Below are 57671 nucleotides of genomic sequence, written 5' to 3'. Positions count from 1 at the left end.
TGGCATCATTGCTAATTTTCCTTCCCTTTTCCCTACCGCGATTTCGTTTAAGAATTTCCATTTAAAGCACCATGCTTTTCAAGGAGTACATGAATTAGACGCTGATTTGCCTGATTATTGGGAAGCGAAACTGATTAACAATTTCTTTATAGGAAAAATAATTTGGTTAATGCTCTTTCCTTTCTTTCAAGGCATCAGAACAATGCGCTGCATTGAGTTAGCCGTTTTTGATCGTCCAGTCATATTTAATATTTTAGCTCAAATTACTTTTAATGTTGTAATTGTGTATTTCTGGGGTTGGTCAGCCTTAGCCTACATGGGATTAAGTTTCATTTTTTCTGTGGGTCTGCATCCTTTAGGTGCCCGCTGGATTCAAGAGCATTTTTTAGTGTTAGATAAGAATCAAGAAACCTATTCGTACTATGGTAATTTGAATGGCATTAATATGAATGTAGGTTATCATAATGAGCACCATGATATGCCATCTGTGCCTTGGAACAATTTGCCCAAATTAAAAGCAGCTGCTCCTGAGTTTTATGATAATTTAAAATACCATACCTCTTTTGTGAAGTTATTCTTTACGTTTATCTTTTCACAAGAACTTGGCTTGTACTCACGAATTGCTCGTAAAGAACGGGGTGGTGTTCCGTTGACTGATAAGTCGATGCCGGATGTGGAGCTATTAAATAAAGTATAGAGCACAGAGCACAAAGAATAAATTTCGTATTAAAAAAGGGATCAATATTTGATCCCTTTTTTAATTAATTCGTGAAATACATTTCAAATACTCATCGCCTAAGGCGATACAAACTTTATTCTTTATGCTTTGTGCTTTATTCTTTCTGTAAAGCTTTATGCTTTAGTAAGCACCCGCGCTTCACCATGCACAAACACTGTCAAAGACGGTCCAGCCAAGTTAGTAATCTCTACTCCCGACTTTTTTACTGCAATATTTAATTGATTTGCTCGGAAATTGATTTTGAAGGAGTATTCGTTCCATTGTTTTGGCAAGAATGAATCAAAATGTAAGGTATGGTCTTTCAGACGCATTCCTCCAAAGCCTTTAATGATAGACATCCAAGTGCCCGCCATGCTGGTGATATGGCAACCGTCTTCTGTATCGTTATTGTAATCATCTAAGTCTAAACGAGCGGCGCGCGTATAGAATTCGTAGGATTTGTCCTCTTTTCCCAGCCTAGCAGCTAAAATACTGTGAACACAAGGGCTTAAGGAGGATTCATGAACAGTGATGGGTTCGTAGAAATTGTAATTACGTTCTAATTCATCTTTACTAAAATCGTCTTCAAAGAAGTAAATACCTTGTAAAACGTCCGCTTGCTTGATGTAGCATGAGCGTAGGATGCGATCCCAAGACCATTTTTGATTAATGGGCCTTTCGGATGCGATTGCATCTACTGGCGCAATTGCTTTATCTAAGAAGCCATCCTGCTGTAAATAGATTCCTTGTGACTCATCACGAGGAAAATACATAGTAGCTATAATGTGCTTGAATTGATCAATTTCATCTTTCTGGAAAGCAGTTGAGGTAATTTTAGCAGCAGCTTCTGCAGGATATGACTTTTGAATTTCTTCGTAAACTTCTAACGTATACTTTAAGCACCAGGTAGCGATGTAATTCGTATACCAGTTGTTGTTAACGTTGTTTTCATATTCGTTTGGTCCAGTTACGCCTAACATGACGTATTTCTGCTTGTCTTGTGACCAGTTCACTCGCTGAGCCCAAAAACGAGCTATTCCCACTAATACTTCCCAACCATATTCCACTAAATGCTTACGGTCGTCCGTATAATTGACATAGTCCATGATGGCATAGGCGATGGCTCCGTTACGGTGAATTTCCTCAAAGGTGATTTCCCACTCATTGTGACATTCTTCTCCGTTCATGGTGACCATGGGGTAAAGAGCGGCTCCTTTAGAGAAACCTAATTTACCGGCGTTTTCAATGGCGCGGTCTAATTGCTTCCAACGATAAATCAATAAGTTTTTAGATACATTAGCGGGTGCTGTTCCTAAATAGAAAGGAATGCAATAGGCTTCTGTGTCCCAATAGGTGGATCCGCCGTATTTTTCACCCGTAAAACCTTTAGGTCCAATATTTAAGCGATTGTCCTCCCCTGTATAGGTTTGGTTCATTTGGAAAATATTGAAACGAATACCTTGTTGAGCTGAAACATCACCGGAAATGATGATATCGTTGATGGACCATTTTTTATCCCAAGCTGCTGCTTGTTCGGCTAGCATTTGGTCAAATCCTTTGGAAGAAATACGCCCTAAATAATCGGATGCAATCTTTTCAAAAGACTCCGTAGGGTGATTTTCTGAGCTGATATTAACCGCATACTTGATGATAGTTAATCTCTCGCCTTGTTTTGCGGCAAGCGTGAAGGCAAGTTCGCTGTATTTTTCTCGAGTGTTCGAAATAGATTCCGCGTCTACTTTTGCCCCGTTCGATAGAATCGCAATTTGTTGAGCCGTAATTACTTCGAATCCTGTTTTCTTCGTTTTAGACCAAACAAAATGAGAACCGACCTTCACCTCATCCCAGAATTTCTCATCGTAATTAGAGTCCTTATTTTTAATATCTCCATCAATGAACGCCTTTACTTGAATTTCTTCTGTGAAATTTAGGGGAGTAATGGAATAGGAAATAGCACCTGATTCATCATCAGCCATGCTATTAAAACGAATGGATTCAATGGATAGGCGTTTACCATTTGTAAGTGAAACGTCGCATGTTCGAAGGATATAACCCTTCTTCATGTTTAATTCACGATAAAATGAATGAATGGTGCTGGTGTGTAAATCTACTTCTTCTCCTCCTATTTGGATGGAAAGACCGTTCCAATTAGCGGCATTTAATACTTTAGCAAAATATTCTGGATAGCCGTTCTTCCACCAACCTACGCGAGTTTTATCTGGATAATAGATTCCCGCTACATAATTACCTTGTAATGTTTTACCAGTATACGTTTCTTCAAACGATCCTCTTTGTCCCATACAACCATTGCCGAGGGAGAAAATGCTTTCGGTTATTTCATTGTAGGCGGGATGGAACTGGTCTTCAATGACCTTCCACTCATCCATTTTTAAGTATTGCTTCATTCAGTTTAATAAGGTAATTCAAACAATCTCACAAAGTAATAAAATTGTAAAAATTGGACATTTCTGTGCTAGGCTGTTTCTTTAAAAAATAAGTAAACCAGCCGATTTTATACCTTTAAAACTAGAAATTACCTTATCCGCCTCCCCTAGAACGGTGGCTTCGCCTATTCCAACTACCTTCATCCCTCCTGCTTTTGCTGCTTCCACCCCAGCTTGTGCATCCTCGAATACGATACATTCAGAGGGTAATAGTCCTAAACCTTTTGCTCCTTTTAAGAATACTTCGGGATTTGGCTTGCTTTTACTTACTTTGTTTCCGTCAATAATTAAGTCAAACCAAGACGTTAGATTTGTTTTTTCTAATATGATTTCAGCGTTCTTGCTGGCAGACCCTAAGGCGATTTTATATCCGTCTGCTTTTATTTGGGCTAAAAAATCCACTACCCCAGGAAGAATTTCAGATGGGTTCATATGCATGATTAACTGTAAATAGTTATCATTTTTCTCTTTTAGCCATATTTCCTTTTGTTCTTCCGTAGCTGTGTAGGAAGCCCAATTTAGAATTCTATTTAAGGATTCTACTCGGGAAACACCTTTAAGTTGCTCGTTTTGTTCTTCGGTTAATTGGTAGTTAAAATTTTCCCCTAACATTTTCCAAGCTTGAAAGTGGTAAATGGCGGTATCGACTAAAACTCCATCGAGATCAAAAAGGCAGGCTTTGTAAGACATATTTAGGTAGGGATTGTTTTAAAGATTAGCAAAATTATTACATTTACATCTGCCAAAAAACCTTTTTCTGCTGTGCTAGACAGTTTATTTTTAATAATATGCGTAAATTTTACTTAGTTCTACTAACCGCCGCCCTATTCCATCCTCTTATGGCTCAAAAAGCAATGAAAACAGATAAGCTTGTTGTTTACCAAATGATGTTTCATCTTTGGGGGAATCAACAGACGGAGGTAAAGAGAAATGGATCTGCTGCTGAAAATGGAGTCACTAAATTCAAAGATGTTTCACTGAAAGGGTTAAAGGCTTTAAAAAAGAAAGGATATTCCCACTTATATACAACAGGTATTTTAGAGCATGCGACCATGGAAGATTTTTCTTCTCATGGATCCCCTTTAGATCATCCACAAGTTGTTAAAGGTCGGGCGGGTTCGCCCTTTGCTATAAAGGATTATTATGATGTAAATCCCTTTTTAGCGGATAATCCTGCTGAGAGGCTATTAGAATTTTCTGATATGTTAGATCGTATCCATGCTTCAGATTTAAAATTAGTTTTAGATTTTGTGCCAAATCACTTAGCAAGAGCGTATTCTTCAGATCAAAAGCCAGCTGGAGTTGTCGATTTTGGGCAAAATGATAATAAAGATATTTCCTTCTCTCCTGCCAATAACTTCTATTATCTACCGGGTACACAGTTTACTATTCCTATAGGTGTAAATCCACCTATTCCGGTTACGCTACCTTACATTGAAATTCCGGCTAAAGTGAGTGGGAATAATGTTTTCTCCGCTCAACCCTCTATTAATGACTGGTTTGAAACGGTTAAATTGAATTATGGAGTTGATATTCAACAGGGTAACGTAAATCATTTTGATCCTATCCCTGATACGTGGTTAAAAATGACGGATGTATTACTCTACTGGACCCAAAAAGGAGTAGATGGTTTCCGTTGCGATATGGCGGAGATGGTTCCAGTGGAGTTTTGGGCTTATGCCATACCTAAAGTTAAGGCGATTAATCCAGAGGTTGTATTTATCGCCGAGATTTATAACCCGGCCGAATATCGTAATTATATAGTTAAGGGAGGTTTTGATTATTTATATGACAAAGTGGGTCTATATGATGGTATTCGTCATATAATGGAGAAAAAAGACGGAGCTACTACGGCTGATATTACCCGTGTTTGGCAACAAGAATCGGGGGAATTTGCTAATCATATGCTTCGGTTTTTAGAGAACCACGATGAAACTCGATTAAACTCCCCAGCCTTTGCAGCGAATAATTTTTGGTCCACTATTCCAGGTATGGTATTAACTGCTAGTAAGCATGATGGACCAGTTATGATTTATTTTGGTCAAGAGTTTGGTGAAAAAGCGCAAGAAATTGAAGGGTTTAATGTAGCGGATGATCGCACTTCCATGTTTGATTTCTATCGAGTGGATACGCATCAGCGCTGGTTTAATGAGGGTAAATTTGATGGAGGAAAACTATCTGCTGAGGAAAAGGAAATTGATTCATTCTATACGTCCTTATTAGCCTGGATTAATTCTAGCCCTGTTATTCAGAAAGGGAAGTTTTTTGATTTACAATATGCCCAAAATACCTCCTATCCAAAAAAAAAGGTATATGCTTATTTACGATATACAGAGACAGATCGTAATTTGATTATTTGTAATTTTGATTCGGAAAATCATGATTTTTCTATTGAAATTCCAACATTAGCTTTAAATATGATGGGAATTCAATCCTATTCTCTAAAGACTTTACATTCGTTCGTGCCTCCAACCAGTTCAACAGCACCCGTAGACGGTAATCGTATTCAGATTCCGGCTAATGCTGCCCTCGTTTTTAAACTAACAAAACCATGAAGACATTTATTAAACCACGATTAAGTCTAGGGCAAATATTCAATATGAGTGTGGGCTTTTTAGGTATTCAGTTTGGCTTTGCGTTGCAAAACGGAAATGCCTCCCGGATATTACAGAATTTTGGTGCGGATGTAGAACAATTATCTTGGTTTTGGTTAGCTGCACCTTTAACAGGCATGCTTATTCAACCAATTATTGGTTTTTATTCTGATCGCACTTGGAATGGTTTAGGTCGTAGAAAACCTTTCTTTTTAACGGGTGCTATATTAGCGGCCACTGCTTTGTTCTTTTTCCCACATGCGGGTGCATTAGCTAATTTTATCCCACCCATGATTGTAGGTGCTGGTATTTTAATGATGATGGACGCGTCCTTTAATGTGGCTATGGAGCCCTTTAGAGCTTTGGTAGCTGATAATTTGCCAGAAGAGCAGAATACTTTAGGCTTTTCTATTCAAACTTTTTTAATCGGTATTGGTGCGGTCGTAGGTTCGTGGTTGCCTTATATGCTAGGTAATTGGTTTGGAATATCTAAAGTAGCAGCAGCTGGTCAAATACCTGACAACGTATTATATAGCTTTTATGTAGGTGCTGCGGTATTTATTACGGCTATTGTTTGGACGATTGCAACGACGAAGGAGTATTCGCCAGTTGAGCGTGAGGCTATGGGTTTTCAGGAAGAAGGAACGAAAGACACGATTTGGTCGGTTTTTCGCTATATCAAAGAAATGCCTTTTACCATGCGTCAATTAGGTGTTGTTCAGTTTTTCTCTTGGTTTGCGTTATTCTCGATGTGGGTATTCTCCACTCCTGCCATCGCTCACCACGTATATGGATTACCAATGGATGATCATAGTTCACTAGAATTTCAGAATGCGGCGAACTGGGTGGGTGTTATTTTTGGAGTATATAGTGCGGTTTCTGCTATTTATGCTATCTTTTTATCACGTATTGCTCGATCTATTGGAAATAAAGCCACGCATGCGGTTTCGCTTATTGCCGGTGGTTTGGGATTAATTTCTATCTATTTTATTTCAGATCCACAGATGCTGATTTTCAGTATGGTAGGTGTAGGAATGGCTTGGGCTTCTATATTAGCAATGCCATACGCCATTTTAGCGGGTTCTATTCCTATGTCAAAAATGGGTGTTTATATGGGAATCTTTAATTTCTTCATCACACTACCCCAAATTGTCAGTGGCATAATCGGTGGTTCCCTAGTGAAGCATGTGTATGGAGGTAATGCCATTTATGCTATTGTTGTGGCTGGCTTCTTCTTTATTGCAGGTTCGATTAGTGTCTTATGGATTAAGGACAAGGCCTAATATGAAGTTTTGGATACTAGTTCTTTTTCCTTTCCTGAGTCTAGCACAGGTTATTCCATCTACTTTACAGAAGAAAGTGCAGGAGGCGAATAGTCTTCACGATCCTTTGTCTATAGCTAAGCAATTTTATGGATTGCCTTATGCCTCACATGCTTTATCAAAAGAAAATCCAGAGAAATTCGTTGTAGATTTTGGTGGATTTGATTGCGTGACATTTGTAGAGAATGTATGGAGTTTATATCGTTCCAAAGGTATTGATTCTGTATTCTTGCAGGAATTAGAGCAAATTCGTTATGTCAGAAAGCCAATTTCCTACGAAACTAGAAACCATTATTTGAGTTCAACTTTTTCTCTAATGGAAGACAGAGGCTTGTTTAAACAGGTTATTCCTTCGGATTTTCGCGTTTTGGCGGTAAAAAAAGTAGAGTTTTTGTCCCATTATTTGGCCCCTAAAAATCTCCTGATTACGATTCCTACTATTCAACTAATGGAAAAGAATCTGGCACCCATTATATATGTACCTAGTTCACATTATTCCCCAATTACCTCTTACCTAAAAACGGGGGACATTATTGCCTTTGTTTCCAAGCGTAAAGATCTTGATTATCAACATGTAGGTTTCTTGCGTGAAAATAAGGGTATTTTTTATCTAGTACATGCCTCGCAAGATCGCAAGCGGGTGTGTCAATCAGCTGAATCTATTTCCGTATATTTAAAGAATCATCCTAACATGATAGGATTTAATGTCTTTAGGCCGAAATATGAGCAGTAAAGTTTACGATTTTGATCAAGTAACTGATCGCAAAAATACACACAGTTTTAAGTGGGATAATGTCACCTACCCTCCTAATCTAGACGTGCTGCCTATGCCAGTGGCAGACATGGATTTTGTTGTGGCTGATGAAATTTTAGCAGCTATTGATAAAATAACCTCACACGGTATTTTAGGTTACTCTATTGTTCCTGATTCGCTTAAATTATTAGCTCAAAAAAAAATTGAACGAGATTATTCTTGGTCAACTTCTATAGATTCGCAAGTTTGGATTCCGGGTATTGTTCCAGGCATTACCGCAGCTTGTGCAGCTTTAACGAATGAAAACGAAGGTATTATTACGGCTGTTCCTGTATACCACCCATTCCATTTAGTAGCGGGTTGGGTGAATTGTCCTTTGATTACTTTTGAAATGATCAAAGAAGGTGATCGTTGGACTTTTGATTTTGCTGATTTTGAAAGAGGCTTACAGAAAGGACCCAAAGTATTTCTCCTTTGCAATCCACATAATCCGGGTGGAACTGTTTTCAATGAAACGGAGATTTTTCGTATTGTTGATCTATGTGCTAAATATAACGTTACCATCGTTTCTGACGAAATTCATGCCGATTTACGTTTGCATGCTCAATCAAAACATATTTCGATAGGCCGATTCGAAAAACAATCTATTATAAGTTTTTTCGCGACTTCTAAAGCATTTAATACAGCCGGATTAGGCGGAGCTGTGGCTGTCATTCTAGATGCTGCACTCCGAGATAAATTCACCAAAGCTTCTGCTGGCTTTTTCTCTATGTTGTCTAGGCATAGTATTGAAGTGATGTTAGCAACTTATGCCTATGGGGAAGAATGGTTAGCGCAGCTTCTACCCTATTTAAAGACAAATCACGATTTACTCTTAGAATACGTGCGCGCTACTCCAGGTTTAACTATGCAGCCTTTAGAGGCTACCTATTTAGCTTGGATAGAGTATGATGAAGTATTGTTAGGAGATTTTCAAAAAAAATGCTGGGATGCCGGACTTCATGTACTTCGTGGAGAACAATTTAAGGGACGAAATTTTATTCGTCTAAATTTTGCCTGCCCTAAGTCCTTAATGGAAGAAGCAATTAAACGGATGAAATCGATAACGAATGGTTAAACTGTTGAATTTTTTCTTATTGTTAATTCTGCTGGGTTTTTTGGCTTATATTTTTGTCTATATTTCTGATTTAGACGATCAACCAGAGACGACAGAAATGACGGATATAGATGTGGTGAAAGCTTATGGTGATTCCTTGTCCCGTATAGCGGTGGATGATACGGTTTCAATGTCAAGTGCCACTGGTCTTACCTCCGCTTTTGAAGATTTTACGATCGTCGTTGAGGACGGTATCATTCGAATAGAAAAAAGTCATTCGAAACTAATTGAAAAGAAAATTGATAATTTTAGACCTAATTCTGTTTTTGCTACAGATTTAAATGGAAATCAATTACCTGAGTTTTGGGTGGCAGGATTAGAGGGTAAAAACTATCGAATTTTTGCTTTTGAATATGTAGCTGGTAAAGTGAAATCGATTCGGTTCCCTGCTATTATGGGACGTCAACGTTTTGGCTTTGCCGGTGGAGATAGTTTGTATTTAGAAAAATCGGCTATAGTCCACTCGTTTAATTTTGAAAATGATTCTTATTCGGATATTACATCTGGTATCCGAGCTTGTTATTATAAATATGGAGCGGACGGTAGTTTTGTCCTCTCTAAAACCTTAGACCTAGAAAAAGACGATGAGTAAAGTTGATTTACGTTCTCAGCAGTGGTTTGGAAAAACCGGAAAAGATGGATTTATCTACCGTGCGTGGATGAAAAATCAAGGTATTCCAGATGATTATTTTCAAGGCAAGCCTGTTATTGGTATTTGCAATACGTGGTCAGAATTAACACCATGTAATGCTCATTTCAGAGAATTAGCGGAGTTTGTGAAGAAAGGCATTATCGAGGCAGGCGGATTTCCAGTGGAGTTTCCGGTGATGTCTTTGGGAGAAACTCTAATTAAACCTACGGCGATGCTATACCGTAATTTAGCGAGTATGGATGTGGAGGAATCTATTCGGGCAAATCCGATTGATGGTGTTGTTTTAATGTGCGGTTGTGATAAAACGACTCCTTCCTTAGTGATGGGAGCCTGTAGCGTAGATTTACCTACTTTGGTTCTTTCGGGAGGCCCTATGATGAAAGGTAAATTTAAAGGAAAGGAAATTGGAACATCTGATGTATGGCGTTTTGCAGAAGCCTATAAACTAGGTGAATTAACTCAAAAGGAATTTATTGAAGCTGAGGCTTGCATGGCAAGAACCCCGGGACACTGTGCCGTAATGGGTACGGCGTCTACTATGGCTACGATGGTGGAAGCGTTGGGTTTAAGTTTACCTCAAAATGCTGCTATTCCTGCGGCCGATGTGCGTAGAAAGGTGTTAGCACAGCATTCAGGTCGTCGCATCGTGGAGATGGTGAATGAAGATTTGAAAATGTCCAAAGTCTTAACGCGTCCTGCGTTCGAAAATGCGATTCGTGTGAATGCAGCAACTGGAGGGTCTACGAATTTTGTTATACACTTGACTGCTATTGCGGGTCGTTTAGGAGTGGATCTAAAGCTAGATGACTTTGATGAATTTTCCCGTAATATTCCGCTTTTAGCGAATATTCAGCCATCAGGGGAGCATTTTATGGAAGATCTATATTATGCGGGTGGTTTACCTGCTTTGATGAATCAAATGAAGGAACATTTGCATACTTCAATAATAACAGTCAATGGTAAAACGGTGGGTGAAAATATCGACAACACACCTATTTATGACGCAAATATTATTTCTTCCTTTGATTCACCGTTCAAACCTGATTCTGGAATAGCAGTAGTAAGAGGTAACTTAGCTCCTAATGGAGCTGTTTTAAAGCCATCTGCGGCATCAAAAGAATTGTTTAATCACCGAGGTAAGGCAGTTGTATTTGAAAATATTGAAGATTACCATGCTCGAATTGATTCCCCAGAATTAGACGTGGATGCTTCTTCGGTAATGGTTTTAAAGAATGTAGGGCCTAAAGGTTATCCAGGAATGGCAGAAGTCGGCAATATGGGTATCCCTAAGAAATTATTAGAAAAAGGCGTAAAAGATATGGTACGTATTTCAGACGGCCGAATGAGTGGAACAGGATATGGCACGGTTGTTTTACATATTTCACCTGAATCAGCGGCAGGTGGTCCCTTAAATTGGGTTCAAAATGGTGATTTTATTGCTTTAGATGTCGAAAAAAGGACAATTAACTGGGAAGTTTCAGAGAACGAATTAGCCGCTAGAAAATTAGCGCAGCCGCTTGAAAAACCTAAAACTATTCGTGGTTATGTAGGTCTATTTATTGATCATGTGGAGCAAGCAGATTTAGGAGCTGATTTTGACTTTTTAAAAGGAGGTTCAGGTTCTATTGTAACACGTGATTCGCACTAGATGAAAAAATACATCGTCACTGGCGCTGGCCAAGGAATCGGACATCAAATTGCTTTGCAATTGATGGAGGAAGGACATTTGGTCGTTGTGAATGACATTGATCCTTCACTTTTGTCAGGACCTTATATTAAAGCTGGGGACGTTAGTTCACCTCAATTTATCAAAGAATTGGTAGCATTTGCTCAAACTTTACCCGGGGAATTAGCTGGTTGTGTTTGTAATGCGGGGATTACGACTTTTGGTAGTTTTTGGGATTATAGCCCTGAATCTATGAAGTCTTTGCTTGACTTAAATATCCAAGGAACGTTTTTCTTAATTCAGGAAGTGGCTAAGGCTATTCGCTTTGAGGGTAATTCTGGTTCCATTGTAGTGACATCTTCTGTTACCGGTCATCAGGCGCATCCCGATTTAGCAGCCTATGGAATGACGAAAGCCGCTTTAAATCAATTAGTTCAAAATTTAGTCATTGACTTATCCCCTGTTCAAATTCGTATTAATTCCGTATCTCCTGGCGCAACAATGACAGAACGTACGCAGAAAGATGCAAATTATTTGAAAGAATGGAGTCGTTTAACTCCCTTAGGTAAACCTGCAGATGTAGCCGATATTGCAGAAGCCGTTTGTTTCTTTTTGAGTGATAAGGCCAAACACATTACAGGTCAAACCTTAATCGTTGATGGTGGCTGGACGAGTGTGAGTCCACCCCCGCTAGCTTAGGACCAGGCTTTCTCTAAGAAATTCAACCAGTTTGAGTGGCAAAATTTGACGATATCTTCAGTAGAAAAACCACGTTTAAGCAATAATTCTGGCAGTTTCTGTAAGTCAGCGATTGTTTCGATATCAGCCGGACATTGTTCCTTACCAAATCCTCCATCTAAATCCGTACCCAATCCGACATGATCGGTATTTCCAGCTAAATCACATATATGTACCAGATGGTCAATTAAGGTATGTAGGCTTACGTTTTTGTTTATAGGCGTTGATTCGCCCCTCATCCAACCAGGAACCATCATCCAGGCATCCATGGGCATTCCTATCACCGCACCTCTGCTTATAATCTCTTTCAATTGTTCATCACTGAATTGACGGTTGTGATCCACTAGGGCGCGGCAGTTTTGGTGACTCGCCCAGACAGGACCTTGATGGTATTCCATCGCTTCCCAAAAACTATCATCGCATAAATGCGTCGCGTCTAAAATAATGTTTAAATCCATCATCTTACGCAATAAATCTTTTCCCGCCACTCCCATTCCTCCGGTTGCATTTGTTCCCTGAGCGTAGCGACCCGGACCATAATGCGCAGGACCTAAAGCGCGTAAACCATAATGATAGGCAATTTCAAGGTATTCTAGGGAGACTATAGAATCAGCCCCTTCTAGACTTAGAATATAGCCAATGGTATGATTTTCAGATTCCCATTGTGTTAAGTGATCATGTAATTCAGATAGATTCCGTATAGGTCTAAAATCCCCCGTACGTTCTAAAGTCTTATAATAGGCTAATTGTCCTTGTGTTTGAGCCCAAGCTTGTTCAGGACTATTCCAGCCCGGTAAACTAGAATCTGGAGCCACATACCGTGCTATTTGTGTAGCAACCACGATTCCTACATTTCCCTTCCGCAATTCTTCTAGACAAACCGTGGCATTTCCACGATCTGGTTTATCTGTTAAAGACTTTTCTCGTTCATTAATTTCTTTAATAGTAGAACGTAAATCCCGATTCCATTCGAGAGCGTTCATACTTAAGTCTAAATGTGCATCGATTAATAGCATAGTCTACGATTTCTAGCTTTGACTTCCCACATACCTCCATCTATGACTTGTAGATGAGAATGAAGGTTTACTGTGGGACAAATGTGGTACGGAATCATTCGAACAATTTCTCCAATAGTATAATCAGCGCTATTATCCACTTCCACGAGGCCATGTTCTTCACTTTGTGATGTAAGTTCCCATCCGGGGCGATCGATAAAGCATACTCGCTTATCTATTGGATTTTCAGCAGCTACCGATTTATGACCTAAATCGAGGCAAATAGATGTATCTGAAGGTTTTGAGATGATTCTAGCGATGATTTCTACGCCAAATTCAAAAGTATTCTCTGGAAATAAACCCGCATAACCCGCATCAAAGAAAACAAAGGTTCCAGGGCTGCAGGTATATTGTGGATTTTTATGATGAACTAGAAAACTCGGAGTTCCTGAAACGACTAATTCAAGGTCAGTTATATCAATTTGTTCTAGTAAGGTGTAGAAAGGCTTAAAATCTGTTTCAACGTGTCTTTCCCGGTCTTCATACACTTTGTCTCGTATATGGCCATCGTAGGCATGCAATCCTCTTAATTGTAGATTCGACAAAGATTGAATGTGCTGAACCAAGGCCAAAGCTCTTGAAGGCTTGACACCTGTGCGATTCATCCCCATATTCAGGTCGACAAAAACACCCACTCGACTTTGCGCAAAAGTTCTATCCAGTGCTGAGGCAGCTAAGGCATCGTCTACGATGGAGGAGAAAGTAGTTTTAGGGTAATGTTCTACCATTTGTTTGAAACGGCCTAAATTAGGTCCGATCAATTGCATGGATATAAGTACATCTGGTGCTTCAGATAGAGCTAAGAGTTCCGCTTCGGCAATAGTGGCACATTTGAACTTAGTAATACCAGCTGCTAATAATAGATCGTTTACTTCTTTTGTTTTGTGCGTTTTGATGTGCGGACGTAAACGATTTGGATTGCCATTTACCATTTCAAGTACTTTGGCAATATTACGTTTAACGCGATCTGGATAAACGATTAATCCGGGACTCTCAAATGTGTCAAAAGTTCTCATGAAATAGCTCTATCCAGGTGAACATATCCTCCATCCACATGAATAATTTGTCCGGTGGTATGGCTTGATTTGGGAGATAAAAGGAAAGTGACCATATCCCCTATTTCTTCTTTTGTGGTCATGCGTTGACCTAACGGTATTTTTTCTGTAATGCTCGCTAGTTTCTCTTTTGGATTATCAAGCGTTTGTATCCATTTTTCATACATGGGTGTGTAGCATTCCGCCACAATAACTGAATTAGCTCTAATTCCAAAATCTCTTAATTCCAAAGCCCATTCCCGAGTTAATGCATTGCGCCCTCCATTAGAGGCAGCATAACCAGAGGTGTTTCCCTGCCCAGTTTCTGCTGTTTTGGATCCAATATTTACAATGGAACCTTTGCTCTTCTTTAAGTAGGGTAAGCAAGCCTGAGCCATTAGATAATAGTGAGTCAAATTAGCATTAATGGATTGAATAAATTTTTCATAATTCCCCGTTTCCAGACCAACTCCATCATTTATACCTGCATTATTAACTAATCCATCTATTTTCCCGAAAGTAGCTGCGATTTTATCTACTACTTGAGCACATTCCGAAGGATTACTTAAATCAGCAACGAATGAAAACGCTTGTCCCCCGATGGCATGTATTTTCTCGATACAGCGAAGGTTATCACTTTCATTTCGACCTACTATAGCCACCATCGCTGATTCTAGGGCTAAAGATTCAGAAATCCCTTGTCCAATTCCTTTAGCACCACCTGTCACAATGATGACTTTCTCTCTTAATCCTAAATTCATAGTGTTTCCAATTGATAAAATTGACGAGCGTTAGCTTGGTAAATATGTTCTTTTTCTGTTTTAGATAAGCAATTTAGTGCTTCATGAAATGTATTAACCCAGCGCTCTAAAGTTGAATTTACTAAAACTACCGGATAATCACTTCCAATCATTAGTCTATCAGGACCAAAAACATCTAATGCCACCTCCACTATCTCATTCACTTGTTGCTGCGTCCACGATTGATCTGCCGCCTCAGTCACAACTCCGGAAATTTTAGCTGAAACGTGGGATAAACTGGAGAACGCTTGAATTTCTTTCTTCCATTCCTGAATATTCCCTGACTTTAGTGGTGCCTTTGCCAAATGATTTAAAACAATTCTTTGATCATCACAGGATTCACAAAAAGTAATGGCAGATTTCAATTGATGAGGATAAATCAATAAATCATAACTTAAATCAAAACTCGCTAAAGTCTTAACTCCTTTAATGAATTCTTTTCTAGCTAGAAAAAGGGCGTCTTTTTCTCCTTGAACGATATGTCGAAAACCTTTAATGGCTTCAAATTGAGTAAAATAAGCTAGGCGATCTTCGATATTTTTACTTTGTAAATCAACCCATCCTACGACACCTTGTATGAATTCATTTTGTTCTGCAAGAGCGAGGAGAAATAAGGTTTCTTCCTCAGATGAATCCGCTTGAACGGCTACGCAGCCAGTAAAACCTAGGTCTCTAAATATTGATTCACTGTAATTAGGATAATAATCTGTAAGAAGAATGGACATTTCTGGTGTTATCCAGGTGTCTCTTTCTTCGTTATAATTCCAAAAATGTTGATGTGAATCAATCATCCCTGATAAGCGATGGTTTTTTGCTGTTGTTCTCCTAATCCATCCATTCCTAAAGTCACCACGTCTCCTGGTTTTAAATAAATAGGTGGACTAAATCCAAGACCTACCCCATGCGGAGTTCCTGTGCTAATAACATCGCCAGGTAATAACGTCATAAACTGAGAGATATACGAAACGACTTGTGGTACATTGAAAATCAATTGATCTGTGCAGCTGGTCTGAAATCTTTTACCATTCACATCTAGCCACATGCTTAGTTGATGCACATCTGTTATCTCTTCTTTTGTGACTAAATAGGGTCCCAAAGGTGCAAAAGAATCACATCCCTTCCCTTTTGACCAGTTTCCTCCACGTTCTAATTGGTATTCGCGTTCGGATAGATCGTTGTGCAAGCAATAACCAGCCACATATTCGTAGGCGTTTTCCTCAAAAACATAGTATGCTTTTTTACCAATCACAATCGCTAACTCCACTTCCCAATCCGTCTTAGTAGAATTTTTAGGAATGATGATATCATCATTGGGACCTGACAAAGCTGTTGTGCTTTTAAAAAATAATATAGGTTCCTTGGGAATCTCCGCACCCGTCTCTTTAGCGTGATCAGCATAATTAAGGCCAACACATACTATTTTACTAGGTCTAGCAACGCAAGACCCCAGTCTTCCTGAAACGACAGGGAAATCTGTTGGATTTAATTTAGCTAAATCTGCTAATCCATTAGTATCAAAAAAGGATTCATTGAAATCAGAAAATAAGGAGGATACGTCGTAGTATGCTCCATTTTGATAAATACAAGGTTTTTCTTTTCCTAGGTTTCCTATTCTTGCTAATCTCATTCTATAATTTTTTAATAACCTCCCACATCGTGTCAGCCAAGAATTGATTACCTATCTCATTTAAGTGTACACGATCCGAAGTTAGTATTCCTTTATCCTTGTTTTCGATATTGTTTTTAGACTCGAAGTCCATAAATGCTTTACGAAGGTCAATCAATTGCAGACTATTATCTTTTGCAATTTTTTTAATGATTGCTGCATAGGCATTCAGGTCTCCATCGTTTTCATTAGAGTTGTCAAACTTCTCACCAATGACTGTAGGTGTACAGATGACTACTTGAGCATTAGCTTTTTGAATCTTCTTAATTAAAGCCGTATAGAATCTTTCAAACTTGTCTGCATCTGTTCCTGTACGAGAACTTGTTTTATGCCAAACGTCGTTAATACCAATGTAAATAATCACGATATTGGGATTCTTAGCCACCACATCTTCTTCGTGACGTAAGTATAAATCGTATACTTTATTACCTCCAATACCTGCTCCAATTAATTCATATTGGTTGGAAAGACCTTGTAAAGCTATCATTTCGGTCATTTTGGTAATATAACCGGTCTTATTCACTCCAGCTTGTGTGATGGAGTCTCCAAAGAAAATGATACGTTTAGGGCCATCTTTTTTAAATGAACTTAAAGAGGTTCCCAAAATCAATAACAGGCAAATCAGTTGTTTTTTCATAGGTCTAGTTGTTTAAATAAAGGAATCCACCGTCAATGGGATAATCACAACCAGTGATAAATGCGGCTTCATCGGAACATAAATATAAGGCTAAATGTGCAATTTCTTGAGGTTTTGCCATCCGACCAATGGGTTGAGTAGCAGAAAGTTTTTCAAACATCTCTTTTTGCTGGTCTGGGTAGTTTTTGGCAATAAAACCATCCACAAATGGGGTATGAACTCTACCCGGCGAAATACAATTACAACGAATTCCTTGGTGAATATAATCCTTAGCGACTGATTGAGTCATGGATTTAATCGCGCCTTTGGTCATAGAATAACCAAATCGATCAGGAATACCCACCGAGGCTGCTACGGATGCCATATTTAAAATCACCCCCGATTTTTGTTCAATCATAGCAGGAATAAAGGCATACATGCAATGATAAGCACCTTTTACATTTACGTCAAAGATATGTTGGAAATCTTCTGGATTTGTTTTCTTCAAATTACCAATTTGTGGAATACCTGCATTATTTACCAAAATATCTAGTGACTTAAGTTTCTCTGCAATGTCTTTAACAGCTTCTAAAGACGTAATGTCAGCCTGATGAAAGGTTATATCTGACGGCATTGGATCCGCAGATGGCTTCAAGTCAATAATATGAACCTCTGCTCCTTGCGCTAAAAAAGTTAAGGCAATAGATTGCCCAATGCCGGAACATCCGCCGGTGATGAGTACTTTTTTGTGGGTTAGTTTGAACATAATAATCAGTTGTCAGTGGACAGTATCCAGTATTCAGTAGTCCGGAGGGAATGAGTCCGAAGTCCGGAGGTTCTATATCTATAATCTTTATCTACATTTACCATTTACCATTCACCATTTACCATTTAAAGTGAAACTCCTCTCCTCCAGAACATAAAGTCATCTTGCCCTAGATCCATTGCTTTCGTATTAATCTCGCCAGAAGCTAATTTGATAATGTATTCCAATACTTCCTCTCCCATTTGTTTCACGGTTTTTTCACCTGAAATGATGGGACCACAATTGATATCAATGATTTCTGGAAGTTTATCGGCTAGTTTCGTATTTGTTGATAATTTAACCATGGGGCTAATTGGATTGCCAGTAGGTGTACCTAAACCTGTAGTGAACAACTGAATGGTGGCACCAGCACCTGCCATACCAGTAGTGGCTAATACATCATTTCCGGGCGTACAAACTAAATTTAAGCCTTTCTTAGTCACATATTGCCCATAACCTACAACATCTTCAATAGGAGATGATCCAGCTTTCTTAGCGGCTCCTGCTGATTTTATAGCATCCGTAATTAAACCATCCTTAATATTTCCTGGAGAAGGATTCATATCAAACCCTGCTCCTACTAAAGCTGCTCTGCGGGCATATTCACGCATTAAAAATCCAAAATTATCAGCAACCTCTTTCGTAACGGATCTATTTTGTAACTCCTGCTCCACACCACATAACTCAGGGAATTCCGCAATCATGACCGTACCACCTAATCCTACCACTAAATCTGCTGTATGTCCGATGGCTGGATTAGCTGAAATTCCTGAGAATCCGTCAGAACCCCCGCATTTAACTCCTACCCTTAAAGCTGATAATGGAGCTGGTTGACGAGTTTGTTGATTGATCTCCACTAAACCCTTAAATGTTTGTAGAATAACTTCATTTAACATATTCTCCACCCCACTTCCATTATCTTGTTGTTGTTCAAAGATGTATAAAGGCTTTGAAAAGTTGGGGTCTTTTTCGAATAATTTCTCTTTGAAAACTTCAATTTGAGAATGCTGGCAACCTAAGCTTAAAACGGTAATGCCACCTACATTTGGGTTTAGACAATAACCTGCTAATAAAGCACATAGACTTAAGGAGTCATCTTTATTTTCGCCACAGCCACTTTCGTGCGTTAAAAATTTAATTCCATCTACCTGGGGGAATTGGGACGATTTATGAACTAATATGGACGCTGATGAAGCTGTATCAATCTCCAAAGCTTTACCTTGAGCTAGTTGTTGACCTAATTGTTGCACCTTTTGAGTGAAGGGATCCATTTTTTGGAAACCCAAACCATTTAAAAATGCATTCTTTAAAAGTTCAATATTTCTGTTCTCGCAGAAAACCAAGGGAATAACTAACCAATAGTTTTGTGTCCCCACTTGCCCATCTGCTCTGTGGTAGCCATTAAACGTTCTATTTTTATATTTACTTACATCAGGTGCGTTCCAATGGTATTCTTTTTGTTTACCTACAAAATCAGTCGAGGCGTGATAAAGATTAAATGTATGAATTAAGCCACCTTTGGGAATATCTTGACTGGCTAAACCGACTAACACTCCATACATGAAAGCTTTTCCATCTTTAGATATGGCTTCCGTAGTAAATTTATGTTTAGCAGCAATATCATCTTGTAGAGCTATTTCATTTCCATTATGGTTAATGATAGTTCCTTTAGGTAGATCTAGTAAGGCTACTAGTAAATTATCAGTTGGATTAATTTGTAAGAAAGTTTGACTCATTTTGTTAGGCTAAATATATTTTTTGCGAGAACCCATTTAACTCCTTTTGGAGTTCCTGGGATAATTTTTTGGTAAGTAGACATGAAAGATTCCCAAACTTGCACGACAGGATTATTAGCATCCATTTTATCTTTTATTTCAAAACTAAACCCATCTGATGCCACAATTTCAAGGCACATACGATTTTCAAATCGAAATATGTTCATTGTTTCAATACCAGAAGATAGAATACTCTCCTTGATTTCAGAAGGAATTGATTCATGGTGTTTCTCATATTCCTCAATTAGTTTAGGATCATCCCGTAAGTCTAAAAATAAGATAAATCGCTGCATTAGTCTCTAATTTCATACCCTTTATAAGCGTAATAAATAATATAGGTAAAGCATACCAGCGGTATGCTCAATGCGGCCACCGTGCTTACCTTAAATAAAGAGGCAGTTAAAGGTGGAATGATAGCTCCACCTACAATCGACATAATGATTAAAGAAGAGGCTAGTTTTTTTCCTTCTCCTAAGCCTTTGCAAGACAAGGCAAAAATGGTAGGAAACATAATAGATTGGAAGAAATAAACAGCTATCAAGGCAATTAAAGCAGCTAATCCACCACCAAACATCGCTATAATAACGGAGATAACTGATCCAATTGCATATACCCCTAAAACTTTATTGGAAGCTATTTTACCCATTAAGTAAGTTCCCAAGAAGCGTCCTAATAAGAAGATAATAAACGCAAATGAAGCATGAAAACTAGCAATTTGCGTGGAGCTCATTGAATCACTTATTTGGTATATTTTTTCCACTAACCATAAATTATCATTTTTTGCTAAGTCTAATTTTAGATCGACAAAATTTCCCCACAATGAAACTTGTGCACCTAGGTTTAAAAACTGAGCTAAAATACCTAAGACTAAATGTTTTCTTTTTAATAAACTGGCTATCGTAATTTTTGACTTTGATTCTTCCTCTGATTCAAGTTCTGGCATTTTAGTAAATACAAACAATAGCGCAACTAAAGCTACTATCACCCCAATGATTATATAGGGCATTTGAACAGAGGATGCTTGGCTTACCCGAATGGCTTCAGCTTCAGCAGCAGGCAGTGCTTGAATCATTTCGCGTGAATATTCTTTATCTGAAAAGATGAATAATCCACCAATGATGGGTCCTAAAATAATACTCATGCCATTAAAGGATTGAGCTAAATTAAGACGAAAATCTCCTTTTTCGGGATCTCCTAATACAGTAACGTATAAATTAGCCGCCGTTTCTAAGAAGGCAATACCTGAAGCAATTAAGAAAAGAGCTGCTAAAAAGAAACTATAGACCCTAACTTCGGCTGCAGGATAAAACAAGAAGGCGCCCGCTGCATAAAGAACTAATCCCATTATTATTCCAGCCTTATAACCCATTTTCTTCATGACATATCCAGCTGGAAGTGCCATGGCAAAATAGCCAAAATAAAACGCGGTTTCTACAATATTGGCCTGCCAACGTTGTAAATCAAGAGCTGTTTGGAATTGTTTTACGAGGGAACCATTTAGACTATTCGCAAGTCCCCATAAAAAAAATAAACTAGTGACTAAAATAAACGGAATCGTATATGAACTAGTTTCCGAATTTTTGATGGTTGTTTTATCGTCGTTTAGAGGTAATGCCATGTTGAATTATTTTATATAAAAGTCAAAACACTCCTTAATTTACCTCCTTTTATTTAATTTTATTGCAAACCAAATTAACATAATGAGAAATTACTTTACCTTCCTTCTTTTACTAAGTTGTATTAGCCTTTCTGGTCAGATTAAATCACCAGAGGAATTTTTGGGCTACCCTATTGGTACAAAATTCACTTACCATCATCAAATTATAGCCTATAGTCGTTATTTAGCTTCTCAAAGTGCCGGATTAGCTCAATGGCAAGTATATGGTCATACGAATGAAGGTCGCGAACAAGGCCAAATGATCATTGCTAATCTACCGGTAGGTGTTAGCCTAGAGCAAGTTCAAACAATTCACCAAAAGAGAATCCAAGGTGAAAAGGCCGATTCTTCGCTTCCAGTCATTATCAATCTTTCCTTTAATGTACATGGAAATGAAGCCGCTGGAAGTGAGGCTGCGTTGAATACGTTGTACGCCTTGATTTCCAAACCCAATAAATCAATTTCTTACGTTATTTTAATTGATCCATGTATCAATCCGGATGGACGTGATGCCTATGTGACCCAATACAATCGCCGAAATTTTATTACAGGTGGGAATGCTGATCCTAATGATCAAGAACATTACGAGGGAATAACCTCTGGCCGCTATAATCACTTCTCTTTTGATTTGAACCGTGATTGGGTTTGGCAGACTCAAAAAGAAACCCAACAGCGCTTGAAATTCTATCGTTCCTGGATGCCGATGATGCATGCAGATTTTCATGAGCAAAGTTATCAGCATTCGTATTATTTTCCACCCGCAGCAAAACCGTATTTGAATTTTATTGCAAAATCTACTAAAGATCTACAGGAAAGTGTGGGACGTTCTTTTTCTAAGCTTTTTGATGAAAAAAAGTGGCCTTATTTTACCAATGAAGTATATGATTTATTATATCCTGGTTATGGTGATACCTACCCCGTTTTGAATGGAGCCTTAGGTATGACTCTTGAGCAAGGAGGTATAAGAGGTGGTTTAATTGCTTCCAAAATTAACGGCGACACCATTTCCCTGGTGGATCGAGTAAAACATCATTCGGCTTTGGCCATAAATTTAGTCGAATGGTCGCTAACGAATGCAGAAAGCTTGAAAACCTCTTTTTATGGAGTTCATGATAAGTCTAGGACGAATCCAACGAATCAGTTTGCTTTCTATTTTGTTCCCGTTAAAGAACTAGCTAAGGGTAAGGATTTTATTCAATTACTTGAAAGAAATAATATTACCTTTTCTTATTCAGATGTAGCTAAAAGTATACCAGCCTATGAGTATTCATCTATGAAGCAACTTTCAATTCCATTGAATGAACAAGGTTTGCTTATTTCTTCTAAACAAGCATCAGCTCCTTTGATTCAAGCATTGTTTGATCCAACGATAGCTTTGGAAGATTCTTTAACCTATGATATTACAGCTTGGAATCTACTTCAATTGAATGGATTTAAGGCTTTTGGTTTAAATGATAATGTTTTTGTTTCTAGTAAAATTAAAAAAGTAGAGGGTAAAGAGACGACTGCTGAAAAGCATTTGGCATATCGTTTTATAATAGATAATTATAAAAAAAGCCATGAATTAATTAAGTATGCCATTGATTTGGGTGCTTTGCTTACTTATAATGACGCTTCTTATTCCGAAGGTTTTGTACATATTATTACTACAAAATTAACAGATCAGCAAAGGCGTGATTTGGTTGATTTTGCAAGTTTTCGAAATATTCATCTGGATAATATGGAAACTTTTAAATCAATTGGAAATTACGACTTAGGTTCCACACACCATAAATCCATTTTCATTCCTAAAATTGCTGTTATAGTCGATCCCGCAAACGATGTGAATCAACAAGGCGAGCTAGCTTATTTCTTAACTCAGAAATACGGATTTAAACCTGCATTCATTCCTTCGACTCAATTATTCAAGTCGAATCTGTTTAATTATACACACATCATTTTTCCAGATGGAAAACATGCAGCTTTAACGAATACAAATTCGATACTATTAAGTGATTGGGTAAAAAAAGGCGGAAAACTAATCTTAATGGAAGGTGCACGAAAGATTTTGGATGACAAAGATTTAGTGGTGAAAGAAGATACAGCAAAACATCCCTCCACTTATGCAATGCGCGAGAGGACTGAATTATCCAATACCACTTCAGGGAATATGTTGCAAGTGGAAGTGGAGAAAACCCATCCTTTAGCCTTCAGAATCAACGACTTGTCGATGTATATCTTAAATCAAGTAAGTGATTTTGTAAAGCTTCCGAAGGATTTTACTCCTGTTTTAAAAACCTCTTCGAAACCGAATATTATGGGTTTTGTAGGAGCGAATAAGAAAGCTCAACTAGCTAATTCTTTATTGTTAGGCGTTAAAGAAGTGGATAAAGGTAAAATCATCTGGTTCGGCTTCAATCCCTTATTTCGCGCGATTCCGAATCAAGGGCAAACCATATTTGAAAACTGTTTTTTATACGCTGAATTCTAATGAAAAGAGCCCTCCTATTTACCTTGTTAAGTTTTACAGCACTAGCTCAAAAGGCTATCCCTGTATACCCTATTCCATCGGCTAAGCAACTCGCTTGGGCAGAACTAGAGTATTACGGCTTTATTCATTTTAATATGAATACGTTTACGAATGTGGAATGGGGCGAGGGTAAGGAAAATCCATCCTCTTTCAATCCGAGTGCATTAGATTGTAATCAATGGGCTAGAATTGCGAAGAAGGCAGGAATGAGGGGATTAATTTTGACGGCGAAGCACCACGATGGATTTGCGCTTTACCCTTCTAAATATACGACTCATTCAGTAGCTAAATCACCTTGGAAAAATGGAAAAGGTGATGTAGTAAAAGAATTGTCGGAAGCGTGTAAAAAATATGGTTTGAAGCTCGGTATCTATTTATCCCCTTGGGATCGTTTTCATCCAGCTTATGGCACGGATGACTATAATCAGGTGTATGCCAAAATGCAGGAGGAGTTATTGACTAATTACGGACCTATTTTCGAGTTTTGGTACGATGGAGCAAATGGTGAAGGTCCGAATGGCAAGAAACAGGTTTATGACTGGCCACTATTCCATTCTATGGTTAATAAGTACCAACCGAATGCGGTTCAATTTTCTGACGCTGGTCCAGACATTCGTTAGGTAGGAAACGAAAGAGGTTACGCTTATGATACGATGTGGAGTCCTATTTTAAGAGACAAAATTTATCCCGGGTGTCCTGACTTTGACAATTATAGAAATGGTCAAGAGAATGGAACACATTGGGTTTCACCAGAAGTGGATGTTTCGATTCGACCAGGTTGGTATTATCACCCTGATCAAGATAATAAAGTAAAGACTCCAGATTCACTTCTTAAGATCTATGCAGCCTCTGTAGGACGAAACGCTAACCTTTTGTTAAACATCCCAGTAGATACCCGTGGCTTGATTCATGAAAATGATTCAGCTTCATTGATGGGATTTGCGGCTATTCGTGCAAAGTCGCTAGTGAATCTTTTAAAGGGCAATTCAAGCGATCCCTTATTTGATGGAAAAAATTCGACCTATTGGATGGCCTCTTTAAAAAAGAATGATATTCAGGTGGATTTGAAAACACCACAAAAAGTGAATACCATCATGCTACAAGAACCAATTGCCTTAGGACAACGTGTGAGTAGTTTCGAATTGGAATTAGTTGATGAATTGGGGAATAAAGAAGTGATAAAAGCAGGCACGGTAGGCCACAAGCGAATGATTACTTTCAAGGAGAGGAAACTAAAAAGCTTCCAAATTAGATTTACGTCTTCGCGAGGAACCGTATTGATATCTAATTTAGAAGCTTATCGATTTATTTCAGCACGTAACGAACCGCTTTTCCAGTAAAGGTAAAGCCACTAGCAGTTTGTGTGCTGTAAACAGAATACTTAACGTCTATCAAGGCAGTTGCGCCTAATTCTTTTGCTTTTTCGACCATCTGAGTTAGAATTTCTTGCTTTTTATCCTGATGATTGCCTCGATAAAGCATTTTGCCATTTTGGGTTTGCTTATTCTCTAACATAACCTCACCAGACATTTTGATCGTTTCAATGTCCTCGAAGCTTTGCTTCGGATGATCATTAAAATAAACGACATCTATGTCGTATTTCACGGGAACCTCAAAGCCTAAGCCATCTTGACGCTCCACACCCCCATTCTTAAAGTCATTTGAGTAATAGGTAGACGGTTTAATGTTTTTAGAACAACCGAACACGGATAACACAAGAAGAAGCTTACATACTTTCTGAATCATAGATTAATACTTTATCCCAAAGGTGGGCACAGTTTTTTATAAATTCTAAATGGATAGGTGCCGTTTGGTAATAATCATGCCCTTTCTCCTCTTCAAACGTAGTTAACAAGCAATAATCGTAGGAACGATCGATTACTGGACGATCTGTATTAGCGGGTTTTCCTACGCTAAATACATCTACTGTTTCTACATCAGCAAGAGATTGAACTCCAGCTTCAAAAAGTGCGATATCTTCTGCACTTAAACCCTTTTTTAACCAAAAATTAACAATGTGTACAAACATAATTTTATTTATTTAATCCTTCTTGTGAACTAATTTGAGCTAATTTTTTACCTAATTCAGCAGAGGCACTAGCCAATGGCATACGAACTTGAGCGCCAAACAAACCCTGGTTCTCTAATAATTTCTTTATTCCTACGGGATTTCCTTCTTCGTATAAGAAAGGATCGATGGTAAGGAATTTACCTAAAACTTTAGAAGCAGCTTTAAAGTCCCCTTCTAGCGCCTGATGAATCATTGCTGTAAATTGTTGAGGGAAAGCGTTAGCAATAACGGACATAACACCCACTCCACCGATCGAGATAATCGGTATGGCTTGCACATCATCTCCTGAAATTAACAAGAAATCAGAGGGTTTGTGATAAGCAATTTCCATACATTGTTCAATGATGCAAGATGCTTCCTTAATTCCAATAATATTTTTATGTTCAGCTAGTTTTAAAACTGTCTCGGCCGACATATTTATACCTGTTCTTCCTGGTATGTTGTACATAATTACGGGTACAGGACAAGCATCGGCAATGGCTTCATAATGAGCTATTACACCTCTAGCGCTTGGTTTATTGTAATAAGGACAGACGGATAATATGGCATCAATACCTTCGAAAGAAGTTTGTATGATTTGATTTACTACTGAATCTGTATTGTTCCCTCCTAATCCATAAACGATGGGAAGGTTCTTAGAGTTCGCTTTTTGAATCGTAGCAACGATTTGCTTTTTCTCATCTGCTGTCGTGGTTGCAGATTCACCAGTTGTACCTTGAACCACTAAATAATCAACACCTCCGTTGCTCACGTGTTGAATTAACTTCGTTAATCCGTCCCAATTAATTGAACGATCTTCGTTCATTGGAGTAACTAGAGCTGGCGCAACGCCGTGAAATTTAGCTAATGATTGCATATTTAAGAAAGAAGGGCTAAAAATTCGTCCTCCGAAATAATTGGTATGGAAAGTGAATTTGCTTTTTCTAGCTTAGCTGGACCCAAATTTTCACCAGCCACTAGGTAATCTAATTTAGCAGAAATACTGGAAACGACTTTTCCGCCGTTAGCGATGATTTTTGCTTTAAGCTCATCTCTATCGAAATGGCTAAATACACCCGAAATTACGAAACTTTTACCTTCTAAGGCCGTTGTTTCCAAAACTATTTCACTTATATCCTCTGAAAATTGAACTCCCGCACTTTTAAGGCGTTGAATGATCTCTAAGTTTTCTGGTTTTGAAAAATACTCCAACACACTTAAGGCAATACGTTCCCCTATTTCAGGAATGGCTATTAACTCTTCTAAATTGGCAATAACAAGATTATCAAGTGAATGATAATGCAAGACTAATTTCTCAGCAATGGTCGCTCCTACGTGGCGAATTCCCAAGCCAAATAATACTTGACGGAAAGGAATCTCTTTGGATTTCTCAACACTAGAAAGAATGTTTTGAATAGATTTTGCCTGAAAGCCGTCTAAACCAATAAATTTCTCTGCGCTCAAATCATATAGGTCTGCCACATTAGATACGATTCCTTTTTCAAATAATACATCAACCGTTTCCGTACCTAAGTTCTCTATATTTAAGGCCTTACGAGCAATAAAGTGCTCCAATTTCCCTTTAATTTGAGGAGGACATCCGGAATCGTTTGGACAATAATGGTTCGCTTCTCCTTCTTGCCGAATTAATTCAGTAGCACAAGAAGGGCAATAATCAGGGAATACAAAAGCTTCACCCTGTTTTCTTGCCGTAACATCTACACCGGTGATTTTAGGAATAATCTCACCCCCTTTTTCAATAAAAACGGTATCGCCTTCCCGTAAATCAAGACGTTCCATTTCATTAGCGTTGTGAATGGAAGCCCGTTTTATGACTGTCCCAGCTAAGTAAACCGGTGCTAGGTTGGCCACAGGAGTAACGTTCCCTGTTCTTCCTACTTGGTAAGAAATAGAAACGATTTTAGTACGCGCTATTTCAGATGGGTATTTGAAAGAAATTGCCCAACGAGGTGATTTGGCAGTAAATCCTAAACGTTCTTGTTGACCAAAATCATTTACTTTTATGACTATCCCATCTGTATTTAAAGGCAGATCATTTCTCTTCTCTGCCCAATCGGAGATGTAGGTAATTACGTCATCGATAGAAGCACATACGCGATACGTCTGCGAAACGCTAAAACCAACTGATCTTAAATGTTCTAAAGCCTCAGAGTGACTATTAAATGGATTTTCATTCCCTAAGTAGGAATATATAAAACATTCCATTTCTCTTCGTGCGACTTCAGCAGAATCCTGCATTTTAAATGTTCCAGATGCGGCGTTACGCGGATTAGCTAAGGGTTGATCCCCTTTAGCTACTTTTGCTGCGTTGATTCTATCAAAGGAAGTGATAGGCATATAACCTTCCCCTCTAATCTCGTAGCTAGCAGGTAACAGCGTTGAATTTACTCGGATAGGTAAACTTTTAATTGTCTTTACATTAGCGGTTATGTCATCGCCTCTCGAACCGTCTCCCCTAGTAACACCTTTTTGTAATACACCATTTGTATACCAAAACGAAAGCGCCACACCATCAAATTTCAGTTCACAAACGTATTCAAAAGATTCCCCATCCAAACCTTTTTTAACCCGCTCATTAAAATCACGCAAATCAGTTTCATTATACGTATTTCCTAAAGATAACATAGGAAATTGATGTATAACAGACTTGAATTCTTTCGTAATTGTTCCGCCTACTTTTTGTGTAGGACTGTCGGAACGCGCAAAAAGAGGATTATTCAGTTCTAATTGAATTAATTCAGCGAGTAATTGGTCGAATGCTTGATCCGAAATTATACTTTCATTATTCTGATAATAAGCCTCATTATAAAGATTGATCTTCTCTATGAGTTCATTCATCCGCTGATTCATATCCATAATCGAAATTAAAACTTAATTCTATTGGAATCAAGCGGGAAACAAGGTTTAGGAATATTTTATACCTTTGTATATGAGAAATTTGATCATTGCCCCCTCGGTTTTAGCTTGTGATTTTTTGAACATAGGTTCAGAAGTACAAATGTTGAATGAATCTGCAGCAGAGTGGATTCACATTGACGTAATGGATGGGGTATTTGTACCTAATATTTCTTTTGGATTTCCTGTCTTAGAAGCGATAAATAAAGTAGCTACTAAGGTTTTAGATGTTCATTTAATGATCGAGAAGCCAGAACATTATATTTCTACTTTTGCCAAAGCTGGAGCTAAAGTTATCACTGTTCATTTTGAAGCTTGTCCACATATTCATCGTACGATTCAACAAATTAAAGATACAGGTTGCCTAGCTGGTGTGGCTATTAATCCTGGAACGCCAGTGGAAGTATACCAAGACATCATTGCTGATTTAGATTTAGCCTTGATCATGTCAGTGAATCCGGGATTTGGAGGTCAAAAATTCATCCCTAAGACAATTAATAAAACCAAGCGTTTAGCTGAAATGGCTGCAGAAGCTGGTAATACTACTTTAAAGATTGAAATCGATGGTGGTGTTACTATGGCAAATGCAGCAGATTTATACCAAGCTGGAGCTACTGTATTAGTGGCAGGAAGCTTTGTTTTTGCTTCCGCTGACCCTAAGGCTACGATTACGGAATTATTGTCTGTAGCGAACTAATCAGATGGGTGTAAGAATCTTCATCTTGTTGATTTTTGTTTCTACCCTTACTTTCGCCCAAAAAGTTAGATGGGCGTCCCAAGTTATCGCTGTCTCTAGTGAATACAAAGATCCTTTATTAGGAAAGGAATTTAGAGCCTTACATGCCCTAGGAAAGCCTAGTAAATACCCTAAAATGTCTGCTAGCCCTAGTGCTTGGCAAACTATGACCGCTGATAGTCCGGATGGAGAATATCTACTAGTTGGATTTGATACGACTATGGCTGTAAAACAAATTGCCATTTTTGAAAACTATGGAGCGGGAAGTATTACCTCAGTAGATGGTCTAGATCAGAATAATAAGATTTATCCATTACGCACATTTTCACCTGCTTATAATACAGCTGGTTCTCAGGTAACGACCATACGCCTACCCACTAAAACAAGTTTTAAATTAAAGGGATTAAAGATTTCTTTTAATTCATTACGTGTGAAGGGCTATTCTCAAATTGATGCCATCGGAATCTCGGATAGCGATGAGCCTATTGAATCTTCACTTAAATTGACTTCGGATGCGAATGCCTATTTAGCTCGGGAAAATCTTGGCAACGCAATCAATTCTAAGTTCAACGAGATTTGCCCAGTAGTAAGTCCTGATGGCCAAAAACTTTATTTTACCCGTTGGAAGCACCCAGAAAATTTAGGGACTAACAAAAACCAAGACATTTGGGTATCTAATTGGCAATCAGATCGAACGTGGTCTAAGGCTAGTCTTTTCTCCGCACCTATCAATAATGACGAAAACAACGCTGTTTGCGGCATTACACCTAATGGAAAGACCTTATTATTAAATAATGTCTACGGTAAAGATGGTACAATGGAGAAAGGTGTCTCCTTTTCCTTTTTGTTACGAACGGGAGAATGGAGTTTCCCAAAAGCATTAAAAATAGTCAACTTTAAAAATAAGTCAGAGTTTTCAGAATATACTTTAGCGCCTAACGGAAAAGTTCTTTTGATGACCACCGAAACAAAAGATTCTTATGGAGGAAAAGATATTTATGTTTCCTTCCTTAACTCGGATGATTCCTGGTCTGAACCTAAGAATATTGGACTAGTTGTGAATAGCGGAGAAGCTGAATCCACGCCGTTTATTGCCCCTGATGGAGTAACCATGTATTTTTCTTCCAGTGGTCATGTGGGATATGGTAATAATGATATCTTTTTATCTCGTCGATTAGATGATACATGGCAAAATTGGACTGTACCAGAAAATTTAGGTCCTATCGTTAATACCTCACAATGGGATGGCTATTTTTCTGTCTCTGCTAAAGGGGACTTTGCCTATTTTAGTTCAACAGAAAACTCCTTGGGAGCAGAAGATATTTTCCGTATAAAAATACCGGAGAAGGCGAAACCATTAACACTTATACAGATGACAGGTCAAGTAATTAATCAAAAAACGAAGGAGAATATGGCAGCTCGCATTTTGATTAAATCAAAGGCAAATGCATCCGATTCGCTTTCAATTGATTATGATCCTTATGCAGGGGATTATAGTTTTATGTGGCCTGCTAAAAAGCATTTTACCATTCAGGTTAAGAAGTCTGGCTATTTTTCTAAAGTAGAGAACTTTGACCTAAGTAAAGAGAAGAACTTTGTTCTTATTAATCGGAATTTCTTCCTTCAAACGGTTGAAAAGAACAAAGCGATCTCCTTTGCTAATGTAAGTTTTGATCAAGGTAAAGCAGAATTAAAACCGGGATTTGAAGCTGAATTAGAGAAAGTGATAGCTATTCTTTCGGAAAATGGGCAATACCAATTATTACTTGAAGGGCATACAGATAACCAGGGGGATTGGAATGATAATCTAAAATTATCTCTTGAAAGAGTGGAGAATGTAAAAGCTTATTTAGTTTCTAAAGGAGTAGATGCTGTCCGTATACAAACTAAGGGATGGGGCGGTTCTAAGCCTTTAGTTAATAACTTTTTAGAAGAAACACGTAAGAATAATAGGCGAGTTGAATTCACGCTAATCCCGATAGAATAAAAAAAGAGGGGATCGCTCCCCTACTTTCTCTTACTCAACCTTAAAATTATAATAGTACGATTAAACTCTTGATAATTGCCGTTAAACGGACAGCATCTAAGATCCTAGCTTCTGTAGCACCGTGATTCTTTACTGATTGCTCATGGGAAGTAACACACATTTCACAACCATTAATGGCTGATACAGTTAAGCTGGCTAATTCAAAGAATTCCTTTCCTAATACGGGATTCATCATGATGGACATACGAATTCCAGCAGGCGCCGTGTTATAATATTCTTTATCCACGAAGTGCTTAAATCGATAAAAAATATTATTTGCATTTAATAAGGATACCAAAGCATGAATTTCATTGATTTCAGCCTCTGTCGCTCCTTTTTGAAGAACTAATTCGGTTAAAGAGTCAATGGTTCTCGTATGCTTTTGATTAACTGATACTGCCAAAGCTAAAAGCAAAGCTTCTTTTTCAGTTAATGTTTGAGCGCGCAACGCATTCGAAACATTTATTTTAAGATCCTTGATATAGCGGTGATCTGCAGCATCTAAGGTATCTAAAAGGGCAAACGATTCTGTAGCAAGGATATTTATCTCTGCTAATAAGTTGTCTTTAGTTTCACTCATGATATTGGATTTTAAAAGCCCCAGGGAATCCTGGAGCTAAAGAATAATTATAAAGTAGCGTCGCCTTTTTTCCAGTTACATGGACAAAGTTCATCTGTTTGTAAAGCGTCTAAAACACGCAATACTTCGTCTACATTACGACCTACTGATAAATCATTAGCACATACCCAACGTACAATTCCGTCTTGGTCAGCAATATAAGTAACACGGTAAGCTACTTTCTCGCCTTCTAATAAGATACCTAAGTCTTCAGCTAAACTTTTTGACGTATCTGCAAGCATTGGGAATTTTAAACCACGTAAATCATCATGATCTCTTCTCCAAGCTGCGTGTACGAATTCAGAATCAGTACTAGCACCGATTAATACAGCATCGCGATCAGAAAAATCAGTCGCACGGCGATTGAATTCAGCGATTTCTGTAGGGCAAACAAAAGTAAAATCTTTTGGCCACCAGAACATTACTAACCATTTACCGTCTTTCTTGTGATCTTCTGAAGTAATTGTTGCGAATTCTTTTCCTTGCTCTAAAGAAACGACTGCCGTTTTTGAAAATGTAGGAAATTGACTTCCTAAACCTAACATGTGATTTGCCATTGTATGTATTTTTTTTGTTCTTATTAAACTATAATGCAAATATCGATTGAAAAGCTATATTAGTCAAATCTATATTTTCTATATTTGTATAGTTTTAAACTATATATGACAATAACGCAATTAGAATACATTGTTGCCTTAGCTGATTTGCAAAGTTTCTCCAAAGCAGCTGATTTTTGTTGTGTTTCTCAACCATCTTTGAGTATGCAAGTACAAAAATTAGAGGATGAGTTAAATATGACCTTGTTTAATCGTAAAGCCAAACCTCTACAACCTACTTTGGAAGCTAGAGATATACTGGCTAAAGCAAGAGCTATTTTAAATGAAAGCAATTCAATCCTATCTCTTTCTAAAGGTTGGGCGAATCAAGTGAGTGGCTTCGTTTCTATCGGAGTTATTCCTACGATTGCCCCCTATTTAATGCCTAAGTTTTTGGCTGATTTTCAATTAAAGTTCCCTGATTTATCTATTAGTATTTCAGAAACGACAACCGCTACTATTAAAAAAGGAATTCAAGATGGTAAAATCGATATTGGTATATTGGTTACCCCGTTACATGATAATTTGGTTGAAATCCCGCTCTACTACGAGGAGTTATTTTTGTATTCCAATGTTTGGGAAGAAGATGGAGCTAATTTAAAGTCGGCACTCGATCCTACTAAATTGTGGTTATTAGAGGAAGGCCATTGTTTAAGTAGTCAGGTTAATTCAATTTGTAATTTGCCATCTGGAGCACTTATTGGGACTAAAATGACCTATCAAACAGGAAGTATGGAGACGATTGTACGTTTAGCTGACCAAGGCTTTGGCCAAACAATCATACCACAAATGTTCGTCGATTACCTGGATCCTAAATTGAAGGAAAAAGTGTATACTTTGCCTGATCCAAAACCAGTGAGGGAAGTAGCCTTAGTGCATAGCCACTCTTATTCAAGAAAAGCTATTATTAAAGCTTTAGAATTAGAAATTTTGGCTCATATACCTGATTCATGGAAACATGCACAAGAACGTAATATTATCCCCATATAGCCTTTGCCTTTGCGCTTGACATTAAGGGTCTTAAAAAGAGTAAGCTAGCTCCAAAAACAAAAACTAGCACCAAAATACTGATACGCATATTACCGGTTAATTGGATAATAAGGCCAAACATAAACGTTCCTATAACCGTTGACATACGGTCACAAACGTCATAGAAGCTAAAATAGGATGCCGTATCCTTCTCCCCTTTAGGACATAATTTCGCATACGATGCGCGGCTATTAGATTGAACTCCCGCCATCACAAAGCCAATGGCCGTAGCTAATAAATAGAAATTAAATTGAGAAGTAACTGTATACGCATAGGCGCATACAAACATCCATATAATTACAATTAAGCCTAACGCCTTTATATTCCCTATCCAACCTGATAAACGAGCGCACACATAAGCGCCGGGTATGGCAACTAATTGAATTAATAGGATCGTTATAATTAGAGCATCCTCTGGTAAATGCAATTCTTGACTTCCGAATATGGCTCCTAAATACATCACCGTTTGGGCTCCCATATTAAATAGGAAAAAACTCATCAAGAAATTCTTTATCTCCCTGTTAGCTGTGACTTCTTTAAAAACCTTTTGTAATTCCTTAAATCCACCCAACCACCATTTATTCGTGTCTTTAACCTTTGCTACTGAATCAGGTAAATAGTGTAATGGTATTTGCGCAAATAATAACCACCACAACCCTACCGTTAAAAAGGATATTCGAGCAGCCATTTCGCCACCTATTCCGCCATACCATTCTGGTTTTAATAGCATGGTAAGGTTTTGAACTAATAAGATAACGGAGCCTATATAACCTAATGTGAAACCTTTCGCACTTAACCGGTCAAACCTATCTGGTGTGGCTATTTCTGGCAAAAAACTATTATAGAAAACCATACTTCCACCCCAGCCTATAATAGACAGCAGGAAGCCAATGGTTCCAATGTAATAATGTCCTTTACTGAAAAAGAACAAAGCAATACAACTCAATGAGCCTAAATAACAAAAGAAGCGCATGAAACTCTTCTTCGAACCTGTATAATCCGCTATTCCAGAAAGAAAGGGCATTAATAAAGTTAATGTTAAAAAGGCAAGTGAAATGGAATAAGAGAATACCACCGTATTACTTAATTCAAATCCAAGTATGGATATAATCCCAGGTGTATCACTTCCTAGCGTAATGGCTGCTGAAGGAAAATAAATAGGAAAAATCGCTGAAGTAATCGTTAACGAATGAACTGAATTTGCCCAGTCATAAAAAGCCCAGGCATTCATTGTTTTCGGATTATTCAGTTTCTGCTCCATTAAAATAGCCCTAACTGTTCCCCAGTTGGTGGATTTTTGATTTCAAATGGTATCTCCTCTACTTCTTCTATCTCCTCCTCCGGTTGAATCTCTTCGCCCTTTTCTTCTGGAAAATTAATAACAAATTCAGGTTCGTCTGATGTTTCGTTTTCCGTTACCTCTCCCTCATCAGTATTTTCTTCAGAAACTAGATTAGAATCGTCTTCTTCCTTAACCGGTTCTAGTGTTGATTGAATGGCGATCGGTTCATCCTCTTCTGTTTCCAGGAAGGAAACTTCCACTAATTTAGGATAATTTAATTTGCTACCTAGCGCTTTCCAACCTCTTACTTCTGCCATATCTTCAATTGGAATGATTTCTAATTCATTCGTCTTTCCATCTGGCTTATGCTTTATCTGCACATTAGGTGCATAATTATCAGTCACAGCAATCAATTTACTCGCTTTGTGATCTGAGATAAATAAAAATTTCTTGTCTAAAGAAGTCGTCTCTACATGGAAACGTTTAATTAAATGAGTTTTATTTGATCCATCAAAATACACCGCAGAAATAATAGCTAGTGGCTCAAATTTCTTTAAATACTTAATTTCTTCAGCTGGATAACGATTCGTTAGCTCAAAATTGGTTAATTCATAATTACCTGAAGAATAGATAGCTAAAATACTATCATTGGGTTCAAAATTGCCAATATGATCTCCATGCCCATCTCTGTTTAAACGCCCTATGGTAAGGTCATACCAGATATTAACTCCTCCTAGTGTAGATACACCTGCCGATTTCATAGTAATCTTCCGAACATGATATTTAGTTAGCATATTACCTAAAGACTCGCGACCCTTAATGGCTAATTTGGCAAAATCATAATCAAATTGCTTGATTTTAGCTGTGCAATTAGCCGTTAGACTTATTTGTATCACTTCCGCTTCTCCATTTTCATTAGCTGAGAAATAGGTAAGTTTAGATTTAGCATTATCGCTACTCACTTTATATTCTCGATCTCTTGTGACCGAAGTTACCTTAAAGCGTTTAACATAGGAGGTCCCTGATTTTCCATCGAGGTATACAACATTATACACCTTTCGATCATCATTTTTCTTGAATACAGAGCAATAAAGAATATCACGACCCACAAAGACTTTTTCTTGCACTTTCGTGACAACACAGGTTCCATTCGAACGGAAGACAATGATATCATCGATATCAGAGCATTCCATAACATATTCGTCCTTCTTTATACCATATCCCACGAAACCATCTTCGCGGTTGACATATAGTTTTTGGTTAGCGGCTGCAACAACGGTGGCAGAAATCGTATTGAAATTTTTAATTTCAGTTTTACGTTCTCTTCCCTTACCATATTTGACTAATAAGTTTTTAAAATAATCGATCGCATACCGTATCAAGTTCGCTAAATGATCTTCCACCTCCGCTAATTCGTCTAAAAGACGTTTCATTAATTCGTCTGCTTTAAAGCTGTCAAACTTCGAAATACGCTTAATTCGAATTTCTAATAACTTTAAAATATCCTCTTCCGTTATCTCCCGGTAAAAATCTTTTTTAAAGGGATCTAGTCCTTTATCTACTGTTTGAATGACTAACTCAAATGTTTCGCACTCTTCAATATCTCGGTAAATTCTATTTTCAATGAAGATTTTTTCCAAAGAACTAAATAGAACTTTCTCCATTAATTCACTCTTGCGTATTTCTAATTCTTGACGCAATAAGTCCACTGTTTGATTAGTAGAAACGCGTAGTATTTCTCCCACACCTACGAAGTGTGGTTTGTCCTGAATAATGACACAAGCATTAGGTGAAATGGATACTTCACAATCAGTAAAGGCATATAAAGCATCAATCGTAACATCTGGAGATATACCTGGCGCTAATTGGATCTGTATCTCTACATCTTTAGCTGTATTATCAATGACCTTTTTAATCTTAATTTTTCCTGTATCATTCGCCTTAATAATGGAATCAATCAAGGACGTTGTTGTGGTGGTATACGGGATTTCAGTAATAACCAGCGTTTTCTTATCTAATTCATCTATTTTAGCTCTTATGCGAATCTTACCACCACGTAAACCGTCGTTATAATTCGTCGCATCCATCATGCCGCCTAAAAGGAAATCAGGATAAAGCTCTACTTTCTTGTTATTTAATATATCGATGGAAGCCTGAATAATTTCACAGAAATTATGCGGCATAATCTTCGTTGCAAGACCTACCGCGATACCCTCTACTCCCTGAGCTAATAATAGCGGGAATTTAATGGGCAATGTAACAGGCTCTCTCTTACGACCATCGTAAGACATTTGCCATTCTGTGGTTTGGTTATTAAATACAACGTCTGCCGCAAACTTGGATAAACGAACTTCAATATAACGAGCAGCTGCTGCACTATCTCCCGTACGGTTATCGCCCCAGTTACCTTGGCAATCAAATAAGAGTTCTTTTTGGCCTAAATTAACAATGGCATCGTTTATAGACGCATCGCCATGTGGGTGATACTGCATCGTCTGGCCGATGACATTAGCGACTTTATTAAAACGGCCATCATCCATTTCCTTCAACGCATGCAGAATGCGACGCTGAACAGGTTTTAAACCATCTTCTACGGCTGGAACCGCTCTCTCTAAAATAACGTAAGAAGCATATTCTAAGAACCAATTCTCATACATCCCTGCTACCGCAATCTGATTCTGTAGTGCGCCGTCCGCTGATTCACTCATGTTATTATTTGGCTAATTTTCTTCCCCATGGAAGAGTTGGTACATAATTAAAGCTGTGGCCCCCCAAATCATATTTCCTTCAAATTTAAAGGAGGGACTTAGGATCTTATTTCCATCGTAGCTAACCTCAAAATGAATGATATTAGCTGGATCTTGAAAGAACGACACAGGTATTTCAAAAATACGATTTATTTCTCTTTTATTTAAATCGTATGTCAGCTTTTTATTCAAGTGAATCGAAAAAGCGGTAATCCAATAATTGGACACATGAATCCAATGTTCTGTTAAGTAAATTAATTCTTGATGATTAATCTCCACTCCTATTTCTTCCAATACTTCTCGGGCAGCAGTCTCCCGTAAATCCTGATCAGATAGATCCATTTTACCTCCTGGTAAAGCCATTTGGCCACTATGGTGTCCATCATATTCATTTCTTTCGATAATAATAAGGTATGGTTCTAGTAAAGGTTCCTCTACGATAAGCACAACCACCGCAGCTTGCTTAGCCTGTTCTTTTATCTCCGGTTTCTGAAGTATATTTTGATATAATTGCTTAAAATGTAGAAATTCAGTCATGACTAAAATGAATTAGCAATTGACTCGGAACAGCGAATTCCATCTAAAGCAGCAGACATAATACCACCCGCATATCCTCCTCCTTCTCCACAAGGATAAAGACCTTTTACTTGAGGATGTTCTAGCGTTTCCTTGTCTCTAGGTATTTTAACTGGGGAGGATGTTCGGCTTTCTAAACCTATAATTTGACCTAGATTAGAGGAGAAACCAGGTATTTTTTTATTGAAATCTTGAAATCCTTGAACTAAGGGTACAGATATATAATCAGGTAAAAATTCCCGCATTTCGCCAGGTTCTAAACCAGGAACATAACTGGTGGGATGTGAACTTTTACTCGCTTTACCTTGTATGAAATCGAGGGTATATTGAGAGACTGCTTTTTGGGATCCTCCTACTAAACTTCCAGCTTTCTGTTCTAACTCTTCTTGCAATTGCATACCAGCTAAAGCCCCAAATTCCTTATATCGCGCTAGATCTTCATTCACAATACTTACCACAATCCCAGAATTGGCATATTTAGAATCTCGTCTAGATGGAGACATGCCATTAACAACTACTTGATTGGGTGAAGTAGCAGAGGGTACAATAAAACCTCCTGGACACATACAAAAGGAGAATACGCCCCTTTGTACCCCTTCGTAAGTACTTTGAGTCACTAAACTAAAACTTGCTGGAGGTAAGAATTCCGGTCGCTTATTTACTTTGTATTGTGCTTGATCGATAAAGGATTGCTGGTGTTCAATGCGTACTCCGATTGCAAACGGTTTAGCCTCAATTGCCACTCCTTTATCTTGTAATAATTGAAATATATCACGAGCTGAATGTCCTGTAGCTAATAATAATCTATCTGCCAAAAATTCTATATCGTTATTACACAAAACACCTTTGATGGAATTATGTTCAATGAAGAAATCTGTTACCCGGTGATTAAAATGCACTTCTCCGCCTGCCGCAATGATAGCATCACGCATGGAGGCGATAATACCTGGTAATTTATTCGTCCCGATATGAGGATGAGCTTCAAATAAAATATCACTGTGTGCTCCATGAGCCACAAACGTTTCTAAAACACTTTTGATATCACCTCGTTTCGTACTTCTAGTATATAATTTCCCATCGGAATAAGTACCAGCTCCGCCTTCACCAAAACAATAATTAGAATCTGGATCAACTATATTAAATCGATTAATTGCAGCTAAATCCCGTCTTCTTTCTCTAACATCTTTTCCTCTTTCTAGGACGATTGGCTTAATTCCTTTTTTAATTAAATCAATGGCAGCAAATAAACCGGCAGGACCAGACCCGATAATGAGTACTTTTTTTGCATTTTTCTTTACTGCTGGCAATTGTGAAGAAAGGGTGAAATCGTGTTCTTTCTCATAGAAGCCAATACGAAGATTCACTTTGATTTGACGACTTCTAGCGTCTATTGACCTTTTTTCTATTCGATATTTCGTAGTAGCCATGAAATCAGCCCCCATTTCAGCTGTTAAAAATTCAGCTAATACTTCTGGGGAATTAGCAATTTCGGGGCTAAGAACAAAATCTCTTTGGTCAATCATACAAGTATTTTGTGCAAATTTACGAATCTATTTTTACTATTTCGGATGAATAAGCTAAGCTCAGAAGTTTCCCCCTATTTATTGCAACATAAGAATAACCCGGTTCATTGGGAACCCTGGGGTCAGGAAGCTTTAGAACGAGCTAAAAATGAAGATAAACCTATCTTAGTTAGTATTGGGTATGCAGCTTGCCACTGGTGCCATGTGATGGAACATGAATCGTTTGAGAATGACGAGGTGGCTGCCATAATGAATAAATACTTTATTAACATTAAAGTAGATCGCGAAGAGCGTCCTGATGTGGATATGGTCTACATGGAAGCCTTGCATCAAATGGGTTTAAATGGTGGATGGCCATTAAATGTTTTTTTGATGCCAGACCAAAAGCCGTTTTACGGAGGCACCTATTTCAAGCGAGCTAATTGGATGCAGATTCTACTTTCCATTCAGGACGCTTTTAAAAAAAACAGAGCAGAATTAGCTAAATCGGCTGATGGATTTGCTGAAAGTTTATCAGAGAACGCTTCATTTTTTGCAAAAACAGATTTAAACGAGGTTTCACAAGTCATTCCGAGCGCTTTATCTAAAATAAAATCAGCTCTTGATCCCGTGTTTGGTGGCATAAATAAAGCTCCTAAATTCCCTCTTCCATCACTGATTCACTTTTTATATACCATTCCGTCTAGCTTATCAGTAGAATTAGGTATCCCGCCTTTAGCTAAAACCTGGTTAGAAAAAATGGTTCAAGGAGGTATTTATGATGCTGTTGGCGGTGGTTTTTCCCGGTATTCAGTTGATTCAGAATGGTTTTGCCCACATTTTGAGAAAATGCTGTATGACAATGCACAATTATTGTCCGCCTATACGATAGCCTATAAAAGAGAACCTAATCCACTTTATCAAGAGGTGGTGTTTGATACCATCTCATTTCTAAAAATGGAATTATTATCTCCACGTAGACTTTATTATTCCTCACTAGATGCTGATTCAGACGGAGAAGAAGGACTTTTTTATACGTATACTTTTACAGAATTAGCCCAGTTAAAGAATGAAGAATTTTTAAAGACTTATTCCATCTCTAAGCAGGGAAATTGGGAAGATGGTCGTAATATTTTATTCAGGTCCTCTCCCATTCTTAATAGTCATTTTAAGAAGGAAATGGAACATTTAAAATCCCTAAGAGATCAACGCATAAGACCCGGTACTGATACGAAAGAAATTTTAGTATGGAATGCACAATTAGTCTTAGCTTTTTTAGATGTTTACCAGGTATTTGGTCGACAAGAGGATATAGATTCAGCTATTGATTTAATGAATTCCATAGAAAAATATTTTTCCGTAGAAAGCAAGTGGTTTCATCAGTCTGAATTTTCTAGAGAACCTATTTTAGCGTTTTTAGATGATATGTCTGCTTTAGTTTTGGCCTATACAAAACTCTATATAATCACTGAAAAGAGCGAATATTTACATAAAGCTGATGATCTTATTCAAGTAATTAGTTCTACTTATTCACATACAGAATTAGCTTTATTTCAATACCGGTCTAATCAGGCAGACTATTTGATTGCGGAGAAAGTGGAAGTAATGGATTCTGTGATGCCATCTTCGAATTCAATGCTATGTGAGGCTTTTCTATGGAATGGTATTCTACTAAATAAAGCAGAATACACCATAAAGGGACGAGATATGTTAGGCCAAATCTTAGAAAGAGCCATCGTTCATCCTGCTTATTTTGCTAATTGGCTTCGTATTTATTCTGATTGGATTGAACATCCTAAGGCCCTTTTAAAGTATAATCCATCAGCTCATTCAAAAGAAAATTTAGATAGGCATGAATGGTGTATTGATAAGGAACAGCTATTTTTTATTCCTAATAAGGAGAATTCGGACTACCTAGTCTGCGTGGGTGATTATTGCTTTACTCCTGCGGCAACATTAGCGGAGGTAGATAAACAATTAGCGACGCTTATTTAATGCGCTCTGGATTTTCTGTAACAAATGCTCCCCAGCCCTTCTTTGTTCCTTTCATAGTGGAACTGATATTTTTATTATGAAAATGATGGCAAATAGCTATTCCAAGAGCATCTGTGGCATCGTGCAGTTTACCATCTAATTTAATGTTTGCGATGATTTCTACCATTTTAGCCACCTGCTCTTTAGAAGCATTCCCATTTCCGGTTACAGATTGTTTAATCTTCTTAGGCTCATATTCAGCGATGGGAATAGATTTAGAGAAAGCTAAGGACATGACCATCCCTTGAACCCTACCTAGCTTAAGCATAGACTGTATATTTTTACCAAAAAACGGTGACTCAATCGCAATCTCATCTGGTAAAAACTCTTCTAAGATACCTAAAATACGTTCGTGTATTTTCAGGAATTTTGCCCCTTGAGTAGTGTATTTAGTTAGATTTAATACCCCATATTGCAAAACAGTCACCTTATCATTAGTAATACGCAATAGGCCGTAACCAAGAAAACGCGTCCCTGGATCAATTCCAAGTATTATTTTTTCTGATGAGGATGTGCTAATTTGCGTCATTATTACTTACTATGTTTATTCACAAAATACCATCATTTATTTCCTCTATTTTTCCACGATTTACGTGGTCTAAAGAAACGGATGATGAAATTTATTTAACCTTTGATGATGGACCAACGCCTGAAATTACGGATTTTGTTCTAGAAAGCTTAGCAGAATATAATGCGAAGGCGACATTTTTTTGTATTGGAAAAAATGTTGAATCAAATCCTTCTATAATTAGCCGAATTATTTCTGGAGGCCACAGTATCGGTAATCACACGATGCACCATTATAATGCATGGAAAATGGATTTTGCGTCTTACCTAAAGGATATAGAACTCTGTGATCAACTATTTAAACAAAATGGAATTCAATCCATTGGATTTCGTCCTCCTTATGGACGTATTACCCCCAAAATGTATCAACAGGTACCCAATATCATACTTTGGTCAGTTTTAACTGGTGATTATAATGCCTCCTTACAGGCGACTGATATAGTAAAATCTATAAAACCATTTTTAAAACCGGGTGCTATTGTGGTAATGCATGATAGTGTGAAAGCATATCCTCAATTGAAAAATATTTTACCAGAAATTTTGACCTTTTGTTCTTCTCAAAATCTCCGAATGTCAGCCTTATGATCGATACACACGCACATTTGTATGATGCTTATTTTCAAGAAGATATGTCTTTTCATGTGGATGATATTTTAGCCTCTGGTGTATCGGAAGTTTGGCTACCTAACTGCGATTTAGCATCCTGGTCAGACTTAAAGAAATTAAGTATAGATTATCCCAATTTTGTATTACCTATGATCGGTTTACATCCCACCTATGTAAAGTCCACTTATGTTGCTCAATTAAAAGCACTTAAAGAGGAATTAGATCAATCAAAAGTAGTAGCCATTGGTGAAATTGGATTAGATTATCATTGGGATACCACTTTTGCAGCAGAGCAAATGATAGCTTTTAAACAACAATGTCATTGGGCATTAGATCGGAATATATGGATCGATATTCATTGTAGAAAGGCGTATGCAGACTTGATTAAAACAATACGCTTACCCGAATTCAAAGATTTAGGTGGTATAGTACACTGCTTTTCTGGCGATGCGAGGGAGGCTAAAATTTTAACAGATTTAGGGTATTACTTAGGTATAGGAGGTGTAATTACCTATAAAAACACCACTGTGTTTCAGGATATAGCTGACATTCCTTTAAGTCAAATTGTTTTAGAAACAGATGCTCCCTATTTGAGTCCAGTTCCACATCGAGGAAAACCAAATTCGCCTAAATACATACCCATAATCGCACAAAAACTAGCTGACTTATACGAAGTGTCTCTTGAAGAGTTAGTAGAGCAGACATCGAAAAATGCGAGGCAATTAAAAGCTATCTCAGGTTATTAATTACTCCTTTCATTTGATCATCCCAATGTAGGATCGCATTTTTTAGCGTAAGGACTGATGGATTGGTAGAAGTTCTGAATTTTTCCCAGCTTCCCTGAAAGATTAATCTACCTTTTTCCATGATACCCACCGATTGACTTAATTGTAGAATATCCGTTAGATCGTGGCTAATTAGCACGCAGGGAATAGCGCGTTCAGCGACTACAGATGCTATAATTTGCGAAAACTCTAATTTTTGTTCTGTATCTAATTGACTAAATGGTTCGTCTAGCACTAAATACTCGATCGGTTGACTAATGGCCTCCAGGAGGGCTAACTTTTGACGTTCTCCCCCCGACAAATGAGCCACCTTGGTATCTTTTTGTTTAATGAGGTAAAATTGTTTCAGGTACTTAGTGATTACAGCCTCCTTTTGAGCATTGGGCACATACTGAAATAGTACCTCAGCATAATTATATACACTATGATGGGGCTTTAAATGAAGCGTCTGAGGCACATAACCCGCTTGTCTAAATTGTGGAATCAGTCGATCCAAACCGTCATTTAACTCTTTAGAATGAATTTTAATTGAATAGTCGGCATCATATTTTAAGCCCACCAATAGCGTGGCAATGGTACTTTTGCCAGAACCACTTTTACCTATTAATGCGTAGATTTCACCCGATTTTACGTTTATTTGAATATTGGATAAAGCAAAATGACTCGTAACTTGGTGTTTCTTTATGCTTATTGTTAACATTTAACCTATTTAAAATGATTCTCTGCGGAATTGATGTCGGAACTTCTTCCATTAAAGTTAGTATTGTTGATGCAGCAAACCAACATTTAATTTACTCCACCTCCTATCCCGAGGTAGAAAATGAAATATCTTCCCCTGAGCCAGGTTTTGCGGAACAAGATCCAGAACATTGGTGGTATTGTGTGAATCAGGCTATATTAAAAGCAAATTCCTCTAAATTATATGACCCTAAAAATATAGGTGCCATTGGTATATCCTACCAAATGCATGGTTTAGTTGTTGTCGATAAAGAAGCTCGTGTTTTACGCCCTTCTATTATTTGGTGTGACTCTAGAGCCACTCCCTATGGTGAAAAAGCTTATAAAGGTTTAGGAGAAGCATTTTGCCAAAGTCATTACCTCAATTCCCCTGGTAATTTCACCGCATCTAAATTAGCCTGGGTAAAAGAAAATCAACCTGAAGTATTCGAACAAATTCATCAAGTATTATTACCTGGTGATTTTATTGCTGGACGATTTACCTCTCAATTTACCACAACAGCTTCAGCCTTATCAGAAGGTATCTTGTGGGATTTTAAAGAGGAGCATCCTGCTAAAGATCTAATGGCCTATTTTGGTTTCCCAGAATCAATCTTCCCTCCTGTTCACGCCTTATTTTCGGATCACGGTACCATTAACACAGAAGTCGCAGATGAGCTCGGATTAAATACTAAAATAAAAGTTACCTATAAAGCAGGAGATCAACCTAATAACGCGTATTCACTAGGAGTTTTACATCCTGGCGATATTGCCACCACTGCTGGTACCTCTGGTGTCGTTTATGGTATATCCGATGAATTAAAGTATGATAAGGAAAACCGAGTTAATTCCTTTGCACACGTTAATCACACATCTAAAAAGGCTAGTATTGGGGTCCTAATGTGTATAAATGGAACAGGGATTTTGAATCGTTGGATTAAACAAAATTTCTTTTCTTCCTTATCGTATAATCAGATGAACGAATTAGGATCAAAAGCGGCAATTGGTTCCAATGGTTTAGTTTGCATGCCCTTTGGGAATGGTGCAGAGCGTATTTTTCAAAATAAAACGCTGGGTGGAAGTTTTATGCACCTAGATTTTAATCGACATCAATCCACTGAAATTATTCGGGCTGCTCAAGAAGGAATCGCCTTCTCCATGGTATATGGTATCGAGTTACTAGGGAATGTTGGCGTTACGCCTAAAAAACTAAAGGCGGGTCAAGCTAACATGTATTTAAGTGATTTATTTACGCAAGCTATTGTTAATGCGTCAGGCGCTTCTGTAGAACTATTAGAATCAGATGGCGCTTTTGGTGCCGCTTTAGGAGCTGGAGCTGGTATTGGTTATTATGCTAACGAAGACGAAGCAGTAAATAACATTAAAGTACTAAAGACAATAGAACCTAACCCTACCTATACTTCAGAATATGTGGAAGCTTATGGGGTATGGAAAAGTAACCAAGCCCAGTAGAAAAGGCAAAGCCTCTCAATTGCTTGAGAGGCTTGTACCCAGTGCCGGAGTCGAACCGGCACGGGCTTGCACCCACGGGTGTTTGAGACCAGCGCGTCTACCAATTCCGCCAACTGGGCAATTAAAAATTGCTACCCAAAACTAGGCTTTTTCATTTGCTTTCGCAAATGAGCTTAGAATAAATTCAGTTCTATTCGTAGCGTAATGCATCAACTGGGTCCATTTGAGAGGCTTTAAATGCAGGGTAAATTCCTGAAAATAAGCCAACTAAAATACAAATAATAATACCAGTCATCATCCAAAGCCAAGGAATAATAAAGCTTGCTGATCCAGAACTAATGCCTTGAGCAATTAAATTACCAATGGGTATGGCTAGCATTATTCCTCCAATTCCTCCCAATAGGCAGATGACAATAGCCTCTATCAAAAATTGTTGTAAAATACGGCCCGGTGTAGCTCCTAAGGATTTTCTAATACCAATTTCACGTGTACGTTCACTGACTGAAACCATCATAATATTCATCAAAGCAATGGCAGCACCTAATAGGGTGATAAAACCAATGACAAACCCACCAATACGCAATGAACCTGTAATACTTTCAAAACTCTTAGCCATGGAATCTGATCGGTCAATGCTAAAAGAATCTTCCATACCGATTGGATCCATGCGGACTTTTCGCATCGCCCCTCTAGCCTCTTCCATAAAATCTTCAATGTTAATAATTTTAGTAGATGAAGTAGTAATATCAAAATTTAAACTACGACCTACAGCCATTTTACGACCCGTTTCTAGGGGAACAATTATAACTCGATCATCTCCTCCTCCCATCATATTCCCTTTCTTTTCTAGCGCACCTATTACCTTAAGCTTAATACCTGAAACAACAATTTCGGAACCAATCGGAATTTGTTTATCATATAATTGATCAATCACATCTACCCCTAGAATACATACGTTAATCGCATTCATCTGTTCATTTGCAGAGAAATTTCGCCCAGCGCCTACTTTATATCCTTTTAATTCCATGAAATTATCATCAATCCCTAAAACTCGAGTGTTGGGATTGGTTTTCTTAGATTCAAATTTGGCAATAGCATTATTATTCACATTCGTTTTTAATGAAACTTTTCCTTTAGAAGTAAATAGTGATTTATAGTGTGTTGCTTCGCGGTAATTTATATTTTTAAAACGCTTCTCCTTTTGTCCCTCACGTCTAATCTGCATAGCTGGACGATTCCGAATGTCGAATGAATTAGCCCCTAGACCGGAGAAAGAGTTATCCACTGAACTTTGTATACCATCAATGGCAGTCAAAATACCTACGAGAGAAGTTATTCCAAGTGAAATAATCAACGCCGTCAATACAGTACGAAGTAGATTACTTTTAATGGAACGTAGACCTTCTAATACATTTTCTTTTAAATTCATAAGACTCTTTGACTAAGCCGGATGTATCCGGCGACTCATTGACTAAGCTGCGTCGGCAGCGACTAAGTCACGAAGTGACGACTGTTACAACGCAACCGCAAGTTATCCCCTTTTTCACAGCATTAAAAACCAATGAAACAGGCTTTTAATCCGTTAGTCCTTTTTTTACCTGAATTAATTCAATCTCCCCTCTTTCTTAATCGCAAAATGTTTGATAATTTAGTGTAAAATTATGTCAGTGGAAGAAAATCAAATTAAAGCGCCTATTTATAACGACGATAGTATTCGTTCCCTAGATTGGAAAGAACATATTCGGCTTAGACCAGGTATGTATATTGGAAAATTAGGAGATGGTTCATCAGTAGACGATGGAATTTATGTTCTCGTTAAAGAAATCATGGATAACTCGATTGATGAACATATGATGGGTAATGGGAAGTCTATTGATGTAAAGATTTCAGACCATAAAGTGGAAGTGCGAGATTATGGTCGCGGAATACCTTTGGGAAAAGTAATTGATTGCGTATCTAAGATAAATACCGGTGGTAAATATGATTCAGGCGCTTTCCAAAAGTCAGTAGGCTTAAACGGAGTAGGTACAAAAGCCACTAATGCACTTTCGAATTACTTTAAAGTGCAATCCTATCGCGATGGTCAAACTAAGTGGGCAGAATTTTGTAAAGGAGAATTAACTGCTGAATCCCCGGGTATAGAGTCTTCTACTGCTAAGAGTGGTACGCATGTCGCTTTTGAACCTGATAATTCCATCTTTAAAAATTATCACTTTATCCCTCAATATTTAGATTCCTTATTTTGGAATTATGCCTTCCTAAATGCCGGATTAACGATAAATTTTAATGGCGAGAAGTATTTTTCCCAAAATGGATTATTCGATTTACTCTCTAAAAAGACAAATTCAGAAGAAAACCGCTATCCTATCGTTCACCTAAAAGGAAATGATATTGAATTAGCTATAACGCATAATAACCAATACGGAGAGGAGTATTATTCCTTTGTTAATGGTCAAAATACCACACAAGGTGGTACACACTTAGCGGCTTTTAGAGAAGCGCTTGTTAGAACGGTAAGAGAATTCTTCAAGAAGGATTTTGATCCATCTGATGTTCGCGCAAGTATTGTGGGCGCCATTGCCATTCGGGTTCAAGAACCCGTTTTTGAATCACAAACAAAGACAAAATTAGGTAGTACCACTATCTCGCCTGATTCTAATTCCACTTCTATACGTACGTTTATAGGTGATTTTGTGAAGACAGAATTAGATAATTATTTACACCAAAATCCAATTTCCGCTGATGCTCTTTTAAAGCGAATATTGCAATCAGAGCGTGAGCGTAAGGATATTGCGGGTATTAAAAAATTAGCCAATGAGCGGGCTAAAAAAGCCAATTTGCACAATAAGAAACTGCGTGATTGCCGAATACATTTATCTGATGAAAAATCAGAAACTCGTCACGACACTACCCTATTCATTACCGAGGGTGATTCAGCGTCCGGAAGTATCACGAAGTCTCGCGATGTTCAATTACAAGCCGTATTCAGTTTAAGAGGAAAGCCATTGAATAGTTTTGGCCTGACTAAGAAAATTGTTTATGAAAATGAAGAATTCAATTTATTGCAACATGCATTAGATATTGAAGATTCATTAGATAATCTGCGCTACAATAAAATCGTCATAGCTACAGATGCTGACGTCGATGGAATGCACATTCGTTTATTGATTTTAACTTTCTTTTTGCAATTCTTCCCAGACCTAGTGAGAAACGGTCATTTATATATATTAGAAACACCTTTATTTAGAGTTCGAAATAAAAAAGAGACCCGTTACTGCTATACAGATGAGGAAAGACGTTCAGCTATTTCTGATTTAGGGCCTAAACCAGAAATTACTCGATTTAAGGGTTTAGGAGAAATTTCGCCAGAGGAGTTTGGGAACTTTATTGGAGAGGATATTAAATTAGAGCCTGTTATTTTAGAAAAGGACTTTACTATACCCCAACTTTTAACCTATTATATGGGTAAAAATACGCCAGAGCGCCAAAAGTTTATTATTGATAATCTAGTGGTCGAAAAAGATTTAGAAGAAGTTCTTTTAGCCTAATCAAAAGTTCAATTCGAGGAGTTGCTTAAGTTCTTTATTGGCCTTAGCAGCTCCTTTTTTTTCTGCTTCTTCTATTCCTTGTATAATATATTTTTTAGCCTCATCATCTTGATTAGTATCTAATAATAAGGTTGCTAAGGTATAATATGTAGCGATATAATCAGGAAATGTAGAGGCTATGTATTTAAATGATTCCAAAGCTCCGTTTATATCCCCCTCCTTTTGGAATTCCATCCCTAATAAATAATGATTAAATGGATCATCGGGATATTGATTAATCTCATTTTTTATAAATTCTTTGCGATCCATTTTGCTAAATTAAAAACAAATTAGTATGCTTGCATAACAATTTAATCTGCCATGAAAATACTAGTCTGTATATCCTGTGTCCCAGACACCACATCAAAAATAGTAATAGATCCCGCAACCTCCCAAATAAGTAGCCAAGGTTTAACATTTATTGTAGGACCTTATGATGATTATGCGCTTTCTAGAGCCATAGAGATAAAAGAAAGCCATAATGCCGAGGTGATAGTTTTACATGTGGGTACTGCAGAATCCGAACCGCTAATTCGTAAATGTCTAGCTTTAGGAGCCGATTCGGCAGTTAGAATTGATGGCAATCCTATTTCTTCTAATCAAATAGCCTCAGCGATTGTGGATTATGTAAAATCTAATCCTGTGGATCTCATATTAATGGGGAAAGAATCTATTGACTATAATTCTGGTATAGTGCATGGTTTAGTCGCAGGAGCTTTGGGTTATGTTCATTTTAACCCGGTGATGCATTTAGATATGACAGCTGATGGATTGCACTTAACTGTGGAGATGGATGGTGGTAAAATGGAAGTGAATTGCACACTGCCTGCTGTTTTAGGGTGTCAAGAACCGATTGCCGAATGGAAAATACCTTCTATGCGTGGAATTATGACAGCTAGAACAAAAGAAATTCTAATTCTTCCATTAAGTTCTCCTAGCGAAGTACAGCTTGTAAAGGCAGACATCGCGGAAACAGCTCGCAAAAATAAGATGATAACAGCGGATGAGGCCGAGCAATTAATTGATTTATTGAGAACTGAGACAAACGTATTATAAGATGAAAAAAGTAGCCATTTTAGCTCAAACCAAAGAAGGGCAATTGTCTGAACAAACTAGACAGTTAGTTTCATTTGTTTCCGCCTTTGATCCCGAGCAAATAAAATTGTTTATACTCGGGGATGTGAAATTTTCAACTGTATCTTCCTCTGTACCTGTTGATTTGTTTCAATTATCTGCTGATTTATATGCTGATTCTGATTCTATTGCAACCATAGCGGCTGGTTTAGATAATTTCTGTGTATTTGGTATAAAATCCATACAGATAGATAATTTGTTGAGCCTATTAGCGGCACATACGTTGAAAGATATGATTTCAGGTATTCAGAAACTAAGCTATTCTTCTGATCAATTCTCCATAAGCAAATCTATTTTTTCAGGTAAAGCCTCGTTGGAATTAAATACTAGTACTGCTTCTTTTTTCAGCATCAATCGAAATTTTGATTTTAGTCAAATTAGCGAATACTCAGAATTAGTTTTCAAATCATCTAGTTCAATTGAAAAAACAAATACAAACAAAGCTTCTATAGTTTCTATAAAACCAATCACAGGTTCCATTCCATTACCTGATGCTGCTATTGTTGTAGGAGCAGGTCGAGGTTTGAAAGATCCCGAAAATTGGACTATAGTGGAAGATTTAGCGAAAGCATTAGGTGCTGCAACGGCTTGCTCAAAACCAGTATCTGATCTCAATTGGCGCCCCCACCACGAACACGTAGGTCAGACAGGCGTTAAAATATCCCCCAATTTATACATCGCTTGTGGCATTTCAGGCGCTATTCAACATTTAGCCGGAGTTAATGGCTCCCGAATTGTAGTTGTTATAAATAATGATCCTGAAGCACCTTTCTTTAAGCATGCTGATTATGGAATTGTAGGGGATGTAAATGATATCCTTCCGAGACTAACAAAAAAGCTACAATCACATTAAAATTAGCGGTCTAATTGGTACATTTGTGTTTTAATATAGGCCTTTGAAAGAGTTTATTCCATTACGTATATTGTCTGTGAATCCCAGTTCTGTGGGAGCTAGCTCTTATATACTTTTATTAGAGTCTGACGATGCGCAAGCTTTGCGGTTTCCTATTGTAATAGGAAGTCAAGAAGCTCAGTCTATTTCTGTATATCTAGAGCATATTCAAACAAGCCGACCCTTAACACATGATCTCTGTGTTAATCTTCTCTCCTATTCTAATGTATCTATTGAAAAGGTCTTAATCACAGATTTTAAAGATGGTATATTTTACGCCAATTTAGTGATAATTAAAGAAGGTGAAACTATTAAGGTAGATGCTAGACCGTCCGATTCTGTGGCTATTGCCATCCGTTTAGATAAGCCTATATTAATATCAGAAAAATTATTAAGAGATATTTGTATACCTGAAGAGGAATTTTTAGATGAACTAGAAGAGGAGTATAATTTGGTTGAAAATACGAAAGGTATACGTTCTAAAGTAGAATTAGAGGCGTTATTAAACAAAGCCTTACAAGATGAAAATTATGAAGAGGCTGCTAAACTTCGAGATGAAATTGATAAATTATAAATATGAAATATTCTAAAAGTCGCCCACAATCTACCCAATTAACCCTGATAATCTCCATGGCGAGTTTAGCATCTATCATAGCGCTATTCTTTCAATTATTTGTCAGCGTAAAAACCTGGGGCGATGAGATAAAATCTCAAATGAAAGTGTATGTCTATTTAAGCGATTCATTAGAAACAGCCGATTTAGCAAGTACCATTACTTATTTTAAATCACGTCCATATATTAATCAAAAAGATCTAATGCCTGAACTAGAATTTAAGTCAAAAGCACAGATCGCATCTGAATTCTTAAAGTCATCACAAGAAGATTATCAGACACTTTTAGGAGAGGAAAATCCATTTAAGAACTGCTTGATTTTGGGAATTAAGGAGGAATTTAAAAATGAAGCTTCGTTTAAAAAGATTGTTAGCGAAATTCAAGCTAGACCTTATGTGTACGAAGTTACCTACCCTAACACTTTTTTGGGATCATTATTAAATAAAATAGAGGCTGTTGGTTATGTCGGTATCGTCTTAATCATTCTATTAGTTTTATTCATCTACATTCAATTAGCCAATAATATCCGTTTACATATTCATGGAAATCGTGTCTTAATTAAATCAATGCAACTATTAGGTAGCACTAATGGATTTATCCAGAAACCATATCTATTAAATGCCTTATTTGTGGGTTTTTTAGGAGGTCTAATCGGCTTTACTTTAGCTAACGGAGCTTTTTTGTACTTTTCCACTTCAATACCAGAGATAACGTCTTTATTTTTTGAGCTTACAAATCAAATTCAATTAGTGCTTGTTTGCGTAGGATTCTGCTCACTTTTTAGTGTACTCGCTTCTTACGTATCAATTTCAAAATATCTTAAAATTCAACACACTAACCTATTTTAATATGAGTCAATCTAATATGCCTTTAGGGTCTAAAGAAATAAAAATTCTATTACTAGGTATTGGAATTATGTTAGTTGGTTTTTTTGTAATGACCTTAGACAGGGAAGAATTTGGATTTGGTTTTTTAGGTTTAACCCTTGGTCCTCTGTTAGTGCTAGTTGGCATAATAATACCTGTATTTTCTCTTTTTAAGTGGAAACGCTAATGTCAGAGATTCTTAAAACCATTATATTAGGACTTGTTGAAGGTTTAACGGAATTTTTACCAGTCTCTTCCACTGCTCACTTAATCGTTGCTGAAAATTTACTAGGAATAGAAAACTCTAAATTTCTAAATTTTTTCACGGTATTCGTGCAACTTGGTGCCATTGCTGCTGTGCCATTTTTATATTTCAAGCGCTTATTTGCATCGGGTTTACCCATTTATTTCACAATCATAGCTTCATTTATTCCAGCCGTCATTTTGGGTTTATTATTAGATGATTTACTTGAAGCCTTATTTCAAGGATATTGGTTTATCGCTGGATCTTGGATTTTAGGTGGTTTAATTTTAATCAAAATTGATACCTGGTTACCAGCTAAATCTACCGCAATTGAAATACAATCAATATCTTATCTAGCTGCTTTTAAAATTGGTTTATTTCAATGCTTAGCTATGATTCCAGGGGTATCAAGATCGGGTGCCACAATTGTAGGCGGTCGTGTTTTAGGTTTAAGTCATTCTGCCGCAGTTGAATATTCATTTTTATTGGGTATCCCTACTATATTGGGGGCATGTGCTAAGAAGCTTTTAGACTATCGTCATGATTTTGATGTCATTTTTACGAAAGAACACATTCAATTCCTAACGATCGGTACCAGTATTAGTTTCATCATTGCTCTATTGACCATCAAATGGATGGTAGGATTTGTTCGATTACATGGCTTTAAACTTTTTGGCTATTATAGAATTATTGTAGGACTATTATTAAGTATATATCTGTGGATGATTTAGAGGAAGTTCAGGACAAGTTTTATGTCATAAATAAGCCCAAAGAATGGTCCTCATTTGATGTAGTTAAAAAGATTCGTAATCTAGGGCGGTTTAAAAAGATTGGGCATGCTGGAACCCTAGATCCATTAGCCACAGGAATTCTAATCATGTGTGTAGGAAAGTATACTAAGAAGATTGATTACTTTCAATCGCTACCTAAAACCTACACGGGGAGAATGATTATTGGAAAAACAACTCCTTCCATTGATTTAGAAACTGAATTTGATGGGGAGTATGCCATAGATCATATTACTACTGGCATGTTAGAAGATGTGCGACATACATTTTTAGGCGATATTCAACAGGTACCCCCTATCTACTCAGCCATTAAACTAAATGGACAAAGATTATTTACTCACGCTCGCAATGGAGTCAAAGCAGAGGACTTAGAAATAAAAATCCGTGATGCGCAAGTCTACCGTATGGAGTTAGATTCAACTAATTTTCCTGAAATTAGCTTTGAAATAGAATGTAGTAAAGGGACTTATATTCGAAGTATTGTAAGAGACTTTGGAATAAAATGTCAATCAGGAGCCTATATGAGTGATTTAGTTCGAACAAAAATAGGCGATTGGGGTTTAGATAAAGCTCAAGATGTAGCCACCTTTAATAGCGATTTACATGAAGTGCTTTTATAGTTTTGATACTGTTATTGTGGATTCGCCTACTGCCGTTACTATCGGCATGTTTGATGGCTTGCATCTAGGGCATTTAAAGGTCATTGACGGCTGTTTATCTACCTCCCAAAGCAATCAGCTTAAAACCTGTGTGATAAGCTTTTCAAATCATCCCGCCGATCATTTCACTGGGAAAAGAAATGAATTGTTAATGCCCATGAAGGAAAAAATTGAAGCATTCGAAAATTTAGGTATCGACTATCTCGTTATAATTCCTTTTGATGCTTATATCGTAGAATTACCAGCAAAGAATTTCATTCAAGAACTTTTAATTGGTCGACTTAAAGCAGCAAAAGTAGTTTTAGGTTACGACAACCATTTTGGTAAAAACAGAGAAGGTTCTATCTCCTTCATAAATGAGCATTTTGGAGATGTATTAGAAACAATTGCTATTGATGTGGCTAAAGTTGACGAAGTCATAGTTAGTTCGTCGCAAATAAAAAAATACCTATCAGAAGGTGATATAACTAAGGCCAATGCCATGCTTGGACTTCCCTTTTCAGTTTCAGGAATTGTAGTTCATGGGAATCAAAATGGTCGCAAAATAGGATTTCCTACAGCGAACATGGCATTGAAAGCTGACAACAAATTTATTCCACAATTAGGGGTGTATTTATGCCAAGTAAAAATTGACGCTGGTTTATTCTTTGGATTAACAAATATGGGTTATCGTCCTACACTCAATAAAGACGATGGAATTCATATTGAGACTCACCTGTTAGATTTTGATGGTGAATTATATGGCCAAAGAATTGAAATTCAATTTATCGAAAAAATAAGGTCTGAGAAACGATTTGATTCCTTCGAAGATCTGAAAAATCAAATCGCGGCTGATTTAGCTTGGGCTAGAATGTATTTAGCATAAATTCATATAACTGCCTAAGAAGACTAATTCATCTTCTCTCTTAGCTAATAATTCTTGAATATTTTGATCTAATTTATTGCCTTCAACATCAATAAAGAACCAAAACTTGAATTCATTGGTATCTTTTTGGGGTCTAGATTCAATTTTCAATAAGTTGATTCCTCCCATCTCAAAGTCTTGCAATAAAGAAAGTAATGCCCCAGGCTTATCATCATTCTTTAATTTAATAGCTAGACTTGTCTTATCCTTATCCGTCTTCTTTAAATTCTCCACTTTAGAAATGATAAAAAAGCGCGTTTGATTCGAATCGTTGTCTTGGATATTATCAAATAATATAGGCAAAGAATAAATCTTCGCTGCAATATGAGAACACAAAGCTGCGCCATCTTCGTCTTCCACTGCTAATTTAGCCGCTCTAGAGGTAGAATCCACCTGAACAAAGAAATCCTCTTCCTGACCTGAAAAATAGTCCCCTAGGAAGCCTTTACACTGCTGAAAAGCGATATCCTTAGAATAGATTTTTTTAATACCCTGTATGCCATTGTGTTTAGATGCTAAACAAAAGTTAACTGGAATTATAATCTCAGAAATAACAAAAAGATTCTTTTCACTCAAAAGATCCATCGTTTCTTTGACCATTCCTTCTTGATTATTCTCAATAGGAACCACTCCATATTTAGCACGGCCGGTTTCTACTGATTCAAATACAGATTTAATGGAAGGTAGAGAAATATAATCTGCAACAGCACCAAAACGTGTTTCTGCAGCCTGATGAGTAAAACTCCCCTCAGGTCCTAAATAACAAATGATTTCGGGTAGTTCTAAATTACGTGATACTCCAAATATCTCTAGAAATATAGCCTCAATAGCTTCCTTTCTTAATTTACCAGTGAATTGATTAGCTAAACGATCAATGATCTCTTTTTCTCTATCAGGATGATAAATAACTGCATTAGACTCCCGTTTTAACTTACCTATCTCCTCCACAAACTCCATTCTTTTCACTAAAAGTGATAAAACAGAATCATCTATTTGGTCAATTTTGCCTCTTAATTCGGGTATATTCATGCCTAATGTGCTAATTAGCTCAATTTACTAAAAATAGAAGATTTAAGGAAGGGAAATAAAAAAAAGGATTTGAATAAATCCTTTTCTCTTAATGCTACACTTTATGTGATTCCGTTTGGATTCGAACCAAAGACCTACTGCTTAGAAGGCAGTTGCTCTATCCAACTGAGCTACGGAACCTAAAATAAAAAGTCAACTTATGTAAGGTGTAAAACACTTCCTCATAAATTGACTTTTGTCGGGGTGGCAGGATTCGAACCTACGACCTCTTGGTCCCAAACCAAGCGCGATACCGGGCTACGCTACACCCCGAAAATTGACTGCGAAGAGTGGGGATTATGAACCATAACCACTAAACTCCTGTATATCAAGTATTTTACTTCTCTATTTCTCTTTGGAAACCCCCTTAGAAACCAAGCAGCCAAAAGGAGGGCTTGATTGTCTAGTTTGAATTTCCTTAGGTTTCACAAAGATAATGAACCTAAAGAATTTATCAAAATGATTTATGAATTTTTAACCCACTCATTAAATTCATTTTCCAATTGTTCGGCAAATGACATAAGCTCTTCAAAGGAAGGTATGTTGTTATAAATCATTACTGCAGTTTGTAAATCGTCAGCAAAAAGTGGACCGATAGAGGTTATTTCTTAGGGAGTGTTTCCAAACAATTATTAACTTAACAAAATGGAAACAAGAAAAAAACAATCAGCAGAAAATTACATCAAAGACATCC

General features: G+C 37.5%; 53 protein-coding genes, 3 tRNA genes and 1 pseudogene (1 of these 57 running past the window's edge). 27 read left to right on the top strand and 30 right to left on the bottom strand.

Annotated elements, in window-relative coordinates:
- A protein-coding gene (locus ACST13_RS07900) for a fatty acid desaturase (RefSeq protein ID WP_459522654.1) crosses the window boundary here: on the top strand, positions 1-697 show its 3' portion. 308 nt of this gene lie to the left of the window's left edge; the window shows 697 of its 1005 coding nt (coding positions 309-1005); its start codon lies off the left edge, out of view; its stop codon occupies positions 695-697.
- Between the two features lie 155 nt (positions 698-852).
- On the opposite strand, the gene ACST13_RS07895 is transcribed toward ACST13_RS07900, so the two are convergent.
- Together ACST13_RS07895 and pgmB are read right to left on the bottom strand one after the other, a co-directional pair.
- Complete coding sequence (locus ACST13_RS07895) at positions 853-3123, bottom strand: family 65 glycosyl hydrolase domain-containing protein (protein WP_459522653.1); 2271 nt, start codon at positions 3121-3123, stop codon at positions 853-855.
- Positions 3124-3204: 81 nt separating this feature from the next.
- On the bottom strand, positions 3205-3852 hold the full coding sequence (gene pgmB / locus ACST13_RS07890) for a beta-phosphoglucomutase (protein ID WP_459522652.1): 648 nt from the start codon (positions 3850-3852) through the stop codon (positions 3205-3207).
- Positions 3853-3950: 98 nt separating this feature from the next.
- Between pgmB and ACST13_RS07885 the strand changes: the two genes are divergently transcribed.
- The 7 genes from ACST13_RS07885 to ACST13_RS07855 are packed head-to-tail and all read left to right on the top strand — an operon-like array spanning position 3951 to position 12005.
- On the top strand, positions 3951-5717 hold the full coding sequence (locus tag ACST13_RS07885) for an alpha-amylase family glycosyl hydrolase (RefSeq protein ID WP_459522651.1): 1767 nt from the start codon (positions 3951-3953) through the stop codon (positions 5715-5717).
- Complete coding sequence (locus ACST13_RS07880; RefSeq protein WP_459522650.1) at positions 5714-7039, top strand: MFS transporter; 1326 nt, start codon at positions 5714-5716, stop codon at positions 7037-7039. The genes ACST13_RS07885 and ACST13_RS07880 overlap by 4 nt, the downstream gene beginning before the upstream one ends.
- A gap of 1 nt (position 7040) precedes the next feature.
- The gene (locus ACST13_RS07875) at positions 7041-7811 is read left to right on the top strand and encodes an N-acetylmuramoyl-L-alanine amidase-like domain-containing protein (RefSeq protein WP_459522649.1); all 771 of its coding nucleotides are present in this window, start codon (positions 7041-7043) and stop codon (positions 7809-7811) included.
- Positions 7801-8949 carry a MalY/PatB family protein gene (locus ACST13_RS07870; RefSeq protein WP_459522648.1) on the top strand — a complete coding sequence of 383 codons (1149 nt, stop codon included), beginning with the start codon at positions 7801-7803 and terminating at the stop codon, positions 8947-8949. Before ACST13_RS07875 ends, ACST13_RS07870 begins: the two co-directional genes overlap by 11 nt.
- On the top strand, positions 8942-9580 hold the full coding sequence (locus tag ACST13_RS07865) for a hypothetical protein (protein WP_459522647.1): 639 nt from the start codon (positions 8942-8944) through the stop codon (positions 9578-9580). The genes ACST13_RS07870 and ACST13_RS07865 overlap by 8 nt, the downstream gene beginning before the upstream one ends.
- Positions 9573-11288, top strand: coding sequence for an IlvD/Edd family dehydratase (locus ACST13_RS07860; RefSeq protein ID WP_459522646.1), 1716 nt, complete (start codon positions 9573-9575; stop codon positions 11286-11288). The genes ACST13_RS07865 and ACST13_RS07860 overlap by 8 nt, the downstream gene beginning before the upstream one ends.
- Positions 11289-12005 (top strand): SDR family NAD(P)-dependent oxidoreductase, encoded by a 717-nt coding sequence (locus ACST13_RS07855; RefSeq protein ID WP_459522645.1) that lies wholly within the window; start codon positions 11289-11291, stop codon positions 12003-12005. It abuts the gene before it with no gap.
- Here ACST13_RS07855 and ACST13_RS07850 read toward each other — a convergent pair.
- The 10 genes from ACST13_RS07850 to fucP all read right to left on the bottom strand — a co-directional run bounded on the left by ACST13_RS07850 (position 12002) and on the right by fucP (position 21413).
- Positions 12002-13060, bottom strand: a complete 1059-nt coding sequence (locus ACST13_RS07850) for a dipeptidase (protein ID WP_459522644.1) — start codon at positions 13058-13060, stop codon at positions 12002-12004. The genes ACST13_RS07855 and ACST13_RS07850 overlap by 4 nt on opposite strands.
- Positions 13051-14115, bottom strand: a complete 1065-nt coding sequence (locus tag ACST13_RS07845) for a D-TA family PLP-dependent enzyme (RefSeq protein ID WP_459522643.1) — start codon at positions 14113-14115, stop codon at positions 13051-13053. The genes ACST13_RS07850 and ACST13_RS07845 overlap by 10 nt, the downstream gene beginning before the upstream one ends.
- Entirely contained in the window at positions 14112-14894 is a 783-nt protein-coding gene (locus ACST13_RS07840) for an SDR family oxidoreductase (RefSeq protein WP_459522642.1), read from the bottom strand. The genes ACST13_RS07845 and ACST13_RS07840 overlap by 4 nt, the downstream gene beginning before the upstream one ends.
- On the bottom strand, positions 14891-15724 hold the full coding sequence (locus ACST13_RS07835; protein WP_459522641.1) for an amidohydrolase family protein: 834 nt from the start codon (positions 15722-15724) through the stop codon (positions 14891-14893). Before ACST13_RS07835 ends, ACST13_RS07840 begins: the two co-directional genes overlap by 4 nt.
- Positions 15721-16560: a fumarylacetoacetate hydrolase family protein gene (locus ACST13_RS07830; RefSeq protein ID WP_459522640.1), complete on the bottom strand. Its 840-nt coding sequence runs from the start codon at positions 16558-16560 to the stop codon at positions 15721-15723. The genes ACST13_RS07835 and ACST13_RS07830 overlap by 4 nt, the downstream gene beginning before the upstream one ends.
- A gap of 1 nt (position 16561) precedes the next feature.
- Positions 16562-17236 (bottom strand): SGNH/GDSL hydrolase family protein, encoded by a 675-nt coding sequence (locus ACST13_RS07825; RefSeq protein ID WP_459522639.1) that lies wholly within the window; start codon positions 17234-17236, stop codon positions 16562-16564.
- A 4-nt stretch (positions 17237-17240) separates the two neighbouring features.
- Positions 17241-17981 (bottom strand): SDR family NAD(P)-dependent oxidoreductase, encoded by a 741-nt coding sequence (locus ACST13_RS07820; RefSeq protein ID WP_459522638.1) that lies wholly within the window; start codon positions 17979-17981, stop codon positions 17241-17243.
- 125 nt (positions 17982-18106) lie between these two features.
- Positions 18107-19756, bottom strand: coding sequence for a UxaA family hydrolase (locus ACST13_RS07815; protein WP_459522637.1), 1650 nt, complete (start codon positions 19754-19756; stop codon positions 18107-18109).
- A complete protein-coding gene (locus tag ACST13_RS07810; RefSeq protein WP_459522636.1) occupies positions 19753-20088 on the bottom strand; it encodes an L-rhamnose mutarotase in 336 nt (111 codons plus the stop codon). The genes ACST13_RS07815 and ACST13_RS07810 overlap by 4 nt, the downstream gene beginning before the upstream one ends.
- Positions 20088-21413 (bottom strand): L-fucose:H+ symporter permease, encoded by a 1326-nt coding sequence (gene fucP / locus ACST13_RS07805; protein WP_459522635.1) that lies wholly within the window; start codon positions 21411-21413, stop codon positions 20088-20090. The genes ACST13_RS07810 and fucP overlap by 1 nt, the downstream gene beginning before the upstream one ends.
- Before the next feature lie 82 nt (positions 21414-21495).
- Between fucP and ACST13_RS07800 the strand changes: the two genes are divergently transcribed.
- The 3 genes and pseudogenes from ACST13_RS07800 to ACST13_RS07790 all read left to right on the top strand — a co-directional run bounded on the left by ACST13_RS07800 (position 21496) and on the right by ACST13_RS07790 (position 25301).
- Positions 21496-23922, top strand: coding sequence for a M14 family zinc carboxypeptidase (locus ACST13_RS07800; RefSeq protein ID WP_459522634.1), 2427 nt, complete (start codon positions 21496-21498; stop codon positions 23920-23922).
- A pseudogene (locus ACST13_RS07795) lies at positions 23922-24884 on the top strand (alpha-L-fucosidase); the annotation flags it as partial. The gene ACST13_RS07800 and the pseudogene ACST13_RS07795, both read left to right, overlap by 1 nt.
- 9 nt (positions 24885-24893) lie before the next feature.
- Positions 24894-25301: a discoidin domain-containing protein gene (locus ACST13_RS07790; protein ID WP_459522795.1), complete on the top strand. Its 408-nt coding sequence runs from the start codon at positions 24894-24896 to the stop codon at positions 25299-25301.
- Here ACST13_RS07790 and ACST13_RS07785 read toward each other — a convergent pair.
- The 4 genes from ACST13_RS07785 to ligA are packed head-to-tail and all read right to left on the bottom strand — an operon-like array spanning position 25267 to position 28882.
- Positions 25267-25707, bottom strand: a complete 441-nt coding sequence (locus ACST13_RS07785; RefSeq protein ID WP_459522633.1) for a heavy metal-binding domain-containing protein — start codon at positions 25705-25707, stop codon at positions 25267-25269. The genes ACST13_RS07790 and ACST13_RS07785 overlap by 35 nt on opposite strands.
- Complete coding sequence (locus ACST13_RS07780; RefSeq protein ID WP_459522632.1) at positions 25688-25990, bottom strand: Dabb family protein; 303 nt, start codon at positions 25988-25990, stop codon at positions 25688-25690. The genes ACST13_RS07785 and ACST13_RS07780 overlap by 20 nt, the downstream gene beginning before the upstream one ends.
- 4 nt (positions 25991-25994) lie before the next feature.
- Positions 25995-26888: a 4-hydroxy-tetrahydrodipicolinate synthase gene (dapA, locus tag ACST13_RS07775; RefSeq protein WP_459522631.1), complete on the bottom strand. Its 894-nt coding sequence runs from the start codon at positions 26886-26888 to the stop codon at positions 25995-25997.
- 2 nt (positions 26889-26890) lie between these two features.
- Positions 26891-28882, bottom strand: a complete 1992-nt coding sequence (ligA, locus tag ACST13_RS07770; protein WP_459522630.1) for an NAD-dependent DNA ligase LigA — start codon at positions 28880-28882, stop codon at positions 26891-26893.
- A 79-nt stretch (positions 28883-28961) separates the two neighbouring features.
- On the opposite strand from ligA, the gene rpe reads away from it, so the two are divergent.
- Positions 28962-29624, top strand: a complete 663-nt coding sequence (rpe, locus tag ACST13_RS07765; RefSeq protein ID WP_459522629.1) for a ribulose-phosphate 3-epimerase — start codon at positions 28962-28964, stop codon at positions 29622-29624.
- 4 nt (positions 29625-29628) lie between these two features.
- Positions 29629-31650 (top strand): OmpA family protein, encoded by a 2022-nt coding sequence (locus ACST13_RS07760; protein ID WP_459522628.1) that lies wholly within the window; start codon positions 29629-29631, stop codon positions 31648-31650.
- Positions 31651-31696: 46 nt separating this feature from the next.
- On the opposite strand, the gene ACST13_RS07755 is transcribed toward ACST13_RS07760, so the two are convergent.
- Both ACST13_RS07755 and ACST13_RS07750 read right to left on the bottom strand, forming a co-directional pair.
- The gene (locus ACST13_RS07755; RefSeq protein WP_459522627.1) at positions 31697-32269 is read right to left on the bottom strand and encodes a carboxymuconolactone decarboxylase family protein; all 573 of its coding nucleotides are present in this window, start codon (positions 32267-32269) and stop codon (positions 31697-31699) included.
- Between the two features lie 47 nt (positions 32270-32316).
- Positions 32317-32865, bottom strand: coding sequence for a peroxiredoxin (locus tag ACST13_RS07750; protein WP_459522626.1), 549 nt, complete (start codon positions 32863-32865; stop codon positions 32317-32319).
- Positions 32866-32970: 105 nt separating this feature from the next.
- On the opposite strand from ACST13_RS07750, the gene ACST13_RS07745 reads away from it, so the two are divergent.
- Positions 32971-33894, top strand: a complete 924-nt coding sequence (locus ACST13_RS07745; protein WP_459522625.1) for a LysR family transcriptional regulator — start codon at positions 32971-32973, stop codon at positions 33892-33894.
- On the opposite strand, the gene ACST13_RS07740 is transcribed toward ACST13_RS07745, so the two are convergent.
- The 4 genes from ACST13_RS07740 to ACST13_RS07725 are packed head-to-tail and all read right to left on the bottom strand — an operon-like array spanning position 33881 to position 40061.
- Positions 33881-35194 carry an MFS transporter gene (locus ACST13_RS07740; protein WP_459522624.1) on the bottom strand — a complete coding sequence of 438 codons (1314 nt, stop codon included), beginning with the start codon at positions 35192-35194 and terminating at the stop codon, positions 33881-33883. The two genes, ACST13_RS07745 and ACST13_RS07740, sit on opposite strands and share 14 nt — an antisense overlap.
- Positions 35194-37923: a DNA gyrase/topoisomerase IV subunit A gene (locus ACST13_RS07735; protein WP_459522623.1), complete on the bottom strand. Its 2730-nt coding sequence runs from the start codon at positions 37921-37923 to the stop codon at positions 35194-35196. The genes ACST13_RS07740 and ACST13_RS07735 overlap by 1 nt, the downstream gene beginning before the upstream one ends.
- Positions 37924-37935: 12 nt before the next feature.
- Positions 37936-38499, bottom strand: a complete 564-nt coding sequence (locus tag ACST13_RS07730; RefSeq protein WP_459522622.1) for an NUDIX hydrolase — start codon at positions 38497-38499, stop codon at positions 37936-37938.
- Between the two features lie 2 nt (positions 38500-38501).
- The gene (locus ACST13_RS07725) at positions 38502-40061 is read right to left on the bottom strand and encodes an NAD(P)/FAD-dependent oxidoreductase (protein WP_459522621.1); all 1560 of its coding nucleotides are present in this window, start codon (positions 40059-40061) and stop codon (positions 38502-38504) included.
- Between the two features lie 45 nt (positions 40062-40106).
- Here ACST13_RS07725 and ACST13_RS07720 point away from each other — a divergent pair, with 45 nt between their 5' ends.
- The gene (locus tag ACST13_RS07720) at positions 40107-42035 is read left to right on the top strand and encodes a thioredoxin domain-containing protein (RefSeq protein WP_459522620.1); all 1929 of its coding nucleotides are present in this window, start codon (positions 40107-40109) and stop codon (positions 42033-42035) included.
- Here ACST13_RS07720 and ruvC read toward each other — a convergent pair.
- Positions 42028-42603, bottom strand: coding sequence for a crossover junction endodeoxyribonuclease RuvC (gene ruvC, locus ACST13_RS07715; RefSeq protein WP_459522619.1), 576 nt, complete (start codon positions 42601-42603; stop codon positions 42028-42030). The two genes, ACST13_RS07720 and ruvC, sit on opposite strands and share 8 nt — an antisense overlap.
- Before the next feature lie 11 nt (positions 42604-42614).
- On the opposite strand from ruvC, the gene ACST13_RS07710 reads away from it, so the two are divergent.
- Positions 42615-43226 (top strand): polysaccharide deacetylase family protein, encoded by a 612-nt coding sequence (locus ACST13_RS07710; RefSeq protein ID WP_459522618.1) that lies wholly within the window; start codon positions 42615-42617, stop codon positions 43224-43226.
- On the top strand, positions 43223-43993 hold the full coding sequence (locus ACST13_RS07705; protein WP_459522617.1) for a TatD family hydrolase: 771 nt from the start codon (positions 43223-43225) through the stop codon (positions 43991-43993). The genes ACST13_RS07710 and ACST13_RS07705 overlap by 4 nt, the downstream gene beginning before the upstream one ends.
- On the opposite strand, the gene ACST13_RS07700 is transcribed toward ACST13_RS07705, so the two are convergent.
- The gene (locus ACST13_RS07700) at positions 43977-44732 is read right to left on the bottom strand and encodes an ATP-binding cassette domain-containing protein (RefSeq protein WP_459522616.1); all 756 of its coding nucleotides are present in this window, start codon (positions 44730-44732) and stop codon (positions 43977-43979) included. The two genes, ACST13_RS07705 and ACST13_RS07700, sit on opposite strands and share 17 nt — an antisense overlap.
- 14 nt (positions 44733-44746) lie before the next feature.
- On the opposite strand from ACST13_RS07700, the gene ACST13_RS07695 reads away from it, so the two are divergent.
- Positions 44747-46222 (top strand): xylulokinase, encoded by a 1476-nt coding sequence (locus ACST13_RS07695; RefSeq protein WP_459522615.1) that lies wholly within the window; start codon positions 44747-44749, stop codon positions 46220-46222.
- A 35-nt stretch (positions 46223-46257) separates the two neighbouring features.
- On the opposite strand, the gene ACST13_RS07690 is transcribed toward ACST13_RS07695, so the two are convergent.
- A tRNA-Leu gene (locus ACST13_RS07690) sits at positions 46258-46341 on the bottom strand.
- 71 nt (positions 46342-46412) lie between these two features.
- Positions 46413-47651: an ABC transporter permease gene (locus ACST13_RS07685; protein ID WP_459522614.1), complete on the bottom strand. Its 1239-nt coding sequence runs from the start codon at positions 47649-47651 to the stop codon at positions 46413-46415.
- A 232-nt stretch (positions 47652-47883) separates the two neighbouring features.
- On the opposite strand from ACST13_RS07685, the gene ACST13_RS07680 reads away from it, so the two are divergent.
- Positions 47884-49770 carry a DNA topoisomerase IV subunit B gene (locus ACST13_RS07680; RefSeq protein WP_459522613.1) on the top strand — a complete coding sequence of 629 codons (1887 nt, stop codon included), beginning with the start codon at positions 47884-47886 and terminating at the stop codon, positions 49768-49770.
- On the opposite strand, the gene ACST13_RS07675 is transcribed toward ACST13_RS07680, so the two are convergent.
- Positions 49771-50079 carry a tetratricopeptide repeat protein gene (locus tag ACST13_RS07675; RefSeq protein WP_459522612.1) on the bottom strand — a complete coding sequence of 103 codons (309 nt, stop codon included), beginning with the start codon at positions 50077-50079 and terminating at the stop codon, positions 49771-49773.
- 51 nt (positions 50080-50130) lie between these two features.
- Between ACST13_RS07675 and ACST13_RS07670 the strand changes: the two genes are divergently transcribed.
- From ACST13_RS07670 to ribF, 8 genes are read left to right on the top strand one after another with little or no spacing between them, the layout of a single operon-like run.
- Entirely contained in the window at positions 50131-50865 is a 735-nt protein-coding gene (locus tag ACST13_RS07670; protein WP_459522611.1) for an electron transfer flavoprotein subunit beta/FixA family protein, read from the top strand.
- Between the two features lies 1 nt (position 50866).
- Positions 50867-51796: an electron transfer flavoprotein subunit alpha/FixB family protein gene (locus ACST13_RS07665; protein WP_459522610.1), complete on the top strand. Its 930-nt coding sequence runs from the start codon at positions 50867-50869 to the stop codon at positions 51794-51796.
- A gap of 43 nt (positions 51797-51839) precedes the next feature.
- The gene (locus ACST13_RS07660) at positions 51840-52409 is read left to right on the top strand and encodes a bifunctional nuclease family protein (RefSeq protein ID WP_459522609.1); all 570 of its coding nucleotides are present in this window, start codon (positions 51840-51842) and stop codon (positions 52407-52409) included.
- A 2-nt stretch (positions 52410-52411) separates the two neighbouring features.
- Positions 52412-53296, top strand: coding sequence for a cell division protein FtsX (locus ACST13_RS07655; protein ID WP_459522608.1), 885 nt, complete (start codon positions 52412-52414; stop codon positions 53294-53296).
- A 1-nt stretch (position 53297) separates the two neighbouring features.
- Positions 53298-53501, top strand: coding sequence for a DUF3098 domain-containing protein (locus tag ACST13_RS07650; RefSeq protein ID WP_459522607.1), 204 nt, complete (start codon positions 53298-53300; stop codon positions 53499-53501).
- A complete protein-coding gene (locus ACST13_RS07645; RefSeq protein WP_459522606.1) occupies positions 53501-54289 on the top strand; it encodes an undecaprenyl-diphosphate phosphatase in 789 nt (262 codons plus the stop codon). Before ACST13_RS07650 ends, ACST13_RS07645 begins: the two co-directional genes overlap by 1 nt.
- Complete coding sequence (truB, locus tag ACST13_RS07640) at positions 54277-54966, top strand: tRNA pseudouridine(55) synthase TruB (protein WP_459522605.1); 690 nt, start codon at positions 54277-54279, stop codon at positions 54964-54966. Before ACST13_RS07645 ends, truB begins: the two co-directional genes overlap by 13 nt.
- Complete coding sequence (ribF, locus tag ACST13_RS07635; RefSeq protein ID WP_459522604.1) at positions 54950-55870, top strand: riboflavin biosynthesis protein RibF; 921 nt, start codon at positions 54950-54952, stop codon at positions 55868-55870. The genes truB and ribF overlap by 17 nt, the downstream gene beginning before the upstream one ends.
- Here the strand turns inward: ribF and pheA are convergent.
- From pheA to ACST13_RS07620, 3 genes are all read right to left on the bottom strand, one after another.
- Positions 55862-56938 carry a prephenate dehydratase gene (pheA, locus tag ACST13_RS07630; RefSeq protein WP_459522603.1) on the bottom strand — a complete coding sequence of 359 codons (1077 nt, stop codon included), beginning with the start codon at positions 56936-56938 and terminating at the stop codon, positions 55862-55864. The genes ribF and pheA overlap by 9 nt on opposite strands.
- Before the next feature lie 106 nt (positions 56939-57044).
- Positions 57045-57118: transfer RNA gene (locus ACST13_RS07625), tRNA-Arg, on the bottom strand.
- Between the two features lie 58 nt (positions 57119-57176).
- Positions 57177-57250, bottom strand: a tRNA-Pro gene (locus ACST13_RS07620).
- Positions 57251-57671 lie beyond the last annotated feature (421 nt).

The sequence above is a fragment of the Aquirufa sp. A-Brett2-W8 genome (assembly GCF_054558755.1).
The sequence above is the reverse complement of the archived record's forward strand: the minus strand, read 5'-3'. Positions and strand labels throughout refer to the sequence as shown.

Bases quoted from the DNA above. Each gene is read 5' to 3' on its own strand.
- ACST13_RS07895 (WP_459522653.1), bottom strand. From the start codon at position 3,123: ATGAAGCAATACTTAAAAATGGATGAGTGGAAGGTCATTGAAGACCAG.
- pgmB (WP_459522652.1), bottom strand. From the start codon at position 3,852: ATGTCTTACAAAGCCTGCCTTTTTGATCTCGATGGAGTTTTAGTCGAT.
- ACST13_RS07885 (WP_459522651.1), top strand. From the start codon at position 3,951: ATGCGTAAATTTTACTTAGTTCTACTAACCGCCGCCCTATTCCATCCT.
- ACST13_RS07880 (WP_459522650.1), top strand. From the start codon at position 5,714: ATGAAGACATTTATTAAACCACGATTAAGTCTAGGGCAAATATTCAAT.
- ACST13_RS07875 (WP_459522649.1), top strand. From the start codon at position 7,041: ATGAAGTTTTGGATACTAGTTCTTTTTCCTTTCCTGAGTCTAGCACAG.
- ACST13_RS07870 (WP_459522648.1), top strand. From the start codon at position 7,801: ATGAGCAGTAAAGTTTACGATTTTGATCAAGTAACTGATCGCAAAAAT.
- ACST13_RS07865 (WP_459522647.1), top strand. From the start codon at position 8,942: ATGGTTAAACTGTTGAATTTTTTCTTATTGTTAATTCTGCTGGGTTTT.
- ACST13_RS07860 (WP_459522646.1), top strand. From the start codon at position 9,573: ATGAGTAAAGTTGATTTACGTTCTCAGCAGTGGTTTGGAAAAACCGGA.
- ACST13_RS07855 (WP_459522645.1), top strand. From the start codon at position 11,289: ATGAAAAAATACATCGTCACTGGCGCTGGCCAAGGAATCGGACATCAA.
- ACST13_RS07850 (WP_459522644.1), bottom strand. From the start codon at position 13,060: ATGCTATTAATCGATGCACATTTAGACTTAAGTATGAACGCTCTCGAA.
- ACST13_RS07845 (WP_459522643.1), bottom strand. From the start codon at position 14,115: ATGAGAACTTTTGACACATTTGAGAGTCCCGGATTAATCGTTTATCCA.
- ACST13_RS07840 (WP_459522642.1), bottom strand. From the start codon at position 14,894: ATGAATTTAGGATTAAGAGAGAAAGTCATCATTGTGACAGGTGGTGCT.
- ACST13_RS07835 (WP_459522641.1), bottom strand. From the start codon at position 15,724: ATGATTGATTCACATCAACATTTTTGGAATTATAACGAAGAAAGAGAC.
- ACST13_RS07830 (WP_459522640.1), bottom strand. From the start codon at position 16,560: ATGAGATTAGCAAGAATAGGAAACCTAGGAAAAGAAAAACCTTGTATT.
- ACST13_RS07825 (WP_459522639.1), bottom strand. From the start codon at position 17,236: ATGAAAAAACAACTGATTTGCCTGTTATTGATTTTGGGAACCTCTTTA.
- ACST13_RS07820 (WP_459522638.1), bottom strand. From the start codon at position 17,981: ATGTTCAAACTAACCCACAAAAAAGTACTCATCACCGGCGGATGTTCC.
- ACST13_RS07815 (WP_459522637.1), bottom strand. From the start codon at position 19,756: ATGAGTCAAACTTTCTTACAAATTAATCCAACTGATAATTTACTAGTA.
- ACST13_RS07810 (WP_459522636.1), bottom strand. From the start codon at position 20,088: ATGCAGCGATTTATCTTATTTTTAGACTTACGGGATGATCCTAAACTA.
- fucP (WP_459522635.1), bottom strand. From the start codon at position 21,413: ATGGCATTACCTCTAAACGACGATAAAACAACCATCAAAAATTCGGAA.
- ACST13_RS07800 (WP_459522634.1), top strand. From the start codon at position 21,496: ATGAGAAATTACTTTACCTTCCTTCTTTTACTAAGTTGTATTAGCCTT.
- ACST13_RS07790 (WP_459522795.1), top strand. From the start codon at position 24,894: ATGGGATTTGCGGCTATTCGTGCAAAGTCGCTAGTGAATCTTTTAAAG.
- ACST13_RS07785 (WP_459522633.1), bottom strand. From the start codon at position 25,707: ATGATTCAGAAAGTATGTAAGCTTCTTCTTGTGTTATCCGTGTTCGGT.
- ACST13_RS07780 (WP_459522632.1), bottom strand. From the start codon at position 25,990: ATGTTTGTACACATTGTTAATTTTTGGTTAAAAAAGGGTTTAAGTGCA.
- dapA (WP_459522631.1), bottom strand. From the start codon at position 26,888: ATGCAATCATTAGCTAAATTTCACGGCGTTGCGCCAGCTCTAGTTACT.
- ligA (WP_459522630.1), bottom strand. From the start codon at position 28,882: ATGAATCAGCGGATGAATGAACTCATAGAGAAGATCAATCTTTATAAT.
- rpe (WP_459522629.1), top strand. From the start codon at position 28,962: ATGAGAAATTTGATCATTGCCCCCTCGGTTTTAGCTTGTGATTTTTTG.
- ACST13_RS07760 (WP_459522628.1), top strand. From the start codon at position 29,629: ATGGGTGTAAGAATCTTCATCTTGTTGATTTTTGTTTCTACCCTTACT.
- ACST13_RS07755 (WP_459522627.1), bottom strand. From the start codon at position 32,269: ATGAGTGAAACTAAAGACAACTTATTAGCAGAGATAAATATCCTTGCT.
- ACST13_RS07750 (WP_459522626.1), bottom strand. From the start codon at position 32,865: ATGGCAAATCACATGTTAGGTTTAGGAAGTCAATTTCCTACATTTTCA.
- ACST13_RS07745 (WP_459522625.1), top strand. From the start codon at position 32,971: ATGACAATAACGCAATTAGAATACATTGTTGCCTTAGCTGATTTGCAA.
- ACST13_RS07740 (WP_459522624.1), bottom strand. From the start codon at position 35,194: ATGGAGCAGAAACTGAATAATCCGAAAACAATGAATGCCTGGGCTTTT.
- ACST13_RS07735 (WP_459522623.1), bottom strand. From the start codon at position 37,923: ATGAGTGAATCAGCGGACGGCGCACTACAGAATCAGATTGCGGTAGCA.
- ACST13_RS07730 (WP_459522622.1), bottom strand. From the start codon at position 38,499: ATGACTGAATTTCTACATTTTAAGCAATTATATCAAAATATACTTCAG.
- ACST13_RS07725 (WP_459522621.1), bottom strand. From the start codon at position 40,061: ATGATTGACCAAAGAGATTTTGTTCTTAGCCCCGAAATTGCTAATTCC.
- ACST13_RS07720 (WP_459522620.1), top strand. From the start codon at position 40,107: ATGAATAAGCTAAGCTCAGAAGTTTCCCCCTATTTATTGCAACATAAG.
- ruvC (WP_459522619.1), bottom strand. From the start codon at position 42,603: ATGACGCAAATTAGCACATCCTCATCAGAAAAAATAATACTTGGAATT.
- ACST13_RS07710 (WP_459522618.1), top strand. From the start codon at position 42,615: ATGTTTATTCACAAAATACCATCATTTATTTCCTCTATTTTTCCACGA.
- ACST13_RS07705 (WP_459522617.1), top strand. From the start codon at position 43,223: ATGATCGATACACACGCACATTTGTATGATGCTTATTTTCAAGAAGAT.
- ACST13_RS07700 (WP_459522616.1), bottom strand. From the start codon at position 44,732: ATGTTAACAATAAGCATAAAGAAACACCAAGTTACGAGTCATTTTGCT.
- ACST13_RS07695 (WP_459522615.1), top strand. From the start codon at position 44,747: ATGATTCTCTGCGGAATTGATGTCGGAACTTCTTCCATTAAAGTTAGT.
- ACST13_RS07685 (WP_459522614.1), bottom strand. From the start codon at position 47,651: ATGAATTTAAAAGAAAATGTATTAGAAGGTCTACGTTCCATTAAAAGT.
- ACST13_RS07680 (WP_459522613.1), top strand. From the start codon at position 47,884: ATGTCAGTGGAAGAAAATCAAATTAAAGCGCCTATTTATAACGACGAT.
- ACST13_RS07675 (WP_459522612.1), bottom strand. From the start codon at position 50,079: ATGGATCGCAAAGAATTTATAAAAAATGAGATTAATCAATATCCCGAT.
- ACST13_RS07670 (WP_459522611.1), top strand. From the start codon at position 50,131: ATGAAAATACTAGTCTGTATATCCTGTGTCCCAGACACCACATCAAAA.
- ACST13_RS07665 (WP_459522610.1), top strand. From the start codon at position 50,867: ATGAAAAAAGTAGCCATTTTAGCTCAAACCAAAGAAGGGCAATTGTCT.
- ACST13_RS07655 (WP_459522608.1), top strand. From the start codon at position 52,412: ATGAAATATTCTAAAAGTCGCCCACAATCTACCCAATTAACCCTGATA.
- ACST13_RS07650 (WP_459522607.1), top strand. From the start codon at position 53,298: ATGAGTCAATCTAATATGCCTTTAGGGTCTAAAGAAATAAAAATTCTA.
- ACST13_RS07645 (WP_459522606.1), top strand. From the start codon at position 53,501: ATGTCAGAGATTCTTAAAACCATTATATTAGGACTTGTTGAAGGTTTA.
- ribF (WP_459522604.1), top strand. From the start codon at position 54,950: ATGAAGTGCTTTTATAGTTTTGATACTGTTATTGTGGATTCGCCTACT.
- pheA (WP_459522603.1), bottom strand. From the start codon at position 56,938: ATGAATATACCCGAATTAAGAGGCAAAATTGACCAAATAGATGATTCT.